The sequence below is a fragment of the Marinobacter sp. M-5 genome (assembly GCF_032911545.1).
Classification (GTDB): Bacteria; Pseudomonadota; Gammaproteobacteria; order Pseudomonadales; family Oleiphilaceae; genus Marinobacter; species Marinobacter goseongensis.
Genome location: NZ_JAWJEK010000001.1, coordinates 230,028 through 287,698, shown reverse-complemented (window position 1 = coordinate 287,698; position 57,671 = coordinate 230,028). Strand labels below are relative to the sequence as shown.

At 61.1% G+C, this 57,671-nt stretch carries 55 protein-coding genes and 1 other RNA gene (2 of these 56 cut by a window edge); 39 read left to right on the top strand and 17 right to left on the bottom strand.

Annotated elements, in window-relative coordinates:
* The 9 genes from ubiE to R0125_RS01260 form a co-directional block, all read left to right on the top strand.
* Positions 1-395, top strand: the end of a protein-coding gene (gene ubiE / locus R0125_RS01300; protein ID WP_317236863.1) for a bifunctional demethylmenaquinone methyltransferase/2-methoxy-6-polyprenyl-1,4-benzoquinol methylase UbiE. Its footprint begins 445 nt before the window's first position; the window shows 395 of its 840 coding nt (coding positions 446-840); the start codon falls outside the window, past its left edge; it ends in the stop codon at positions 393-395.
* Positions 395-1,054, top strand: coding sequence for an SCP2 domain-containing protein (locus R0125_RS01295; RefSeq protein ID WP_317236862.1), 660 nt, complete (start codon positions 395-397; stop codon positions 1,052-1,054). Before ubiE ends, R0125_RS01295 begins: the two co-directional genes overlap by 1 nt.
* Entirely contained in the window at positions 1,051-2,694 is a 1,644-nt protein-coding gene (gene ubiB, locus R0125_RS01290) for a ubiquinone biosynthesis regulatory protein kinase UbiB (RefSeq protein WP_317236861.1), read from the top strand. The genes R0125_RS01295 and ubiB overlap by 4 nt, the downstream gene beginning before the upstream one ends.
* A gap of 20 nt (positions 2,695-2,714) precedes the next feature.
* Positions 2,715-3,152 carry a phosphoribosyl-AMP cyclohydrolase gene (gene hisI / locus R0125_RS01285; protein ID WP_317236860.1) on the top strand — a complete coding sequence of 146 codons (438 nt, stop codon included), beginning with the start codon at positions 2,715-2,717 and terminating at the stop codon, positions 3,150-3,152.
* The gene (locus tag R0125_RS01280) at positions 3,145-3,474 is read left to right on the top strand and encodes a phosphoribosyl-ATP diphosphatase (RefSeq protein WP_317236859.1); all 330 of its coding nucleotides are present in this window, start codon (positions 3,145-3,147) and stop codon (positions 3,472-3,474) included. Before hisI ends, R0125_RS01280 begins: the two co-directional genes overlap by 8 nt.
* A gap of 90 nt (positions 3,475-3,564) precedes the next feature.
* Positions 3,565-3,801, top strand: coding sequence for a twin-arginine translocase TatA/TatE family subunit (gene tatA, locus R0125_RS01275; protein WP_248181454.1), 237 nt, complete (start codon positions 3,565-3,567; stop codon positions 3,799-3,801).
* 11 nt (positions 3,802-3,812) lie between these two features.
* Entirely contained in the window at positions 3,813-4,202 is a 390-nt protein-coding gene (tatB, locus tag R0125_RS01270) for a Sec-independent protein translocase protein TatB (protein WP_317236858.1), read from the top strand.
* Positions 4,199-4,990, top strand: a complete 792-nt coding sequence (gene tatC, locus R0125_RS01265; RefSeq protein ID WP_317236857.1) for a twin-arginine translocase subunit TatC — start codon at positions 4,199-4,201, stop codon at positions 4,988-4,990. Before tatB ends, tatC begins: the two co-directional genes overlap by 4 nt.
* Positions 4,987-5,706 carry a 16S rRNA (uracil(1498)-N(3))-methyltransferase gene (locus tag R0125_RS01260; RefSeq protein WP_317236856.1) on the top strand — a complete coding sequence of 240 codons (720 nt, stop codon included), beginning with the start codon at positions 4,987-4,989 and terminating at the stop codon, positions 5,704-5,706. Before tatC ends, R0125_RS01260 begins: the two co-directional genes overlap by 4 nt.
* Position 5,707: 1 nt before the next feature.
* Here R0125_RS01260 and R0125_RS01255 read toward each other — a convergent pair whose 3' ends face one another.
* From R0125_RS01255 to R0125_RS01235, 5 genes are read right to left on the bottom strand one after another with little or no spacing between them, the layout of a single operon-like run.
* Entirely contained in the window at positions 5,708-6,622 is a 915-nt protein-coding gene (locus R0125_RS01255; RefSeq protein ID WP_317236855.1) for a DUF808 domain-containing protein, read from the bottom strand.
* 51 nt (positions 6,623-6,673) lie between these two features.
* Positions 6,674-7,909 carry an FAD-dependent oxidoreductase gene (locus R0125_RS01250; protein ID WP_317236854.1) on the bottom strand — a complete coding sequence of 412 codons (1,236 nt, stop codon included), beginning with the start codon at positions 7,907-7,909 and terminating at the stop codon, positions 6,674-6,676.
* Positions 7,902-9,182, bottom strand: a complete 1,281-nt coding sequence (ubiH, locus tag R0125_RS01245) for a 2-octaprenyl-6-methoxyphenyl hydroxylase (RefSeq protein ID WP_317236853.1) — start codon at positions 9,180-9,182, stop codon at positions 7,902-7,904. The genes R0125_RS01250 and ubiH overlap by 8 nt, the downstream gene beginning before the upstream one ends.
* A gap of 4 nt (positions 9,183-9,186) precedes the next feature.
* On the bottom strand, positions 9,187-10,506 hold the full coding sequence (pepP, locus tag R0125_RS01240; protein WP_248181463.1) for a Xaa-Pro aminopeptidase: 1,320 nt from the start codon (positions 10,504-10,506) through the stop codon (positions 9,187-9,189).
* Between the two features lie 26 nt (positions 10,507-10,532).
* Positions 10,533-11,132, bottom strand: a complete 600-nt coding sequence (locus R0125_RS01235) for a UPF0149 family protein (RefSeq protein WP_317236852.1) — start codon at positions 11,130-11,132, stop codon at positions 10,533-10,535.
* A 141-nt stretch (positions 11,133-11,273) separates the two neighbouring features.
* Here R0125_RS01235 and R0125_RS01230 point away from each other — a divergent pair, with 141 nt between their 5' ends.
* Entirely contained in the window at positions 11,274-11,870 is a 597-nt protein-coding gene (locus R0125_RS01230) for a ZrgA family zinc uptake protein (protein ID WP_317236851.1), read from the top strand.
* Positions 11,871-11,887: 17 nt separating this feature from the next.
* On the opposite strand, the gene R0125_RS01225 is transcribed toward R0125_RS01230, so the two are convergent.
* Positions 11,888-12,424 carry a DUF3299 domain-containing protein gene (locus tag R0125_RS01225; RefSeq protein ID WP_317236850.1) on the bottom strand — a complete coding sequence of 179 codons (537 nt, stop codon included), beginning with the start codon at positions 12,422-12,424 and terminating at the stop codon, positions 11,888-11,890.
* Between the two features lie 59 nt (positions 12,425-12,483).
* Here R0125_RS01225 and R0125_RS01220 point away from each other — a divergent pair, with 59 nt between their 5' ends.
* From R0125_RS01220 to R0125_RS01195, 6 genes are all read left to right on the top strand, one after another.
* Positions 12,484-13,185: an ABC transporter ATP-binding protein gene (locus R0125_RS01220; protein WP_317236849.1), complete on the top strand. Its 702-nt coding sequence runs from the start codon at positions 12,484-12,486 to the stop codon at positions 13,183-13,185.
* Positions 13,182-14,456 (top strand): ABC transporter permease, encoded by a 1,275-nt coding sequence (locus R0125_RS01215; protein ID WP_248181470.1) that lies wholly within the window; start codon positions 13,182-13,184, stop codon positions 14,454-14,456. Before R0125_RS01220 ends, R0125_RS01215 begins: the two co-directional genes overlap by 4 nt.
* 118 nt (positions 14,457-14,574) lie before the next feature.
* Positions 14,575-14,781 (top strand): TIGR02449 family protein, encoded by a 207-nt coding sequence (locus tag R0125_RS01210; RefSeq protein ID WP_317236848.1) that lies wholly within the window; start codon positions 14,575-14,577, stop codon positions 14,779-14,781.
* Positions 14,781-15,080: a cell division protein ZapA gene (locus R0125_RS01205; RefSeq protein ID WP_248181472.1), complete on the top strand. Its 300-nt coding sequence runs from the start codon at positions 14,781-14,783 to the stop codon at positions 15,078-15,080. Before R0125_RS01210 ends, R0125_RS01205 begins: the two co-directional genes overlap by 1 nt.
* Positions 15,081-15,145: 65 nt before the next feature.
* Positions 15,146-15,325, top strand: a non-coding RNA gene (gene ssrS, locus R0125_RS01200) — 6S RNA.
* Positions 15,326-15,329: 4 nt separating this feature from the next.
* Entirely contained in the window at positions 15,330-15,962 is a 633-nt protein-coding gene (locus R0125_RS01195; protein WP_248181474.1) for a 5-formyltetrahydrofolate cyclo-ligase, read from the top strand.
* Here R0125_RS01195 and R0125_RS01190 read toward each other — a convergent pair.
* Both R0125_RS01190 and ilvA read right to left on the bottom strand, forming a co-directional pair.
* On the bottom strand, positions 15,959-16,135 hold the full coding sequence (locus R0125_RS01190) for a hypothetical protein (RefSeq protein ID WP_248181477.1): 177 nt from the start codon (positions 16,133-16,135) through the stop codon (positions 15,959-15,961). The two genes, R0125_RS01195 and R0125_RS01190, sit on opposite strands and share 4 nt — an antisense overlap.
* Positions 16,136-16,379: 244 nt before the next feature.
* Positions 16,380-17,912, bottom strand: a complete 1,533-nt coding sequence (gene ilvA / locus R0125_RS01185; protein WP_248181479.1) for a threonine ammonia-lyase, biosynthetic — start codon at positions 17,910-17,912, stop codon at positions 16,380-16,382.
* Between the two features lie 164 nt (positions 17,913-18,076).
* On the opposite strand from ilvA, the gene rpiA reads away from it, so the two are divergent.
* The 3 genes from rpiA (at position 18,077) to ppa (ending at position 20,661) form a co-directional block, all read left to right on the top strand.
* Positions 18,077-18,757 carry a ribose-5-phosphate isomerase RpiA gene (gene rpiA, locus R0125_RS01180; RefSeq protein WP_317236847.1) on the top strand — a complete coding sequence of 227 codons (681 nt, stop codon included), beginning with the start codon at positions 18,077-18,079 and terminating at the stop codon, positions 18,755-18,757.
* 134 nt (positions 18,758-18,891) lie between these two features.
* Positions 18,892-20,031, top strand: coding sequence for an acyl-CoA dehydrogenase family protein (locus tag R0125_RS01175; protein ID WP_410797533.1), 1,140 nt, complete (start codon positions 18,892-18,894; stop codon positions 20,029-20,031).
* Positions 20,032-20,133: 102 nt separating this feature from the next.
* Positions 20,134-20,661 carry an inorganic diphosphatase gene (ppa, locus tag R0125_RS01170; RefSeq protein ID WP_248181483.1) on the top strand — a complete coding sequence of 176 codons (528 nt, stop codon included), beginning with the start codon at positions 20,134-20,136 and terminating at the stop codon, positions 20,659-20,661.
* Positions 20,662-20,744: 83 nt separating this feature from the next.
* On the opposite strand, the gene R0125_RS01165 is transcribed toward ppa, so the two are convergent.
* Together R0125_RS01165 and R0125_RS01160 are read right to left on the bottom strand one after the other, a co-directional pair.
* Positions 20,745-21,797 carry a DUF2333 family protein gene (locus R0125_RS01165; protein WP_317236846.1) on the bottom strand — a complete coding sequence of 351 codons (1,053 nt, stop codon included), beginning with the start codon at positions 21,795-21,797 and terminating at the stop codon, positions 20,745-20,747.
* A gap of 3 nt (positions 21,798-21,800) precedes the next feature.
* Positions 21,801-23,810 carry an EAL domain-containing protein gene (locus R0125_RS01160; RefSeq protein ID WP_317236845.1) on the bottom strand — a complete coding sequence of 670 codons (2,010 nt, stop codon included), beginning with the start codon at positions 23,808-23,810 and terminating at the stop codon, positions 21,801-21,803.
* 216 nt (positions 23,811-24,026) lie between these two features.
* Between R0125_RS01160 and R0125_RS01155 the strand changes: the two genes are divergently transcribed.
* From R0125_RS01155 to R0125_RS01095, 13 genes are all read left to right on the top strand, one after another.
* Positions 24,027-25,640 (top strand): diguanylate cyclase, encoded by a 1,614-nt coding sequence (locus tag R0125_RS01155; protein ID WP_317236844.1) that lies wholly within the window; start codon positions 24,027-24,029, stop codon positions 25,638-25,640.
* Positions 25,641-25,903: 263 nt separating this feature from the next.
* Positions 25,904-26,344, top strand: a complete 441-nt coding sequence (aroQ, locus tag R0125_RS01150; protein WP_248181489.1) for a type II 3-dehydroquinate dehydratase — start codon at positions 25,904-25,906, stop codon at positions 26,342-26,344.
* A gap of 28 nt (positions 26,345-26,372) precedes the next feature.
* A complete protein-coding gene (gene accB / locus R0125_RS01145) occupies positions 26,373-26,837 on the top strand; it encodes an acetyl-CoA carboxylase biotin carboxyl carrier protein (RefSeq protein ID WP_248181490.1) in 465 nt (154 codons plus the stop codon).
* Between the two features lie 18 nt (positions 26,838-26,855).
* A complete protein-coding gene (accC, locus tag R0125_RS01140; protein ID WP_248181491.1) occupies positions 26,856-28,202 on the top strand; it encodes an acetyl-CoA carboxylase biotin carboxylase subunit in 1,347 nt (448 codons plus the stop codon).
* A gap of 7 nt (positions 28,203-28,209) precedes the next feature.
* The gene (gene prmA / locus R0125_RS01135; RefSeq protein ID WP_317236843.1) at positions 28,210-29,106 is read left to right on the top strand and encodes a 50S ribosomal protein L11 methyltransferase; all 897 of its coding nucleotides are present in this window, start codon (positions 28,210-28,212) and stop codon (positions 29,104-29,106) included.
* A 62-nt stretch (positions 29,107-29,168) separates the two neighbouring features.
* Positions 29,169-30,440 (top strand): DUF3426 domain-containing protein, encoded by a 1,272-nt coding sequence (locus R0125_RS01130; RefSeq protein WP_317236842.1) that lies wholly within the window; start codon positions 29,169-29,171, stop codon positions 30,438-30,440.
* Positions 30,441-30,659: 219 nt separating this feature from the next.
* Positions 30,660-31,655, top strand: a complete 996-nt coding sequence (gene dusB / locus R0125_RS01125) for a tRNA dihydrouridine synthase DusB (RefSeq protein ID WP_248181716.1) — start codon at positions 30,660-30,662, stop codon at positions 31,653-31,655.
* Positions 31,652-31,969, top strand: a complete 318-nt coding sequence (fis, locus tag R0125_RS01120) for a DNA-binding transcriptional regulator Fis (protein WP_317236841.1) — start codon at positions 31,652-31,654, stop codon at positions 31,967-31,969. The genes dusB and fis overlap by 4 nt, the downstream gene beginning before the upstream one ends.
* 86 nt (positions 31,970-32,055) lie before the next feature.
* Complete coding sequence (gene purH, locus R0125_RS01115; RefSeq protein ID WP_317236840.1) at positions 32,056-33,636, top strand: bifunctional phosphoribosylaminoimidazolecarboxamide formyltransferase/IMP cyclohydrolase; 1,581 nt, start codon at positions 32,056-32,058, stop codon at positions 33,634-33,636.
* A gap of 12 nt (positions 33,637-33,648) precedes the next feature.
* Complete coding sequence (gene purD, locus R0125_RS01110; protein WP_317236839.1) at positions 33,649-34,935, top strand: phosphoribosylamine--glycine ligase; 1,287 nt, start codon at positions 33,649-33,651, stop codon at positions 34,933-34,935.
* Between the two features lie 23 nt (positions 34,936-34,958).
* Positions 34,959-35,897 (top strand): alpha/beta fold hydrolase, encoded by a 939-nt coding sequence (locus R0125_RS01105; RefSeq protein WP_317236838.1) that lies wholly within the window; start codon positions 34,959-34,961, stop codon positions 35,895-35,897.
* A 77-nt stretch (positions 35,898-35,974) separates the two neighbouring features.
* The gene (locus R0125_RS01100) at positions 35,975-37,555 is read left to right on the top strand and encodes a cation:proton antiporter family protein (protein WP_317236837.1); all 1,581 of its coding nucleotides are present in this window, start codon (positions 35,975-35,977) and stop codon (positions 37,553-37,555) included.
* Positions 37,548-38,189 (top strand): methyltransferase domain-containing protein, encoded by a 642-nt coding sequence (locus R0125_RS01095; RefSeq protein WP_317236836.1) that lies wholly within the window; start codon positions 37,548-37,550, stop codon positions 38,187-38,189. Before R0125_RS01100 ends, R0125_RS01095 begins: the two co-directional genes overlap by 8 nt.
* 1 nt (position 38,190) lies before the next feature.
* Here R0125_RS01095 and R0125_RS01090 read toward each other — a convergent pair whose 3' ends face one another.
* Together R0125_RS01090 and senA are read right to left on the bottom strand one after the other, a co-directional pair.
* A complete protein-coding gene (locus R0125_RS01090; RefSeq protein ID WP_317236835.1) occupies positions 38,191-38,934 on the bottom strand; it encodes a putative 4-mercaptohistidine N1-methyltransferase in 744 nt (247 codons plus the stop codon).
* Between the two features lie 24 nt (positions 38,935-38,958).
* Entirely contained in the window at positions 38,959-40,302 is a 1,344-nt protein-coding gene (senA, locus tag R0125_RS01085; RefSeq protein ID WP_317236834.1) for a selenoneine synthase SenA, read from the bottom strand.
* Between the two features lie 183 nt (positions 40,303-40,485).
* Between senA and R0125_RS01080 the strand changes: the two genes are divergently transcribed.
* Entirely contained in the window at positions 40,486-42,447 is a 1,962-nt protein-coding gene (locus R0125_RS01080) for a hypothetical protein (protein ID WP_317236833.1), read from the top strand.
* A 76-nt stretch (positions 42,448-42,523) separates the two neighbouring features.
* On the opposite strand, the gene R0125_RS01075 is transcribed toward R0125_RS01080, so the two are convergent.
* Positions 42,524-44,302, bottom strand: coding sequence for an SLC13 family permease (locus R0125_RS01075; RefSeq protein ID WP_317236832.1), 1,779 nt, complete (start codon positions 44,300-44,302; stop codon positions 42,524-42,526).
* Between the two features lie 200 nt (positions 44,303-44,502).
* Between R0125_RS01075 and R0125_RS01070 the strand changes: the two genes are divergently transcribed.
* The 3 genes from R0125_RS01070 (at position 44,503) to R0125_RS01060 (ending at position 48,383) form a co-directional block, all read left to right on the top strand.
* Positions 44,503-45,801 carry a YjgN family protein gene (locus R0125_RS01070; protein WP_248181511.1) on the top strand — a complete coding sequence of 433 codons (1,299 nt, stop codon included), beginning with the start codon at positions 44,503-44,505 and terminating at the stop codon, positions 45,799-45,801.
* Entirely contained in the window at positions 45,770-46,849 is a 1,080-nt protein-coding gene (locus R0125_RS01065; RefSeq protein WP_248181512.1) for a M48 family metallopeptidase, read from the top strand. The genes R0125_RS01070 and R0125_RS01065 overlap by 32 nt, the downstream gene beginning before the upstream one ends.
* A 151-nt stretch (positions 46,850-47,000) precedes the next feature.
* The gene (locus R0125_RS01060; RefSeq protein WP_248181514.1) at positions 47,001-48,383 is read left to right on the top strand and encodes a sigma-54 dependent transcriptional regulator; all 1,383 of its coding nucleotides are present in this window, start codon (positions 47,001-47,003) and stop codon (positions 48,381-48,383) included.
* Positions 48,384-48,476: 93 nt separating this feature from the next.
* Here R0125_RS01060 and R0125_RS01055 read toward each other — a convergent pair whose 3' ends face one another.
* Positions 48,477-50,069, bottom strand: coding sequence for an isocitrate lyase (locus R0125_RS01055; protein ID WP_248181516.1), 1,593 nt, complete (start codon positions 50,067-50,069; stop codon positions 48,477-48,479).
* 252 nt (positions 50,070-50,321) lie between these two features.
* On the bottom strand, positions 50,322-52,268 hold the full coding sequence (locus R0125_RS01050; protein WP_248181518.1) for a CASTOR/POLLUX-related putative ion channel: 1,947 nt from the start codon (positions 52,266-52,268) through the stop codon (positions 50,322-50,324).
* A 74-nt stretch (positions 52,269-52,342) separates the two neighbouring features.
* Between R0125_RS01050 and R0125_RS01045 the strand changes: the two genes are divergently transcribed.
* Entirely contained in the window at positions 52,343-53,587 is a 1,245-nt protein-coding gene (locus R0125_RS01045; protein WP_317236831.1) for a hypothetical protein, read from the top strand.
* 85 nt (positions 53,588-53,672) lie between these two features.
* The gene (locus tag R0125_RS01040; protein WP_248181522.1) at positions 53,673-54,671 is read left to right on the top strand and encodes a ChaN family lipoprotein; all 999 of its coding nucleotides are present in this window, start codon (positions 53,673-53,675) and stop codon (positions 54,669-54,671) included.
* A gap of 19 nt (positions 54,672-54,690) precedes the next feature.
* On the opposite strand, the gene R0125_RS01035 is transcribed toward R0125_RS01040, so the two are convergent.
* Together R0125_RS01035 and R0125_RS01030 are read right to left on the bottom strand one after the other, a co-directional pair.
* Positions 54,691-55,503, bottom strand: a complete 813-nt coding sequence (locus tag R0125_RS01035; RefSeq protein ID WP_282448272.1) for a DMT family transporter — start codon at positions 55,501-55,503, stop codon at positions 54,691-54,693.
* A gap of 35 nt (positions 55,504-55,538) precedes the next feature.
* On the bottom strand, positions 55,539-56,606 hold the full coding sequence (locus R0125_RS01030; protein ID WP_317236830.1) for a beta-N-acetylglucosaminidase domain-containing protein: 1,068 nt from the start codon (positions 56,604-56,606) through the stop codon (positions 55,539-55,541).
* Between the two features lie 147 nt (positions 56,607-56,753).
* On the opposite strand from R0125_RS01030, the gene R0125_RS01025 reads away from it, so the two are divergent.
* Positions 56,754-57,671, top strand: partial view of an acyltransferase gene (locus R0125_RS01025; RefSeq protein WP_317236829.1) — the 5' portion only. 123 nt of this gene lie beyond the right edge of the window; the window shows 918 of its 1,041 coding nt (coding positions 1-918); its start codon is at positions 56,754-56,756; the stop codon falls past the right edge of the window.

The following is a 57,671-nucleotide window of genomic DNA, read 5'->3' as shown; positions in this document are numbered from 1 at the left end:
AGGCCGACGCTGAACACCTGCCGTTTCCGGACAACACCTTCAACGCCGTCTCCATCGCTTTCGGCCTGCGTAACGTCACCGACAAGGATCAGGCCCTGCGGGACATGGAGCGTGTTCTCAAGCCGGGTGGCAAGCTGATGGTGCTGGAATTCTCCAAGCCGACCAATCCGCTGTTGAACAAGGCCTACGACATGTATTCCTTCAGCGCGCTGCCGTTGATGGGCCAGTTGATCGCGGGCGACAGCGAGAGCTACAAGTACCTCGCCGAGTCCATCCGCATGCACCCGGACCAGGATACCCTCAAGGGTATGATGGAGCAGGCCGGGCTGGTGAACTGCAAGTACTACAACATGACCGGCGGCATCGTTGCCCTGCACGTGGGAATCAAGCCCTGATGTTTCCGGGCCCTACTCTGCTTTCCGCCATGACGGCGGTGATCGAGGCTGCGCTGAACCGCGCCCTCGAGCTCGACCCCGCCGGGCGGAAAGCACTGCTGGGTGCCCTGACCGGGCCGGTCCAGTTCTCTCTGACAGCGCCGCTGCCAATGACGCTCACCCTGTTCCCCTGCGGTGAGCGTGTTCAGGTCAGCAGTCAGCCGGTGGACAACCCGGCCCTGGAACTGGCCGGCAAACCCATGGCTTTTGCAGCGCTGGCCAGCGGCGACGACCAGGTGTTCAAAATGGGACGCCTTGAGGTCAGCGGCGATACCGCCCTGGCCCACCAGTTCCAGCGTGCGCTGAACCAGTTACAGCCGGACTGGGAAGCTGCTCTGGCCAATCACCTAGGCGATGTACCGGCGCACTTTGTCGGCCAGCGTATCCGCGGCGCAGTGAAGTGGAGCCGGCAGGCGTTTGCCGCCCTGAACGCCAACATCGAAGAATACGTACATGAGGAAAGCCGCGCCCTGCCCGGCCGGCGGGAGCTGGAGGCCACCTTCGAGGACATCGACCAGCTGAGCCTGCGCACCGAGCGCCTGGCGGCCCGCCTCGCGCAACTTCAGCACGATACCGCCCCCACCCCTGACACCCGACACGAGCCACCGGAGACACCGTGACCCGCCTGCAACGCCTGTTCCGAATTGCCTGGGTATTCTGTCGCTATCGGCTGGACACATTTTTGCCACTGGCCGAGCTGCCCGTCGCCCTCAAGGTGTTGTTCCTGCTGGCGCCCTGGCACCTTTTTCCACAACCGAAACTGAGCCGCGGTGATCGCCTGCGTCTGGCGATGGAGGAGCTGGGCCCGGTGTTTGTAAAGTTCGGCCAGATACTGTCCACCCGCCGCGACCTGCTGCCCGATGACATGGCCGAGTCACTGAAGCACCTGCAGGACCGGGTGCCGCCGTTCCCCAGCGAGTCCGCGCGGGAGATCATTGAGCGCTCTCTGGGCGCGCCGGTCTCCGAGCTGTTCGCCGAGTTTTCCGCCGACCCCATGGCGTCGGCATCGGTGGCGCAGGTTCACGCCGCCACACTGCCCAATGGGCAGAGCGTGGTGGTGAAGGTACTGCGCCCGGGCATTGAGCGGGTGATCAAACAGGATCTCTCGCTGATGTACCTGATGGCGGGGCTGCTGGAGAAATACTGGGCCGAGGGCAAACGCCTGCACCCCCTGGAAGTGGTCGAGGACTACGACGCCACCATTCACGACGAGCTGGACCTGCAACGGGAAGCCGCCAACGCCAGCCAGCTGCGACGCAACTTCGACAACTCATCGCTGATCTACATCCCGTTCATTGACTGGGATTACACCCGCAAGACGGTACTGGTGATGGAGCGCATTCACGGCATCCCTATCGCCGACGTGCCGGCGCTGCAGGCCGCCGGTGTCGATATGAAGGTGCTGGCGGAAAAAGGCGTCGAGATCTTTTTCACCCAGGTGTTCCGTGACAGCTTTTTTCACGCCGACATGCACCCTGGCAATATCTTCGTGGACGTCAGCAACCCGGCGGATCCGAAGTACATTGCAATCGATTTCGGGATTGTCGGCACGCTGGCGCCGGACGACCAGAGTTACCTGGCCCGCAACCTCCTGGCGTTCTTCCGCCGTGACTACCGCCAGGTGGCGCAACTGCACATCCAGTCCGGTTGGGTGCCACCGGATACCCGGGTCAACGAATTCGAGGCCGCCATTCGAACCGTGTGCGAGCCCATCTTCGAGAAACCCTTGAAAGACATCTCGTTCGGTCATTTCCTGCTGCGCCTGTTCCAGACCGCCCGCCGTTTCAATATGGAAGTGCAGCCGCAGCTGGTGCTGCTGCAGAAGACCCTGCTGAACGTGGAGGGCCTGGGCCGCCAGCTCTACCCTGACCTGGATCTGTGGAGCACCGCCCAGCCATTCCTCGAGGCCTGGATGCGTAAACGCATCGGTCCCGCAGGTCTGATCAAGTCATTGCAGACACACCTGCCAGCCTGGCTGGAGCAGTCGCCGGAAATGCCACAATTGGTGCACGACACGCTGGTCCAGTTACGCAGTGCAGGCCCCACGGAGGCACAGAATCGCGCTACACTGGCGCTGCTGCGGGAAAACCAGAAACGGGCGGAAAAACGCTGGCGCCGAACCCTGATCGCCCTGCTCCTGGTGAGCGGAGCCTGGGCCAGCGCCCATTACGAACTTCCGGCCGTGGCGCAATCCATGCCGCCTCTGGGCTGGGCCATGCTTGCGGTCGCCGCCGGGCTGGTTGCCCGGGGCAGCCGGTAACATTTTCAGGATTCACAGAAATGCAAGATTCATCACCTAAAGTCGATAGCCCTGACTGGTTGAACGCCATCCGCTGGAACGCCGACGGCCTGGTCCCTGCCATTGCCCAGGACGCCGCCACCGGCGACATCCTGATGATGGCCTGGATGAACGCCGAATCCCTGCAACTCACCGCGGCGGAAGGCCAGGCGGTCTATTGGTCGCGCTCACGCGGCCAGCTCTGGCGCAAGGGCGAAACCTCCGGCCACCAGCAGGTGGTGTCCGAGATCCGCCTCGACTGCGACGAAGACGTCATCCTGCTCAAGGTGGAACAGAAAGGCGGCATTGCCTGCCATACCGGCCGGCGTAGCTGCTTTTATCGCAAACTGGAAGACGGGCAGTGGGTGACCACCGCATCGGTGATCAAGGACCCGGACAGCATCTACGGAAAGACCAAAGGGAGCACACACAGTGAGTGACGTACTCGAGCAGCTTGCGCAGGTACTGGAAGCCAGAAAAAACGCAGACCCCGACAAGTCCTACGTTGCCAGCCTGCACGCCAAGGGTCTGAACAAGATTCTCGAGAAGGTGGGCGAGGAGTGCACCGAGACCCTGCTGGCAGCAAAAGACGCGGAGCACAACGGCGACACCCGGGAAGTGGTTTATGAAACCGCCGACCTGTGGTTCCACACCATGGTGATGCTTTCACGCCTCGGCCTGGGTCCCAAAGACGTTGTGGACGAGCTGGCCCGCCGGTTCGACCTGTCCGGTCTGGAAGAGAAGGCATCCCGGGGCGAATAATTAGCGGCTACCCCCGAGGGGAATTTCCGCTAGACTGACCCGGTAACGTACAATGGTATGTGACAGAAACATTTAAACGAGGACCCCGTCATGGGCATCAGTATCTGGCAACTTCTCATCGTGCTCGGCATTGTCATCCTCTTGTTCGGAACCAAGAAGCTCCGCAACATTGGCACGGACCTCGGCGGTGCCATTCGTGGCTTCAAGAAGTCCATGAGCGACGACGACAGCAAGCCCGCCGAGCAGGATTCTCTGGAAGGCAAGGACGAGCCCGCGGCCTACAAGGCCGAGGCAGAAGAGAAACCCCGGGACAAGACCACTGGCTGAGACCAAGCTGAATGTTTGATATCGGCTTCCTCGAGCTCCTGATCTGCGGCGTGATTGCGCTGCTTGTGCTTGGCCCCGAACGTCTGCCCACGGCCGCCCGCGCGGCCGGGCGGTGGGTTGGCACTGCCCGCCGCATGGTCACGCAGTTCACCACGGAGCTTGATCGCCAGTTGAAGGCGGAGGAAATCCGGGAAGAGCTGCGCAAAGCCGGGGATGTGGGGCTTGAGGATGTCGAAAAGAGCGTTCGCGGTGCCCTTGACGAGGCCAAGAAGTACGAGCATATGATACTGCCGGACGATCAGACCACCCGACCAAAACCGGCACCGGCCAGCCGGGCGCCTGCTGACGAAGCTGATAAGGCTGACACTCCGGCCAACGACGCCTCGGATACCCGTTCATGACCCAGACGACTGACGGCCAAACCCCGGATGCCCCCACCTCGCACCCGGAAATGCCACTGATCGAGCATTTGCTGGAACTGCGCAACCGGTTACTGAAAATGGTGCTGGCGGTCATCGTCTGTTTTGCCGCCATCTATCCGTTTGCCAACGAGCTCTATCTGCTGCTGTCCCAGCCACTGCGGGAGCTGCTGCCAGTGGGTCAGACCATGATCGCCACCGACATCACCTCACCCTTCTTTGCCCCCCTGAAGCTGGCCCTGGTGCTGGCCGTATTCGTCGCTATTCCGGTGATTCTTTACCAGCTCTGGAGTTTTGTGGCACCGGGCCTGTACGCCCATGAAAAGCGCCTGGCATTTCCGCTGCTGTTCACGTCGGTGATCCTGTTCTATCTCGGTGCGGCGTTTGCGTATTTCGTGGTGTTTCCCCTGGTGTTCGGGTTTTTCACGGCCATCGGACCAGAAGGCATTGTGGAGTTGCCGGACATTTCCAGTTACCTGAATTTCGTGCTGAAGATGTTTTTTGCCTTCGGCGTGGCGTTCGAGATACCCATCGCCACCATCCTGCTGGTGCTTACCGGCGCCACTACCCCGGATGATCTCGCCGCCAAGCGCCCCTACATCGTGGTGGGCTGCTTTGTGATCGGCATGCTGCTGACGCCCCCGGATATCATTTCCCAGACGTTGCTGGCAGTGCCCATGTGGCTGCTGTTTGAGCTGGGCATCATTTTCAGCCGGTTGGCGGTGCGCAAACCGGCTGACACAGAATCGAGCGAAGCAACCGGCGAATGAATCTGGCCTTACTGTTCACCGAAGACTTTGTTGCCGCTGACCGGGCGGTACTGACCGGTCGCCGTCTGACCCACCTCCACCAGGTACTGAAAGTTGCCGAGGGCGATCTGATCCCCGTAGGCCGGGCCGGCGGCAACATCGGTAGCGGGCGGGTACTGCAACTGACAGACACCCGTGCCGAGATTCAGGTGGAACTGACGGCAGCGCCGCCCCCGCCGCTGCCCCTGACCCTGATTCTCGCCATGCCCCGGCCGAAGATGTTCCGCCGCGTCCTTCAGACCTGCGCCACTCTGGGGGTCAAGGACATCTGGCTGATCAACAGCTACAAGGTGGAAAAAAGCTTCTGGCAGACGCCCTGGCTGTCTGCCGAGCACCTGCGCGAAAACCTGACCCTGGGACTGGAGCAGGCGCGGGACACATTAGTGCCGGAAGTTCACATCCGTAAGCTGTTCAAGCCGTTTGTGGAAGATGAGCTGCCGGCGTTGCTGGCGGGGAAGCGGGCGTTGGTCGCCCATCCCGGCACGGCGGCGCCCTGCCCCAGCCATCTCGATCAGCCCGCCGCACTCTGCGTCGGCCCGGAAGGCGGATTCACCCCGTACGAGGTTGGCAAACTGGAAGACGCCGGCTGCGAAGGCGTCCATCTCGGGCGCCGGATTCTGAGAGTGGAAACAGCGGTGCCGGTGCTGGTCAGCCGCCTGTTCGATCCCTGCCGGTAACTCAGGCAGACCGGTCCTGCCACCATGCCAACAGCGGCGTCACCAACGCCACCAGCAAGGCCCCCACCACCAGCCCGAACGCACCGTCCGCGAGCGTCGGGATCAGCATGGCAGTGATGCCACTGAAGCCCTCTGCAAATTGATGTATCGCGTCATAGACCGGCGGCAAACCGTGGGTCAGAATACCGCCGCCGACCAGGAACATCGCGATGGTGCCGAGCACCGAGAGGGTCTTCATCATCCACGGCGCGAGCCACAGAATGCTCTCTCCCAGTTTCCGGGCAACGGCGCTGCCCGTGCGGCTGAGGTACAGGCCGGCATCGTCCAGCTTGACGATGCCGGCAACCAGGCCATAAACCCCCACCGTAATCATGATTGCCACCACCGTCATTACCATAAACTGCATTCCGAATGTCTGTGTTGTGACGGTACCCAGCGTAATCGCGATGATTTCTGCAGACAGGATGAAGTCGGTGCGTATGGCGCCCTTTATCTTGTCTTTCTCCACCGCCCTCATATCAACATCGGGATTCTTCAGGGCTTGATGAAGTTCGGCCTTGTGGTCGTCATCCTCTTGCCGGTGCAGAAACCGATGTGCCAGCTTCTCAAAGCCTTCGAAACAGAGAAAAGCACCTCCCAGCATCAGCAATGGCGTAACCAGCCAGGGTACGAAGAAACTGATGGCCAGGGCTGCCGGCACCAGGATGGCCTTGTTGATCATGGAACCTTTTGCCACCGCCCAGACCACCGGCAACTCCCGCGCCGGCCTCACCCCGGTAACCTGCTGGGCATTCAGAGCAAGATCGTCGCCCAGAACACCGGCGGTCTTCTTGGTGGCGGCCTTGGTCATCAGCGCCACGTCGTCCAGCACAGTCGCAATATCATCGATCAATATGAGAAGGCTACTTGCGGCCATAAAACATTCCCTTGTAGTGTCAAGTCAGGAGGGCAGAACCCGGGGCCTTGGTCAGACATCAAGCCCCATAGCGTCGGCGGCAATGCGGTTTTTTACCGGCCCGAGCTGATTCAACCAGCGCAGGCCGGTGTTACGCAACCAGCGCAGTGGCAGTTCGTCTCGGGCGAAAAGCTGTTTGAAGCCTTCCATGGCCGCCATCATGGTGAGGTTCTCGCCCTTGCGACGGCGCTGGTAGCGGGCCAGCACAAACTCATCCGCAGCCCCAAGACCGGCCTTTCTGGCCCGCGACAGCTCATCCAACAAGGCCCGTACATCGCCGTAACCCAGGTTGGCGCCCTGCCCTGCCAGCGGGTGAATGGTGTGCGCCGCATCCCCTACCAGCGCAAACCCCGGGGCTACGTAATCCTTGGCGTGGCGCTGGCGTAGTGGGAAAGCCAAGCGTCGGGAGACGGATTCGACCGCACCCAACTCACGCTCGATCGCCCGCTCCAGCTCACCGGCGAAGGCCGAATCATCCAATGCCATCAGGCGGCGGGCCTCTTCGGTATCCTGGGACCAGACGATGGAGCAGTAATGTTCATCGCCGTTCTCAGGCAGCAGCGGCAGAAACGCCAGAGGGCCGGTGGGAGAAAACCGCTGCCAGGCGGTAAAGCGGTGACTCTGGACAGTCCGGACCGTGCAGACGATGGCCTGCTGATCATAATCCCATTCACGGGTTGGCAGACCCACCCATTGCCGCAGCCGGGAGTGGGCGCCATCAGCCGCCACGACCAGGTGTGCCGCCAACACGTGGCCGTCCTCCAGAGTGATGCCACGCGGACCCTGAGCACGCGCGTCATCCTGCCACCAGCCAGTCACCTTGACGCCATCGAACAGCTCGACATCGCTGTCCGCAAGGGCCGCAAACAGGCCCCGTACAATATGGCGGTTCTCGATGATGGTACCGAGGGAGCGCGCCTGCAGCTCCGCCGCCTCAAACTGGATGCGGCCGGTGCCGTCACCGTCCCACACCGTCATGGTCTGGTACGGACAATGGCGGCCCGCGGTAATCTCACCCCATACTCCCAACTGTTCCAGCAGGCGCTGACTGGCAGCGGAAATGGCGCTGACCCGCGGTTCGAAATCCTCAACTCCCTGTGCTGCCGCCGGCGCCTGCAACAGCTTCTGGCCCTCACTGCTTTCCACCAGTGCTACCCGCCAGCCTTGGCGGGAAAGCCCCAGCGCCAGCGCCGAGCCCACCATGCCGCCGCCGACCACGAGAATGTCGAAGGTTTGTGATTCAGTCATGGTTCGTCGGTTCCCGGTGAGTGGCGGAAGGATGATCAATCATCGCGCGACGGCCACCGATGCCCATGGCCTTGCGGGCAAACCAGCGCTTGGCGCCCGGCACCAGATCCAGGCCCACCAGGCCGGCATCGCGGGCCAACGCCAGAGGTGGCAGGGATTGCCCGAAAATCCGGATCAGCGAGTCCGAGAACTGAACGGTTTGCTGCCAGTCCTGCTGGTGCAGCGTCTGGTAACGGCGGAGTACAGCCAGGTCGCCGATCGACGCACCCTGAGCCACGGCCAGACGGAACTGCTCCACCAAAGTCATCAATCCACGCAGGGCAAGATTGAACCCTTGCCCGGCCACCGGGTGCAGGGCATGGGCGGCATTGCCCACCAACGCGACCCCGGTGCGCACCGGCTCGTCGACCGTGGTCAGTTTCAGGGGGTAATGATTGCACGCACCGATGCGGGTAAAGCGCCCGAGCCGCCAGCCAAAGCGCTCCTGCAGCCGCCGGCACTTGTCGTCGTCAGGCAGAGCAAGCAGCTCGTCCAGGACTTCGTTGGTCAGGGTCCATACCAGGGCCGACTGGTGGCCGGGACGGCTGGCAGAACCGTGCGGCAGCAGCGCCATCGGGCCCGCGTCGGTGAAGCGCTCGAACGCATGAAACCGATGACTGTCTGCGGTGGACACATTAGCGATCAGCGCATGCTGGCCGTAGTCGTGGGTCCGGGTCTGGAAGCCGAGGGTGTCGCGCAGGCCGGAGCGGCCGCCATCCGCCACCACCAGGCACTGAGCGGTCAGCTCCCGGGTTGCCTCGCCGGACCGCACTGACACCCTGACGCCTTCCGCCAGCGGCGTCATATCCACCACCTCGGCAGGGGCTTCCCACTGTACTCCGGTGTCCAGCAGCTCTCGCATCAGGCACAGCCCCATCCAGCGGTTGTCGGCCACATAGCCCAGCGCCGCCTGACCGTGTTCCGCCGCGTGCAGACGCGTGGCACCGAAGCGACCGCGGTCAGATACGTGAATATGTTCAATCGGGGTGGCGTGCGCCGACAGCCTCGACCAGAGCCCCAGTTGCTCGAAGATCAGCCGCGAGCCCCAGGCCAGGGCCGTGGACCGGGCGTCGTAGCTGGGCTGGTAGCTCTCCGGCAGGGCGTCGGGCGACAACGGGAACGCCTCGACCACGGTCACCCGCAACGAGGGCACCACTTTCGCCAGGGCCAGCGCCAGGGTTGCGCCGGCCAGACCGCCCCCGGCAATGACAAGATCGGTATCGGTTCGGGTCACCGGGTCAGTCCGCCATCAGGGTTTCAATCTCGGCGACGGTCTTGGGCACGGCCTCGGTCAGAACCCGGCAGCCGTCTTTGGTCACCACCACATCATCTTCTATGCGAATGCCGATGCCGCGCCACTTCTCATCCACGCTGGTGTTGTCCGGCGCAATGTAAAGACCCGGCTCCACCGTGAGCGCCATGCCCGGCTCCAGCTGCCGCCAGGCGTCGCCCACCTTGTAGTCGCCCACATCATGAACATCCAGCCCCAGCCAATGACCGGTGCGATGCATGAAGAAGGGTTTGTACGCCTCACTGGCAATCGCGTCATCCACGGTGCCGGACAGCAACCCCAGATCAATCAGGCCCTGGGTCAGTACCCGCAGGGCCGCCTCGTGGGGGTGGTTCCAGTGGTTGCCGGGGCGCACGGCATCAATGGCCGCGTACTGGGCCGACAGCACCACTTCGTACAGCGCTTTCTGCTCCGCACTGAACCGCCCGCTGACCGGGAAGGTGCGGGTGATGTCGGAGGCATAGCATTCCAGCTCACAGCCCGCATCAATCAGCACCAGGTCGCCCGTTTTCAGCGGCGCGCTGTTTTCGATGTAGTGCAGGATACAGCCGTTGGCGCCGGAACCCACGATGGAGGGGTACGCCGTAGTGCGGGCACCGTGCGCCATGAACGTATGGATCAGTTCGGCTTCCAGGTTGTATTCGTGACCGCCCTTACGGGCGCGCTGCATCGCGCGGCAATGAGCCTCGGCACTGATTTCGCCGGCTTTCGCCATCACTTTGACTTCGCTCGCGCTTTTATAAAGCCGCAGGTCGTGGAGCAGGTGTTCCAGGGCCACAAATTCCCCCGGCGGATGGGCACCCGCCCGTACCTTGCTGCGGATCACTTTGACCCAGTCCATCACCCGGGCGTCAAAGTTGTGGTCCTTGCCCAGCGGGTAATAGACCCGGCTGCGACCCTCAATCATGCCCGGCAGAATGTCGTCAATGTCGGCAATGGGAAAGGCGTCGTCCAGCCCGAACGTCTCGATAGCGCCCTCCGGGCCGGCCAGGAAACCGTCCCAGAGCTCTTTCTCCGGGTTGCGCTCCTTACAGAACAGCACCGATTCGCCGTGTTCACGGCCGGGAATCAGTACCAGCACGGCCTCAGGTTCGCCGAACCCTGACAGGTACTGGAAATCGCTGTCCTGACGGAACGGATGCAGTACATCGCGGTTGCGCACGCATTCCGGCGCTGCCGGGACGATGGCAATGCTGTCCGGTGCCATCCGCTCCATCAGTCGGCGACGGCGATCGGCAAATTCTTTAACGGGTATCATTGACGGCATAATGTCTCCTGCAGGCAGGTACCTGCTCAGTGCAGTGTCGGAGTATCGGCGGCCGGTCTCTCTGGCGGATTGAATTCGGTAAACACCGCCAGCGCGCCCAGGCGCACGTATTCCACTATCTCGATCAGCTGGTGTTCGCTTTCGTCGTCCGGTTCCTCGTCTTCGGACACCTGGCTGATGGCAACCATATCCTCGATCAGCTCACGAATCTCGTCCGGGGCCTGACCCAGGGACTCGCCCGCCGACAGTGCCATACCTTCGAGAAACCCGCGCACCCAGGAGGTTAACGCTTCCAGACGCTGGTCGATGGCGTAATCGTCATCCGGCAGCAGCGGGTGGAAACTCATGTCGGCGGCTTTCAGCAACGCCAGGGTCTGGTCGTAGGCGGCCCGCATGAATTCCTTGAGACCGTCGGACTCCCCGGTCGCGGTCTCCGGCAGGCCCATGTGCTCGCACACCATGGCGAGCCATTCTGATTCATCTATACGTGCACCGGCGGCAAGCCGCCCACACAAAACACCGTGCAACTCGGACGGGTGACTGAAGGCTTTGTGGGCGGTGAACATATTGGCCCAACGCTCAAAAGCGGCGGCGCGGGCGGCACCGGTTGTGTCGGTTTCTGACATGAGAAAGGCGCTTACCTGTTTCACTGAATTTAGGGGACTATCGTAGCATCGGGGCGGATCGAAGGCACTCGCCCTCTTGATTCCCGACCCGATCCGATCAATTATGTTATAACATATCAAAATATCCCGGACGGACTTGCCATGAACACCAAGCATCCCCTGCGCCACACCCTGCCCGCCTGCCTCAGCCTGACGGTGGCTGTACTGGGTGCCAACGCCCTCGCGACCGAGAACCCCGGCGCCCACCGCCACGGCCACGCTCAACTGCAGGTGGCGGTTGAGGCCAATCGAGTGGACCTGATCTTCACCTCACCGGCTCACAACCTCGCCGGTTTCGAGCGCGACGCGCGAACCCCCGAGGAAGAACAGCGCCTCGAGGACATCGCGGAATGGCTGAGCTCACAGCCACTGGTGGACGTGAACGCAGGCTCATGCACGGTGACCGCGGCCGAGGTTCACGCTTCCGGTGCCCCCCATGACCGGCACCACCAAGACCATCACGACCATCACGACCATCACGAGCATGACGATGACGGTCACGGACAGGAAGGTCATCGGGAGTACGAGGTAACGCAACAACTCGACTGCAGCGACATGAGCGCAGATCAGACATTCACGGCCGAGGTGATGGCCAGATTCCCGGAGATCGAGGTGCTGTCGGTGCAGTGGGTAAGCGAAACCGCACAGGGCAGCGCGCGACTGGAGGGCGGTCAGACCGGCTTTAGCCTGGGAGACTGAAGCCGGGGCCAGCTGCCTTATTCCTGGTAGCGTTCGACCTTACTGGCAACCACGGAATAGGAGGACTTGGCAACGTCGTTCTCGGTATTCTGCACCACCAGTTCGCCCTCAATCCAGACCGGATCGTAGAGTGCCTCGAGGGTAAAACCTTCCTTGTACTTCACGTGGATAATCTGGTTGGGCGGTGGTGGCGGAACATGGATACAGGCGCCGTAATAAGGCACCAGGAAGAACTCCAGAATGCGCATGTCATCAGTGGTTTTCAGCGGTACCACAAAACCGGGAATCCGGCCGGTAACGCCGTCCATTTCCGGCACCACGCGACCGGTCATGATTTCATCCGGCAGCGTCACCGGACCGTCTCCATCATGCTCAATTTCTGGCATACTCTCGAGCAGATTAAGGTCCTCTTCCGGCATCAGTTCCAGCCAGTCTATTTCACGATCGGCCGCATTCGCGATACCCAGGGCACCGGCCAGCACTATCGCCAACAGACCTTGCGCGAGTCGAGTACCACGACCGGAAGAAGTAAGCGTCAACATTGCCAGAAACATAAAAACCGCCTGCCTGTGAATGAATGGGCAGATCATACACCGAATGAGCGCATGCGCACATGACGTCCGAGACATCCATGCCGCCCGACGGTTCCGCCGCGGTACGCACCCGTGACCTGATCTATCGGTGGCCCAAAAGCCACACCAGCCTGCACTTTCCCGATCTGGAACTGAACGCCGGCAGCCACCTGTTCATCAAGGGCGCCAGCGGCAGTGGCAAAAGCACCCTGCTGAGCCTTCTCGGCGGCATGCTGCGTCCGGCATCCGGTTCCATTTCACTGCTGGGCCGGGATCTTGGCCCGCTGAGCAACGGTCGGCGGGATCGTTTCCGCGCCGACCACATGGGCGTGATCTTCCAGCAGTTCAACCTGGTGCCTTACCTCTCGACCCTGGCCAATGTCACCCTGCCCTGCCGGCTGTCACCCCAACGCCAGCAGCGGACCCACCCCAGTGCCCGCGCAGAGGCCACCGCCCTGCTGCGGGATCTGGCGATTCCCGAGAGCCACTGGCAACAGCCGGTCGGCCGTCTCAGCGTTGGCCAGCAACAACGGGTTGCCGCTGCGCGAGCATTAATCGGGCAACCGGAGCTTATTCTGGCGGACGAGCCTACGTCCGCCCTGGACGCAGACAACCGTGACCGTTTCATTGACGTGCTGCTGACTCTGGCGCACCGGTCGGCGTCGTCGGTGATTTTTGTCAGTCACGACCGGAGCCTGGCACGCCATTTTGACCAGGAGCTGGTGCTGGAGGTATGCCCATGAGACTTCGCCTCGCCCTGTCACTGGCATGGGCCAGCCTGTGGCATCGCCGCCGGGTGCTGGCGCTGGTCACCCTGACCCTCACCCTCAGCGTTACCCTGCTGCTCGGCGTGCAATACCTGCGCACCGAGGTGCGGCAATCCTTCTCCAACACCATTTCCGGAACCGACCTGATTGTCGGCGCCCGCAGTGGCCAACTGAACCTGCTGCTGTACACCGTGTTCCACATCGGCGACGCCACCAACAACATCCGCTGGTCAACCTATCAGGGCCTGACCGACGATGCGCGAATTGACTGGGTGGTGCCGCTGTCTCTCGGGGACAGCTACCGCGGGCACCGTGTGGTGGGCACCGACCGGGGCTTTGTCGAGCATTTCCGCTTTGGCCGGGAGGAAGCCCTGAGCCTGAGCCAGGGTGAATGGTTCGGGGACGTGTTCGACGTGGTGCTGGGTGCCGATGTTGCTCGCCAGCACCAACACGCACTGGAAGACGAGCTCATCCTGTCCCATGGCGGCGGCCGCACCAGCTTCTCCAATCATAAAGACACCCCGTTCACGGTGACCGGCATATTGGCGCCCACCGGCACACCGGTGGATCAGGCGGTGTACATCAGTCTGGAAGGCATGGAAGCCATGCACATTGGCTGGCAATCCGGCGTTGCCATCCCGGGTCGCACCGTGACCCGGGAGGAGGCGCGGAAACGGGATCTGACGCCCTCCTCCATCACCGCAGCGCTGGTGGGCATCGAGCGCAAAGTGATGACATTCCAGGTTCAGCGCCAGATCAACGAGTTCCGTGACGAGCCGCTGTCCGCCGTGTTGCCGGGCGTCGCCCTCAGTGAGCTCTGGCGCATCATGGGACAGTTCGAGCGGGCCCTGCTGGGGATCACCGGTTTTGTCGTCGTGACCAGCCTGATCGGCCTGATCGCGGTGCTGCTCACCCTGCAGGCCCAGCGCGGGAGGGAAATTGCCATCCTCCGCGCCACCGGGGCATCACCGTCACTGGTGGCGGCACTGCACGTAATCGAGTGCGTCACCCTGGCGGCGATCGCCTGCCTGCTGGCACTGGCGCTCAGTGCTGGCGGCCTGGCCCTGATCAGCCCCTGGCTGCTGGAAAACCATGGCATTCAGATCGGTTTGCGCCCACTCGCGCCCACCGAGTGGCTGATCCTGGCCACCGTACCTGCCACGGCGGCGCTGGTGGGACTGATTCCGGCGCTGCAGGCCTGGCGGCAAAGCCGCCATCACGGACTCAGTCATGGCAGCGACGGATAATCACCGCCTGAGGTGACATCGGTCACGCATCCGGGGCCATGACATCCCTGTAAATTGACCGACTTGCAGTCCACACTTATAGTTGTTAGCACCAATCACAACAGGCGTTGACCTAATCATGGAACAGTCCGAACTACAGGCATTGGCGGACAAACTGGACAAGCTCATCGAGCGCTGTCGCAAACTGGAATGCGATAACGCCGCGCTCAGAGAGCTGCAGGATGACTGGAACCGGGAACGAGCCCAACTGATGCACAAGAACGATCTGGCGAAAAACAAGATCGAAGCCATGATAGGTCGCCTGCGGGCCCTGGAGCACCACTGATGGCCAAACAGCAGCCCACCACCGTTGAGGTGAAAATCCTCGATAAGGAATACCTGGTCGCCTGTCCGGACGAAGCGCGGGACGCCTTGCTGCAGTCCGCCCGGCACTTGGACAGCAAAATGCGGGAGATCCGCGCCAGCGGCAAAGTCTTCGGAACCGAACGCATTGCCGTGATGGCCGCCCTGAACATCACCCATGATCTGCTCGAGCAGGACACCATGTCAGGCGCCGCCAGCGCTATCCTCGAGGCTATGGACGACAAGCTTGATGACGCCCTCGGAGAAAGCTCCGGCCAATAATTCGTTACATTCCGACAGGATTCAGGTGTTGCAATGGGCCCCGCCCGTACCCTTATAATGACAACAACTTCCTGGGCTGTTCGCTGGTCGGGTACGTCCTCGAGCCGATGCGCATTACCCAGGTGGCTACTCTAGGGCATTGTGAGCACGTCCCCCGCGGGGGAAAGCCTAATATGTCACAGCGGCCACCGACCTTGAACTTTGGGTTCAAGGGCCACATCCGATAACGGCAGCCCGGGAAGCTTTATTTTGAGCCAGTTTATCGCCCCCGATCCCTTCGATTCAGACCCCGACAAACCTTCCCGCACCCGCCTTCGCAGGCAACTCAGGCAGCAACGCCGGTCGCTGACTGCGGAACAGCAACAACGTGCCGCCGAAAATCTTGCTCTGAATCTGCTGGGCAACCCGGATCTGCATCGCGCGAGACATATTGCCGTGTACCTGCCCAACGATGGCGAAATCGACCCGCACACCTACCTGACGGTGGCCCGACGCAAGGGCGTTCAGTTCTATCTGCCAGTGCTTCACCCGATTCATCCGGGCCGTCTGGTGTTCAGTCCCTACCACGATGGCATGGCACTGTTCAGTAACCGCTTTGGCATCCCCGAACCTGCATTTCGCCACGGCCTGAGACGACCGCCCTGGGCGTTGGATGCCGTGCTGTTTCCGCTGGTGGGGTTCGACGAATCAGGAGGAAGGCTGGGAATGGGGGGAGGTTTCTACGACCGGACGTTTGCTTTTACCCGGGTTCGGCCGAGGCTGGCGCCCAAGCTGATCGGCCTTGCCCATGATTTTCAGAAGGTGTCTGCGCTGCCCGTTGAGCCCTGGGATGTTCCACTGCACAGCGTGGTCACTGACCGTTGCTGCTACCGAGTCCGCTAGCGATTTTCCGGCCGCACAACGGGGGCTGTGTCCGCGCTGCTGACCAGCACGCCTGCTGCGGACGTCGTGCTGCGCTTGTCTTCAGAAGCCTGCAATGACGTAAATGCGGTGATCGCCAAACCAATCGCGAAAACCAGCAAAATGGCCCGAATGCTGTCAGGCTTGTGTTCCATGGTGCGCTTCTCCAAATCCCAGCAGGGTAAAGACTCGATAAATCAGCGGACTATTGTAGTTTTTTAACAATTTGACGAAAGATTAACACGCATCCTGATATATACAATTCCACACAGATTAAAATTTTGTAAGGCAATCTGCCAGTTGGCCTTCGGCAAACCGGACAGCCCCAAACCTTGCGGCGAATGATATCGCCCGTCCGGGGCGCACGGGGCCTGCCCCGCACACTCTTACTCCGCAATATCAGGCCTGACCGTTGCCGGCACCCAGAAACAGCTGATACGCCTCGTTATCCGTCATGTTCTCGTAACGGAAGCCTACCTTGTCGAGCATCGCCTCGAAATCCGTCAGGTCCTCATCGTCCACCTGGGCGCCCAGCAACACTCGGCTGTAGGCCGCGCCATGGTTGCGGTAGTGGAACATGGAGATGTTCCAGCGGGTGCCCAGAGACATCAGGAACTTGAGCAACGCGCCCGGGCGCTCCGGGAATTCGAACTGGAACACTTTCTCATTGGAAATGGATGGCGCGTGGCCGCCCACCATGTGACGGACGTGTTGCTTGGCAAATTCGCTGTCAGTGAGGTCCACCACTGAATAACCGGATTCACGCAGATCCTGAACCAGCTCGTCGCGGCCCAGACCGCCCGCCTGGATCTGGATGCCCACGAAAATGGTGGCGTTCTTGCTGTCCGCGTAGCGGTAATTGAATTCGGTGATGCTGCGCTTGTGCAGGGCGTTGATGAACGTTTTGAACGCGCCCGGCTTTTCCGGGATGGTCACGGCCAGAATCGCCTCCCGCTTCTCACCGATTTCGGTGCGCTCGGAAATGTAGCGCAAGCGGTCGAAGTTCATGTTGGCGCCGCTCAGGGTGACCGCGAGATTCTCACCCTCAATCTGCTCCCGCTCGATGTACTTTTTCACTCCGGCAACGCCGAGCGCGCCCGCCGGTTCGGCGATGGAACGGGTGTCCTCGAAGATGTCCTTGATGGCGGCGCAGATCTCGTCAGTGGAGACCGTGATCACTTCGTCCACATAATCCTTGCAGATTTCCCACGGATGCTCACCGATCTGCCTGACCGCCACGCCATCGGCAAAAATACCCACCTCGTCCAGCACCACACGCTCACCGGCTTTCATGGCGGCTTGCAGACAGTTGGAATCATCCGGCTCCACACCGATGACCTTGATTTCCGGGCGCAGATACTTGATGTAGGCAGCCATGCCGGCGATCAGACCGCCGCCGCCCACACAGATAAACACCGCATGCAGCGGCTTGGTGAACTGCCACATCAGTTCCATAGCAACGGTGCCCTGACCGGCAATCACGTCCGGGTCGTCGTAGGGCGGAATGTAGGTGTAGCCGTGTTTCTGAATCAGCTCCTGGGCGTGTGCCGCGGCCTCATCGAAGGCATCGCCCTTGAGCACAACCTTGGCACCGTGATCCCGCACCGAGCGCACCTTGATATCCGGCGTGGTTTGCGGCATCACAATCACTGCCTTGATACCCAGATTCTTCGCCGCCAATGCCACGCCCTGGGCGTGGTTGCCCGCGGACGCACAGATCACGCCTTTCGCTTTCTGCTCTTCCGAGAGCTGCACAATCCGGTTGTAGGCGCCGCGGATCTTGAAAGAAAATACCGGCTGAAGGTCCTCACGCTTGAGAAAAATCTGATTATTGAAGCGTTTGGAGAGGCTGCGAGCCTCGGTCAGCGGTGTTTCGATGGCCACGTCGTAAACCCGGGCATCGAGAATTTTCTTGATATAGCGTTGCGGCATGGGTCCGTCCGGAAATTGGATTGAATGTGAGTCGGGTTAAAACCGGGAAGTGCGCTGGAAAAACGCACAGTGTAGAAACTTAAGCGGTGCTTCGTCTATAAGCAGCTGTGCCGGAGAGGCTATAATGGTGACAAACCTGACCATTTCCCCAACCGGAGCTCCCCATGACCCAGGACGAACTGAAAAACGCCGTTGCCAAGGCTGCGCTGGATTACATTGCACCTCACCTTGAACGCAACAGCATCGTTGGTGTGGGCACCGGCAGCACCGCGAACTTTTTCATCGACCTGCTCGGGGGCATCCGTAACGAGTTTGACGGCGCCGTAGCCAGCTCCGACGCCACCGCGGAGCGCCTGAAAAGCCATGGTATTCCGGTGTATGACCTGAACAGCGTGGGCGAAATCGAGTTCTACGTGGACGGCGCTGACGAAACCAACGAACACCTGGAACTGATCAAGGGTGGAGGCGGCGCACTGACCCGCGAGAAAATCGTGGCCGCCGTGGCCAAAACCTTTATTTGCATCGCCGACGAGTCAAAGCTGGTGGGCACCCTGGGTGACTTCCCGCTGCCGGTAGAAGTCATCCCCATGGCCCGCAGCCACGTGGGCCGCGAGATCGTTCGCCTGGGCGGCGATCCGGTTTACCGCGACGGTTTCACCACCGACAATGGCAACATCATTCTGGACATTCACAACATGGACATATCGCGCCCGATTCAGGTTGAGGAAAAGCTCAACCAGATCGTCGGCGTGGTCACCAACGGCTTGTTCGCGCGGCGCCCGGCGGACCTGCTCCTGCTGGGTACTGCCGACGGTGTGAAAAGCATTCCCCGCAAGGGCCGTTAAGCCGGCGCACAGGCGCTGACTGGCAGATCAGGCCAGCAGGGGTGGTTTGGCAAACAGCTCAAACCAAGCGCTTGCTTGGTGCCAGAATTTACGCGACACTGCTGGCCATGCCTTTTGATCCAGGGAGAACCGCCGTGTCCGACTATTTCAACGACATCCACGACCAAGCCCGCCTGAGTGCCCGCAAATTTGTGGCCACACACGTGCTGCCCTTTATCGACGACTGGGAGGAGGCTGGCGAGTTTCCCCGTGACCTCTACCGCAAAGCTGGCGATGCCGGCCTGCTCGGCATCGGCTTTCCGGAGGCGCTGGGGGGCACAGGCGAAGGCGACATCTTCCTCAAGGTAGCCGTCTCCGAAGAACTGATGCGCTCCACCTCCGGTGGCCTGGTCGCCGGCCTGGGCTCCCTCGATATCGGCCTGCCACCCGTTGCCAAGTGGGCGAAACCGGAAGTGCGCAACGCGATCGTTCCACCCGTGCTGCGGGGCGAGAAAATAGCCGCCCTGGCCATCACCGAACCCGGCGGCGGCTCGGACGTGGCGAACCTGAGAACCCGGGCGGTGCGGGACGGGGATCACTACATCGTCAATGGCAGCAAGACCTTCATCACCAGTGGCATCCGCGCCGACCACTACACCGTCGCCGTGCGCACCGGAGGAGAAGGTCACAGCGGCATCAGCCTGTTATTGATCGACCGCGACATGCCTGGATTTGCCACCGGCAAGAAGCTGCGCAAGATGGGCTGGTGGGCCAGCGATACCGCCGAGCTGTTCTTTGAGGACTGCCGCGTGCCCGCCGACCGCCTGATCGGTGCAGAAAATGCCGGCTTCATCGCCATCATGAGCAACTTTCTGGCAGAGCGACTGATGCTGGCCATCATGGCCTACATGACCGCCGAGATCGCGCTCGAAGCCTCCCTCGCCTATGCCAACGAACGCAAAGCCTTCGGCCGCAATATTGCCGGCTTTCAGGTCACCCGCCACAAGCTGGTGGACATGGCGACCCAGGTCGACGTGGCGCGGGAATACACCTACCGCTGCGCCGCCCTGATGCAGGCGGGCAAGAACCCCGTCAAGCAAGTGGCGATGGCCAAGAACTTCGCTGTTGACGTGTGTGAGCAGGTCACCCGGGAAGCGGTTCAGATTCATGGCGGCATGGGCTACATGCGGGAATCGGTGGTTGAGCGGCTCTACCGTGACGCCAAGATCCTGTCCATTGGCGGCGGCACCACCGAGATCATGAAAGAGCTGATTGCCAAGCAGCTCAAACTGTAATTGCGAGGCCGACCAAGGTTTAGTTTCGAACTGCACCAGACTTCCGTATAATTGCGCCCACTTTTTAACCGCAGTTAAACGCACTCTCAGGAAGGATCGCTCATGCACTTCGATAACATCCCCTCAGGCAAGAATCCGCCGGAAGACATTTACGTGGCCATCGAAATCCCGGCCAACAGCTCACCGGTCAAGTACGAACTGGACAAAGACATGGGCGCGCTGCTGGTTGACCGTTTCATGGCAACCCCGATGTTCTACCCGGCCAACTACGGCTTCATCCCCCATACCCTGGCCGATGACGGCGACCCCATCGACGTACTGGTGGTGACTCCATACCCGATCCAGGCCGGCTCCGTGATTCGCTGCCGCCCCGTGGGTGTTCTGAACATGGAAGATGAGGCCGGCGGCGATGCCAAACTGGTTGCTGTTCCCCATGACAAGCTGACCCAGTCCTACCACAACATCCAGGAAGTCGATGATCTGCCCGAACTGCTGCGCGACCAGATCCGTCACTTCTTCGAGAACTACAAGACCCTGGAACCCGGCAAATGGGTCAAGGTTCAGGGCTGGGGTAACGCGGCCGAAGCCAAGCAGGCCATCCAGGACGCGGTAAACGCCTACAAAGGCTGATCCCCGCGCTTCTGGTACAAAAAAACCGGGCCATACCAGCCCGGTTTTTTTGTGTCTCGGGAAAGCCGTTGCCCGGCTCGCGTTCAACCCCGCGAGAGCAGGTCCCGCATGTCACTGATGGCGGCATTCGCCCGCGACAGATAAGCGGCCATGGTCAGGGAGTGGTTGGCCAGCACCCCGAAACCACTGCCGTTAAGAATCACCGGGCTCCACATTTCGCCTTGGGCGCCTTCCAGCTCGATTATGATCTGTTTGACGCTGGCCATGGCATTCTTGTCCGTCAGCACCTTGCGAAAATCCACCTCAATAGCCCTGAAGATGTGCAACAGCGCCCAGGAACTGCCCCGCGCTTCATAGAACGCGTCGTCGATCTTGGTCCAGGACGTTTTTACTTCTTCCCCGGACCGCTCTTCCGCCAGCGGGTCGTCTGGGTTAATCATGGACACCGCATCCGACACCGAGGCCTTACCGACACTCTCACCGAGGGTGCGCGACAGGCTGCCGAGTCGGGTTTCCAGGTCCGCCAGCCAGTTATTCAGGTTGTCAGCACGGGCGAAAAACTGGGCAGAAGGCTGGTCGCGGCGTGACAGCCGGTCCAGGTAACGGTGCAACGCGTTGATGCCGTTACGGTACTCGGCTTCGGTGGACGGGATGGCCCAGCTATCGCTGTCAAAATGAAACTGCGGTTCCGCCACAATCAGATCAGGATCTTCCGCCGACTGACTCTGGGAGCGGCTGATATCCTTTCGCATGGCGCGAGACAGGTCCCGTAACTGCACCAGTACACCGTATTCCCAGTTCGGCATGTTATCCAGCCACAGCCCGGGCGGAAAGATATCGTTGGTGATGTAGCCGCCCGGCTTGTCCAGGAGGGTTTCAGCAATACGGATCATCGTTGCCGTCGTGGCAAAGCCGGCAACCGGCTCACGGTCCATACTGGTGGATACACTGCGGGTATGCTCACGCACCGAGAATGTATCCGGCTCACTGCTCCAGATCATTCCCAATATCACCGCGACCAGCAGATAGATGCCAAGAACGATCAGAATGAATTTACCGACCACACCGCTGCCATCGGCGTAATCCTGCACATCGTCTTTGCGATCCCTAAAATATTGCTTGATTCTGCCCGGCATCGGTTATTGATCCCCCTGTCCGTTTTCGTTGTCAGCCTTGAATGGCCGTCCCAGATGGTAGCCCATTGCACCGTCAACACCCAACTTACGCAACACGTCGTGCTCCGCGGCGGTTTCCACGCCGGTGGCGAACACCTTCACGCCACGACTGTGCGCGATGGCCACCACGGATTCCAGATAAAACCGGTTTTCCTGATGGGTATCAATGCTATGAATGAAGCTATTATCGATACGAAGCCCCTGGAACCTCAGATTTCTCAGGTAACTGAAGGGAACGCCGCCAACCCCGAAACGATCTACCAATACCGCGACCCGAAGCCGATTCAGCGCCCGCACCAGCAGCCCGACAGCGGTGCGATGGTGGTGCACGGTCTGCTCGGAGATCCCGATCCACAAGCGCTCACGCACATCGGCCGCGGCTTCCAGTCGCTGAAGCAGATCGCTCCGGAATGCCTCACTGGCCACCGATGAGGCACTCAGCGTCAGCGCCAGGTGCCCTCCCGGCCTGCGGCGCAGCAACTCGATTGCTTCACGGGAAACCCGTCGGTCAATGTCCTCGATCAACCCGAAGCGCTCAGCCATGGGCACAAATACACTGGCCTTGAGCTCGCCCTCGTCTGTGGTGATGCGGGAAAACACTTGTTGATAGACCAGCTCTCCACCTCCGTTAAGCACCATCGGTTGCAGCCACAGTGAAACCCGGTCGTCGCGGATGGCTTCGGCGATGATGGCTCGCCACGTCTCGCGGTTGTGATGGCCATCCCGGCCCGGGTCTGCGGCATGACATCCGGTATTGGAGCTGGCCTGAGCCTGCCGCAGGGCTTCATCGGCCGCTGCCATAAGCTCCCGGGCGTTGCGATCTCCCAGTGCCTGGGCCACACCGCCATGGACCATGACCTCCACCGGCGCGGCAAGATCGGAATAGATGCCGTCCAGCTCATCCACCAGCTGCTGACACCAGACGATGCCGTCCGCCTGGGTAACGCCAGGCAGGAACAGGGCAAATTCAGCTCCGGTCCGGCGGCCGGCGAAGGCGTCCGTGTGGGCGCGCACGAACACGGTCATGGCACCGGCGATCCGCAGCAGCAGGCGGTCCGCCTCGCTGCGGCCGTATGTCTGGTTGTAAACCGAGAACCCTTCCAGCTGGATCAGAAACAGCACACCCGGTGCGGCGCGCTCTTCCGACTCCACCTCCACTTTCAGGCGCTGATCGAAGGCACTGCGACTGGCCAGCCCGGTCACCGGATCCTCATTGCTGACCCGCCGCAGATGCTGGATCAGCTTCGCCTGCCCTTCGAACAGCGCACCCAGGTCATCCGCCATCTGGTTCATCGCCCGGGTGACCTGATTCAGGTCGCGGGTGGACTGGACGTCTATGCGCTTGCGGAAATCCCGCCGGCCGAGGGCTTCGGCCTGTTTTTCCATGGCTTTCAGAGGCTGCAGAGTGCGGCGCACGATCCAGAACAACATACCCAGCCCCAGGCCGCCAATGAATAACGTCCCCACGATCATACCCACCGCGACCTGCCAGAGGTCTTGGTACGCGCGCCCAGGATGGCTGATCACTTCCACACTGCCAAGCCGTGACCAGCCGCGCACCACCTCGGCCCGGCCCACCGGCAGGGACAGATCCGCCAATGACACAAACCAGGTGGGCACACCGCCCGCAGTGACCACCGTTTCGCGTCCCGCCACCCGCTGCCCCTGATGATTCAGGTAGACCACCGACAGATAGCGACCGCTGTCGAACACCGAATCGATGAGTGATGCCGAAGCCACGGGATCGCGACCATCGATGGCATTGGAGAGTGACAGCCCCACAGCGGTTGCGCCATCACGCGCATGGCCGGCGAGCTGGTCCGATACATAGTCCCGGAAACGGTCAAAACTGAAGGCAAGACTGGCCAGCAACAGCAAGAGCACCAGGCTGCCGGTGTACAACAACAGCAGGGATCGAAGCGAGATCACTCCCTTCTGGCGAAACGGCAATGTGTGAGTCTGCATCCGTGCCATCACTGACGGCCTCCGGGCCCCTCTGGCCCCTGGAAATTTGGCTCGCTTGCGGGTGCCGGTGTGATCTGCTCCGCAGAGTTGACAAACATTTACATAGCGTCACCTACGCCGACAACACTAAACACTATAGACTCTGCAAAAGGACTAAGGTTGAAAAATCTGCCTGTAGCGGAGACGGGCGGACCATAACGAAGAAAAAAAGCAGGCCGGAGCACGATGAACGACGAAAGCCAGAAAGAGAAGCTCAGACAGCACTTTGCCCGTCGCGTCACCACCCAGGCACGGGTTGTGCTCGACACCTGGCAGAAGATTCATGAGACCCCTCAGCAGTCGGCCGCTTTTCGTGATGATTTTGCCACCGCCACTGACAAACTGGTTCGCTACGCCCAGCGCTTCGACATGGCCAGTCACGCCGATGCCGGCAAGAAAACCCTCGATCTGCTGCATCAATGGGCGCCCGGTGAGAACCTGCCCGATGGCCTCGAGCGGCAACTGCGGGACACCATTGAGCTGCTCTCCCGCAGCACCTTGCGGCGCACCGACCAGGACACCCCCGAGGCGCCCCAGCAATTCCGCCGCACCCCGGTCTATATCGCCCTAGCCAACGCCGAGATGGCGGCGCGACTGATCCGGCAACTGGAGTTTTTCGGGTTTCGCGCGTCCGCGTTCAGCACCGCGGAGCAACTGATCGAAGCCTGTGCCCTGCACAAGCCGGAAACCATTCTGATGGACGTCAATTTTGGAGGCGACACCAACACCGGCATCGGTGCCATTGAACGCCTGCAGGAGCGGCACGACACCCCCATACCAATCATCTTCATGAGCGATGAAGACGGCACCATCGAAACCCGTCTGCGGGCGTCCCGCTGCGGGGGTGAGGAATTTTTCTATCCGGCGGTGGATCCGGGGCAGCTGATCGAGAAGATCGAGAGCTACACCCACGGCAATACGATTGAACCTTACAAAGTGCTGGTGCTGGATGATTCCCGCGCCCAGGCGAAGTTCATGGAAACGGTGCTGAAAAAAGCCGGCATGAACGCCCACATCATTACCGATCCGATGCAGATCATTCATGCCCTGGAGGAGTTCTCTCCGGAAATCATCATTCTCGACATGTACATGCCCGGCTGCACCGGCATGGAGATCGCCCGGGTGATTCGCCAGCAGGACCGTTTCCACAGCGTACCGATCATCTACCTGTCTGCGGAAGAGGATGTCAGCAAGCAACTGCACGCCATGAGCCTGGGCGGCGACGACTTCCTCACCAAACCGATCGACCCCAAGCACCTGATCGCCACCATCCACAACCGGGGCCGGCGCGCTCGATCGCTGTTGGCGCTGATGATACGCGACAGCCTGACCGGACTGTTCAATCACACTCACACCCTGTACCTGCTGGATCAGGAAATTGTTCGCGCCCGACAGAAAGAACACCCGCTTTGCTTCGCGATGATCGACATTGATTACTTCAAGAAGGTTAACGACACTTTCGGGCACCCCATCGGAGACCGGGTGCTGCGCAGCCTGTCGATGTTCCTGAAGCAGCGGCTGCGCAAGACCGATCACATCGGTCGTTACGGCGGAGAGGAGTTCGCCATCATCCTGCCCGATACCCGGGAAAGTGATGCCCGCAACGTACTCAACGAAATCCGTGAGCGGTTTTCAGAACTCCTGCAGCCCGCCGGCGACCGGGAGTTCAACGTTACCTTCAGCTGCGGCGTGGCCGCCTGGAACGGCGATAATTCCCAGTCCCTGTGCGAACGCGCCGACCGGGCGCTTTACCGCTCCAAGGAGCACGGCCGCAACTGCGTAACCGCCGCCAGCGACTGACAGAGCTGCCCACCTGCCCGGCCCGCCTGCGGCCGGGCTTATGAAACCAACGTCTTATAGAACTCGCTTCCCGGCTTAACGACAATGTCCCTCAGTGAACGGCGCCCCCGCGACCGGCCCGGATCGTGCTTTTTTTAGACCAATTGACGACCGCCCGCATTGTCAAAAAGTGTTGATCTCAGGCCAATTAGCACGCACCATTGTTGGAAAATGTCGGTAATTTCGGCGATCCTGTAAAAAAACGGTAAGGCAGAGAAGCAATCATGTCGACAATTCTGGTCCTCCACGGCCCCAACCTGAACATGCTCGGCACCCGTGAGCCCGAGGTGTACGGTTACGAGACCCTGACGGACATCGACAAACGGCTGCACAGCAAGGCTGCCGAACAGGGCCACCACCTGCTGCACCTGCAATCAAACGCCGAATACGAATTGATTGAACGCATCCATGAAGCACGAACCGAAGGCGTCGACTACATCATCATGAACCCCGCGGCCTTCACGCACACCAGCGTGGCGCTGCGCGATGCCATGCTGGCTTCAGGCATACCGTTTATTGAAGTGCATCTTTCCAACGTGCATGCGCGGGAGGCCTTCCGCCATCACTCCTATTTTTCCGATATCGCCGACGGCGTTATCTGCGGGTTGGGCAGTCAGGGCTATGACCTGGCCCTGACGGCTGCCCTGCAACGAATTCACCGATAGACCAGATCAACACGGGACCGGACCTACTATGGATATTCGCAAAATCAAGAAACTGATCGAACTGCTCGAGGAATCCGACGTCGAGGAACTGGAGATTCACGAAGGTGATGACTCCGTTCGTATCTCCCGCCGTCGGGAACAGGTCGCCGGCACCCAGTACATGGCCCATTACCCGGCGCCGGCACCCCAACCGGCAGCACCGGCCGCTGACAACCCCGGCACCGACCCGGGCGAGAGCGCAGCACCGCCGGCGCCCACCGGACACACGCTCAACTCACCCATGGTCGGCACCTTCTACCGTTCACCGTCACCCACGGCGAAAGCGTTTGTGGAAGTCGGCCAGAAGGTCAATGTGGGCGACGTTGTCTGCATCGTTGAAGCCATGAAGATGATGAACCAGATCGAGGCGGACAAGAGCGGCACCGTCACCGAAATCCTGGTTGAAAATGGCCAGCCGGTAGAGTTTGACCAGCCCCTGGTCGTCATTTCCTGAACTCGGTGATCGCACATCATGGCTATGTTAGAAAAAGTTCTGATCGCAAACCGGGGCGAAATTGCACTCCGCATACTGCGAGCCTGTAAAGAGCTCGGCATTAAAACGGTGGCCGTCCACTCCCAGGTAGATCGTGATCTGATGCACGTGCGCCTGGCGGATGAATCCGTCTGCATCGGTCCGAACAGCCCGACCGAGAGCTACCTGAACATCCCCACCATCATCAGCGCAGCGGAAGTCACCGACTCGGTGGCCATCCATCCCGGTTACGGTTTCCTGGCGGAAAATGCCGACTTCGCGGAACAGGTCGAGAAGAGCGGTTTCCGCTTTATCGGCCCGCGAGCCGAAACCATTCGCCTGATGGGCAACAAGGTGTCTGCCATCAACGCCATGATCAAGGCCGGCGTTCCCACTGTACCCGGCTCCGATGGCCCGCTGACCGACGACGACGAGCGCACACTGCGCATCGCGCGGGAAATCGGCTATCCGGTCATGATCAAGGCCGCGTCCGGCGGCGGTGGCCGGGGTATGCAGGTGATTCATTCGGAAGCCTCATTGCTCAAGGGCGTACAGATTACCCAGAGTGAGGCGCGCAACGCCTTTGGCGACCCCACGGTGTACCTGGAGAAGTTCCTGGAAAAACCGCGTCACGTGGAAGTTCAGGTGCTGGCCGACATGCACGGCAACTGCATTCATCTGGGTGACCGCGACTGCTCCATGCAGCGCCGCAACCAGAAGGTCATCGAGGAAGCGCCTGCGCCGAACATCAACCCCGAATCCCGCGCCCGCACCCTGAAAGCCTGTACCGATGCCTGCAAGGAAATCGGCTACGTAGGCGCCGGCACCTTCGAGTTCCTGTATCAGGACGGCGAGTTCTATTTCATCGAAATGAACACCCGGGTTCAGGTTGAGCACCCGGTGTCCGAGATGGTCACCGGTGTCGACATCGTGCGGGAGCAGCTGCGGATCGCCAGCGGCCTGCCGCTGCAGTACACCCAGGACGACATCCGCATTTCCGGCCACGCCCTGGAGTGTCGCATCAACGCGGAAGATCCGAAAACGTTCGTACCCAGCCCCGGCAAGGTCAAGCACTTCCATGCCCCCGGCGGTAACGGCATCCGCGTGGATTCGCACCTGTACAGTGGTTACACGGTTCCGCCCTACTACGATTCCCTGGTGGCCAAGCTGATCACCTGGGGCGATGATCGCGAAATCGCCCGGCGCCGCATGAAGAACGCTCTCGACGAGCTGCTCGTTGAAGGCATCAAGACCAATCAATCCCTGCATCGAAAACTGGTGCGCGATGGTGGCTTCAAACAGGTAGACTTCACCATCCATTACCTGGAAAAACTGATACGGGATTGAAACAACCATGCCCTGGATACAACTACAGATCCCGGCTGATCCGGACAACGCGGACCAGCTGGAGGATCTGCTCATGGAGATGGGCGCAGAGGCCGTCTCCATGGAGGACGCCGCAGACCAACCGCTCTACGAGCCGGATCCCGGCACCACGCCCTTGTGGCACCACACCAGCGTGACCGGCCTGTTCGACTCCGAGCGCGACATCGACCAGCTCTGCTCTGCGATCACCGACGCCTGGCATCAGCAGACCCAGCAATCCCTGCAAGGCATTGAGGTTACCCTGGTTGAGGACAAGGATTGGGAACGGGCCTGGATGGACGACTTCAAACCCCTGCAATTTGGGGAGCGGCTGTGGATCGTGCCCAGCTGGCACGACGCACCGGACCCCGAGGCCGCCAATCTGATGCTGGATCCGGGCCTGGCGTTCGGCACCGGCACCCACCCCACGACCGCGCTGTGTCTGCAGTGGCTGGACGGGCAACCGGTGCAGGGCAAACAGGTGATCGATTACGGCTGTGGCTCGGGTATTCTCGGCCTGGCGGCTTTGCTGCTGGGTGCCGATCACGTGATCGGTGTGGACACCGACCCACAGGCACTGGAGGCCAGCCGCGACAACGCCCAGCGCAACGGCGTTGACCCCGCCCGCCTGGACCTGTACCTGCCGGACAACGAACCGGACACCCGCGCAGACATCATGCTCGCCAATATCCTGGCCCAGCCGCTCATCGGTCTGGCGCCGCACCTGGCAGCGAGAGTCAAACCCGGTGGCGACCTGGTGCTTTCAGGCATTCTGTCCAACCAGGCCCGGGACGTGATGGCGGCCTACGAGCTTTGGTTCGTGATGGACGAGCCCGAGCAGAAAGAAGAGTGGATACGCCTCACAGGACGGCGCAACGACAGGTGACGAAACCTCGGTGACCGACTAAACTCCGTGACTCGTAGCGAAGTCGCTTACAGGAACGAAGCATGACCCAGAGCAGCCTGCAGACACGATGTCCCAAATGCGATACCCGTTTCCGGGTAACGGATGAGCAACTCAGCATTGCCAAAGGCAAGGTGCGCTGCGGGAACTGCATGGAGGTGTTTAACGCCATCGATCATCAGATGGCTTCACCCGGTCAGGCAAAGCCGGCAGCACCGGAATCCACCAGATTCGTCGAGGCGGGAGAAGCCGCCAGCGGATTTTCAGCCGATGACGATTTTGTGTTCGCTGACAATCCGGAAGAAGACGCCGCCGAAGGCAAATACGCCGGCACCAACCTGACCTTTTCCGACGAAGAGCTCAGTGACAGCTTTCGCTCATTTGACGAGAAATCACCGGCCGGCGGCCAAGAAGATGACGGCCGCCCAACCAAGGAGCTCGATGAGAGCTGGGCCGAGGCCATGTTGTCGGATGACGACTCCGACAGGGATAACAGCCACCCTGCAACGCCCCAGGGCAGTGAACCGGCTGCGCCTGCCACGGAGCAATCCGAGGCGGCGCCGGAACCCAGGCCCGCTATTGCACCCTCCGTAACACCGGCCGCCAGACCACAACCGACGACGCCTGCGACCCAGTCTGACGAGACAAGCGCCGACACCCGGCAGGAGCCACCCCTGTCCCTGGAGCCAACAGCCGAGCCCACAACAGCCCCGGCTTTCACCGAGGCTCCTGCAGCACCGCCTGAGCCCGAGCCGGATGAACCTCTGAGCGCCCGCTTCCCTTACCACGATCTGCGGCGGGAACCGGTGTCAGTGGGTGGCGGTTCCGGCGGCACCGTGCGCCGTATTCTCTGGACGCTGGTGGTACTGGCGCTCACAGGCTTGCTGTTGGCCCAGGTGACCTGGTTCCAGTTTGACCGACTCTCGGCTATTCCGGAGCTGCGCCCGTTTTATGAGCAGGGCTGTGAGCTGGCCGGCTGCGAACTCAAGCCGCTGATCGATGTGGATGCCATCCAAAGCCGTAAACTGGTCGTGCGCACTGATCCCGAGAACCGCAGCCAGTTGCTGGTGGAGGCGGTTATCATCAACCGCGCCGCCTTCGAGCAGCCTTTCCCGGCCATTGCGCTGACCTTCTCGAACCTCAATGGCGATGTGGTAGCCCAAAGCGTGTTCATGCCGGACGAGTACATCGCCGGAGACGGCCGCGATCTGGCCGCCATGCCCACCGAAACGCCGGTCAGGATCGCCATCGGCATTCGCGACCCCGGCCGTGATGCGGTCAACTACAACATCGCGTTCCGGGCCCACAGCCAGTAAGCGATTTTTTAGTCATGGATCATGGCGGGCCGCCATCGAACAGACTAAAAGTCAACCAGAAAGAACGAAAAATAATCAATTTTTTCACTGCTTTGCCCCTTCAATCGTCGGCCCCCCGACGGTATCATTAGCGCCTTTCGGATCTGGATCGGTTACTTATTGAGCAACCTTTCCGCTCCGGCCCTTGCTGATTCTGCTGTAACACGGACTGAAACCATGCTGCCGACGGCGAAGATCGGGCCCTATACCCTGCCCAACCCGCTGATTGTCGCACCCATGGCGGGCGTGACAGACCGACCCTTCCGGCTGCTGTGCCGGGACATGGGCGCGGGTCTGGCGGTGTCAGAAATGGTTATCGCAGACAGCAAGCTCTGGCACACCCGTAAATCCCGGTTCCGCATGAACCACACCGGCGAGCCGGAACCCAGATCGGTACAGATTGCCGGCGGAGATCCGGACATGCTGGCCGAGGCAGCGCGGTTGAACGCCGAATTCGGCGCCCAGATCATCGATATCAACATGGGTTGCCCGGCCAAGAAGGTATGCAATAAGGCCGCGGGTTCGGCGTTGATGAAAGATGAGGGGCTGGTTCGCGACATCCTCGAGGCCGTGGTCGCCGCGGTCGACATTCCGGTAACCCTGAAAATGCGCACCGGGTGGGATCGCGAGCATCGCAACGCCCCGCTGATTGCCCGTATGGCCGAAGATGCCGGCATCCAGGCGCTGGCCATCCATGGCCGTACTCGGGCCGACGCCTACAAGGGCGACGCGGAATACGACACCATTGCGGAAGTGAAATCCCGGGTCGGTATCCCGGTGTTTGCTAACGGTGATATCACCTCACCGGAAAAAGCGAAGCGGGTGCTCGAGTACACCGGAGCGGATGGCCTGCTGATCGGCCGAGCTGCCCAGGGCCGGCCCTGGATCTTCCGGGAGATCCTGCACTACCTCGAGACCGGCAAGCGGCTGTGTGCCCCGCCGCTGAACGAGGTGGAGCGTATTCTGATCGGGCATCTTGACGCCCTGCACGCCTTTTATGGCGAAATCATGGGCGTGCGTATCGCCAGAAAACACGTGGGGTGGTATCTGCAATCTCACGATGAGAGCAAACAGTTTCGCAAATGCTTCAACGCCCTGAACGAGGCGATGGCGCAGAGAGACAGCATTCAACAGTACTTTGCAGGCTTACGAAATGGAGAGGTATTCGCAGCATGACCGCTGAGACTTTGGCAAATGAGAACATCAACACATCGGCCAACGATGACACCCATCAGTTGCAAACGGTGAACAGCAGCGGCAACAGCGTCACCCTGCGCGACAGCGTGGAAGTGGCCCTGAAGAACTACTTTGCGCAGCTTGATGACGCGCCGGTGACCGAGGTGTATCAGCTGGTACTCTCCGAGGTAGAAGCCCCCCTGCTTGAACAGGTGATGAAGTACACTCGCAACAATCAGACCAAGGCGTCCACCATGCTTGGACTGAATCGCGGTACGCTTCGCAAGAAGCTCAAGCAGTACGGTCTGCTATAATTCAGACACCCCGAATAAACGAGGGCCTCCCGGACACCATTCGCGAGGCCCTTATTCGTTCATCTCCAGCAGAAATTATGTGACCCATGGCAAATCAGGCTAATACTCCCGTCCGTCGCGCGCTGATCAGCGTGTCCGATAAAACCGGCATTGTCGACTTCGGCCGTGCCCTGACCGAGCGCGGTGTCGAGCTGCTCTCAACCGGCGGCACCTTCCGTCTGCTCAAGGAAAACAACGTTCCGGTGACGGAAGTCAGTGATTACACCGGCTTCCCGGAAATGATGGATGGCCGGGTCAAAACCCTGCACCCGAAAATCCACGGCGGCATACTCGGCCGTCGCGGTACCGACGACGCCATCATGGGCCAGCACGGGATCAACCCCATCGACATGGTGGTGGTCAACCTCTACCCCTTCGAAGACACCGTCGCCAACCCGGACTGTGATCTGGCGACCGCCATCGAGAACATCGACATCGGGGGCCCGACCATGGTGCGTGCCGCCGCCAAGAACCACAACGACGTAACCATCGTGGTCAACGCGGCGGATTACCGCCGCATTCTCAAGGAGCTCGACACCAACGATGGCGAACTGAGCTACCACACCCGCTTCGATCTGGCGGTCAAAGCGTTCGAACACACTGCCGGCTACGACGGCGCCATCGCCAATTACCTGGGCGGCCGCACGCCGGACAACGACAACGCCGACTTCCCACGCACCTTCAATGCCCAGTTTGTGAAAGTGCAGGACATGCGATACGGCGAAAATCCCCATCAACGGGCCGCTTTCTACGCTGAACGCAACCCGAAAGAAGCCTGCGTCGCCACCGCCAGGCAGTTGCAGGGCAAAGAGCTGTCCTACAACAACGTGGCTGACACCGATGCCGCTCTGGAGTGCGTCAAGCCCTTCGCCGATCCGGCCTGCGTGATCGTCAAGCACGCCAATCCCTGCGGCGTGGCCATCGGCGCAGACATCCACCAGGCCTACGATCTGGCCTTCGCCACCGACCCCACGTCGGCGTTCGGCGGCATCATTGCCTTCAACCGTGAGCTGGACGCCGAGACCGCAAAAGCCATCATCGACCGTCAGTTCGTGGAAGTGATTATCGCGCCCACGATAGCGCCGGAAGCGGTGGAGCTGGTGGCCGCCAAGAAGAACGTACGCCTGCTGGCCTGCGGCGAGTTCAACGGCGAACGTGCGAAATCGCTGGATTACAAGCGCGTGACCGGCGGCCTGCTGGTCCAGGATCGCGACCTGGGCATGGTGGCGATGGAAGACGTGAAAGTGGTCACCGAACGCCAGCCGTCCGAGGCCGAACTGAATGATCTGCTGTTCGCCTGGGAGGTGGCCAAGTATGTGAAATCGAATGCCATCGTCTACGCCAAGGCCGGACGCACCATCGGGGTTGGCGCCGGCCAGATGAGCCGCGTCTACAGCGCCAGAATCGCCGGCATCAAGGCCGCCGATGAAGGCCTGGAGGTGAAAGGCTCGGTGATGGCATCGGATGCCTTCTTCCCGTTCCGCGACGGCATCGACGCCGCTGCCCAGGCCGGAATCACCGCGGTGATTCAGCCCGGCGGTTCCATGCGCGACCAGGAAGTGATCGATGCCGCCAACGAGCATGGCATTGCCATGGTGTTCACCGGCATGCGCCACTTCCGACATTAACAGGAGACAACCATGAACATTCTCGTCATTGGCTCAGGTGGTCGTGAGCACGCGCTGGCGTGGAAGGCTGCCCAGTCTCCGGATGCGGACCGGGTGTTTGTCGCGCCCGGCAACGCCGGCACCGCAACAGAGCCCGGCCTGGAAAACATCAACATCGACACAATGGATTTGAATGGTCTGGCGGATTTTGCCGCCGCCAACAATGTGGGCCTGACCATCGTGGGCCCCGAAGCCCCCCTGGTGGCCGGCATTTGCGACCTGTTCGAAGAGCGCGGCCTGCGGGTGTTCGGCCCCAGCGCCGGTGCAGCGCAACTGGAAGGCTCCAAAGCCTTTACCAAGGACTTCCTGGCGCGCCAGAACATCCCTACCGCCGGGTATGGCAATTTCACCGAGGTGGACAAAGCCCTCGCCTACGTGCGTGAGCAGGGTGCGCCCATCGTGGTCAAGGCCGACGGCCTGGCGGCCGGCAAAGGCGTGATTGTCGCCATGACCCTGGCAGAAGCCGAAGACGCCATTCGCGACATGCTCGCCGGTAATGCCTTCGGTGAAGCCGGCAGCCGCGTGGTGATCGAGGAGTTCCTCGACGGCGAGGAAGCCAGCTTTATTGTCATGGTCGACGGCGAACACGTGCTGCCGATGGCCACGTCCCAGGACCACAAGCGGGTTGGTGACGGCGATACCGGGCCCAACACCGGCGGTATGGGCGCTTACTCACCCGCGCCGGTGGTTACTGCGGACGTGCACCAGCGCATCATGGACGAAGTGATCTATCCTACCGTGCGTGGCATGGCAGCCGAGGGCCACCCCTACAAAGGCTTCCTGTACGCTGGCCTGATGATCGACGGCAACGGTGCCCCCAAGGTGATTGAGTTCAACTGCCGCTTCGGGGATCCCGAAACCCAGCCCATCATGTTGCGGATGAAATCCGACCTGGTCGAGCTGTGCGGCGCTGCCATCGACGGCAAGCTGGACCAGTGCACCTCGGACTGGGACGAGCGAGCGTCCGTGGGCATCGTGTTGGCGGCCGGGGGTTACCCGGGCAGCTATAACAAGGGTGATGTGATTGCCGGCCTGCCGGAATCAGAAACCGAAGGCGAGAAGGTGTTCCACGCCGGCACCCGCCTCAACGGGGACCAGGTGGTCACCAATGGCGGCCGCGTACTGTGCGCGACGGCCCTGGGGCACACGGTCACCGAGGCCCAGCAACGGGCCTACGACGTCGCCGCCCGCATCTGCTGGGACGGTGTGTTTTATCGCAATGACATCGCCTATCGGGCGATTGCGCGGGAAAATTCCTGACACGTGAACGGAGCTGACGAGTCATGACATCCACGAGCCGCCTGCCGGTTGTGCTGTTTCTGCTGATCACTGCAATCCTCTCGGGCTGCTCGCGTCAGGCCATTTACGATACCGCCATCGACTGGGAGCGTTCCGCGGCCGGCCTGGAGCCAGACCGGATCGCTGTCGGCGAACTGGACATCGCCTACCTTCGCAACAAGGAGACGGTGGACGGTGACACTATCGTGCTGATCCACGGTTTCGGTGCCAACAAGGACAACTGGACCCGTCTTGCCCGTGAGCTGACCGACGAATTCAACGTCTACGCCATCGACCTGCCCGGTCATGGTGACAGCAGCAAGGAACTGGATCTGGGCTACCGCTTCGAGGATCAGGTACAGCACGTTGCCCGCATCCTTGACGCGCTCGATATTGATCAGGCCCACCTGATGGGTAACTCTATGGGCGGCGCCATCACAGCGCTCTACTCCGCGACCTTTCCCGAGCAGGTTCGCTCAGCGGTGCTGTTCAACCCCGCGGGGATATTCGAGTACGAGAGCGAGCTGGTGGAGCTGGTCACCGAGGGAGACAACCCGCTGATTCCAAAGGAATCGGGTGATTTTGACAGGCTGTTGGATTTTGCCCTGGAAAAACGCCCGTTCGTGCCCTGGCCGATCCTCGGCGTGATGGAGGAGAAGGCCATCGCCAACCGTGAAGTCAACCAGGTGATCTTTGCCGCCATCCGCGACACCGGTTTCGAATCCGACTTCCGCACCGCCATCCGGGAGGTCCCGGTGCCGGTGCTGGTGGTGTGGGGCAAGGAGGACCGGGTCATCAACTATCGCAACGCCGACCTGTTCGTTGAAGCCATCCCGCGCTCAACGAAAGTCATTCTGGACGACATCGGCCACGCCCCCATGGTTGAGGCACCGAAAAGATCGGCCCAGCTGTTCCGTGATTTCATTGGCGACAGCAAGCGCTGACCTGCTGGTCGACTACAGTTTGCGCCTGAAAACCAGTAAGCTTCAGGGCAGGATTACCCTGTCTCCCGAGCGGTTCAATGCCTGAAGCTATCTGGATCACTTTCGCGTTTGGCCTCGGCCTGATTGTCAAAGCAATCGGGCTGCCCCCACTGGTCGGCTACCTTGCCGCCGGCTTTGCCCTGAGCGGACTCGCTGCGACCACCGGCATCGAGATCGAGGAGACGGCGGCGCTCAAGCATATCGCCCACCTCGGCGTTCTGTTGCTGCTGTTCACCGTTGGCCTGAAACTGAAACTGCGCTCGATCATCAGCCCCGAGGTCATTGGCGGCAGCCTGCTGCATTTCGGCATCACCTGCGCGGTATTCGCGCCCGGGCTTTACCTGATGATGGACCTGGATTGGTCCACTGCACTGCTGCTCGCCATTGCCCTGTCGTTTTCCAGCACGGTGCTGGCGGCCAAAGTTCTGGAAAGCAAACGGGAACTGCGGGCCTTTCACGGCCGCGTCGCCATCGGCATCCTGATCATGCAGGATCTCATTGCCCTGGTGGTGATGAGTGTAGCTGCGGGTAAAACGCCGTCGCAGTGGGCGCTGCTGGTGTTCGGGCTGCCACTGCTCCGCCCGCTTCTCTTCCGGTTGCTTGACGCCAGCGGGCACGACGAGCTGTTGGTTCTGCTGGGACTACTGCTCGCCCTGGTACTGGGTGGCCTGGGGTTCGAAGCCGCCGGCCTGAGCTCGGAGCTTGGCGCTCTGGTGTTCGGTGCCATGCTCGCCGACCACCCCCGCGCCCAGGAACTGGCGAAATCATTGTGGAGCGTGAAAGAGGTCTTCCTGGTCGGCTTTTTCCTGCAGATCGGGATCGGCGGGCTCCCTGATCAGCAGGCCATCATCTTCGCCGTAATTGCCGCCCTGGTGCTACCCCTGAAGGGCATCCTGTTTTTCTTCCTGCTGATACTCTTCCGGCTACGGGCACGAAGCAGTTTTCTGTCGGCCCTGTCCCTGACCAACTACAGTGAATTCGGGCTGATTGTGGCCAGCGTGGCGTTACCGGAATGGCTGATCCCTCTGGCGATCACCGTCTCACTCTCATTTGTTATTTCCGCGCCACTGAACCGCTTTGCCCACGGCCTTTACGAACGTTACAACCGATCACTGATAGGTTACGAACGACATAAACGACACCCCGACGAACAGCCGATTTCTCTTGGCGATACCCGCATACTCGTCATGGGCATGGGGCGCACCGGCACGGCGGCCTATGACTGGCTGCACGCGAAAGACAACCGCGTCATGGGGCTGGATTCAGACCCGGCAAAAACGTCTACTCATCAGGCCGAGGGCCGCAATGTGGTTTTTGCGGACGCGGAAGACAACACATTCTGGGAAAGCCTGCACATGCCCGACCTGCAATCGGTCATCCTTGCCATGAACGATATCGAGGGCAAACTGATCGCCGCCCGCATGCTCCGTAAACTGGGTTTCACCGGTCGTATTGTCGCCCACACCATGTACCAGGATGAGGCCGAGAAAATCCGCGAAGCCGGTGCCGACGAGGCCTACCTGACCATGAGCGAAACCGGCGTTGCGCTGGCCAGTCATCTTCAGGAGCACCTTGTCCGCAACTACGCCGACCCCGCCAGAGGCACGGGCCATGTATGAATTTGAAGAACCCACCCGTGGCAACATGACCCAGATGACGTCCCTCCATGAGGAGCGTCTGGACTTCGTGGCCCGCACGCTGCAGCGCACCGGCGCGAAGACCGTGCTCGACCTCGGCTGCGGCTCAGGGTCTCTGCTTTACCGCCTGGCGGCGTTTCCGGAATTTGAGCACATCGTCGGGCTGGAGCAGTCCGGCCTGTCCATCCGGCAGGCACGCCTCAACCTCGAACCCTGGCTGGCCCTGGCGCCGGAACGCATCCGCCTGGTGAGAGGCTCCTACGCCGAGAGCAACTCCGAGCTGGCCGGATTCGATGCCGCGGCCATGGTGGAAACCATCGAGCACGTCTACCCGGGAGAGCTGTCCCGGGTGGAGCTGGCGGTGTTCGGGGAATACCGACCGCGGGTGCTGTTCATGACCACCCCCAACCGGGAGTACAACCCGCTGTTCGATCTCGAGCCCGGGGAGTTTCGCGAGGAAGACCACAAGTTCGAGTGGGACCGCACCAAGTTCCGCCGCTGGGCCCTCGGCGTGGCCGACCGCAACGGCTACCGGGTTGAATTTGGTGGTATCGGCGACTTTCATCAGGAACTGGGGCATCCCACCCAGACAGCCCTGTTCAGCCGCCGGGCGTGATTCAGCGAATGCGGCGCCAGGCCGACAGCTCGGCAATGGTGTGCTGGAACTTGCGGCGGGTCTCGCGAATCACAAACGGCACATCTACCGGGGCCTGCACCGGCTCGAAATGACTTGCGAGGACGTCCCGCATTCCGTCAAGCACCGTGCGGGGCTGGCCGTTGTGAGTAAGACCGCCGATCCAATTGGCGCGCGGCGTGAACTCTTCGAGGAGTGTATAAGGCGAACTGATGACCAGCGTACCGCCAACCGCCAGACGCTGGTGAATGTCCCCCAGGAACGCTCCGGGGTCCTGCAGCCGGTCGATCAGGTTGCCGGCGAAAATCAGGTCGTAGTCGGCATGTTCCACCCCCAGATTGCAAGCGTCGCCGGTGGCAAAGCGCACTCGTGGGGCGGCGCGCGCCAGGTCCAGCGCCTGCAGGCTGACGGTGACGCGCTCACCCAGCTCGCCTTCATCACGGCGGAAATAATCAATCGCTCCGGCCTCTTTCAGGGTAGCGGCGGCATCGACAAAGCGTTGTGACAGATCGACCCCGACAACCTCGTCAAACAGCCGTCCGAGCTCGAACGCGGTGCGGCCCACAGCGCAGCCCAGATCGAGCGCCCTGCGCTTGTCACGGCCGGCCATCAGCTCCTGGCAGATGCCGGCGCACCGGGCCGGATAGTTACTGACCCCGAAATGGGGCTCGCCGAAATGAAAACCCAGGTACTGGCTGAGCAGTTCGTCGGTTTCGTATACGTTCATGGCGGTTCCTTTGAAGATGTCCGATCAGGTTGCGGGGAGTGCGCAGGTGCGGAACCCCGTATACACATCGTTTCTCTGCGGGAGGTAGGCCTGGCGATAGGTCCCGCGAATCAGGTTGGACGACGTCGCACAGCTTCCTCCCCGGGTCACCTTGTGATCACCAAACTGCAGAGTAGACATGAACGGATACATGTCGATACGGAAGCCGTCATAGGGGAAAAACTGACTGCTGGTCCACTCCCAGACACCGCCGATCATCTGACGACAACCAAAGGGGCTGTCGCTTTCAGGATAATCCCAGACCGGGTTCTGCGCCATGCCCCAGCCGTCCATATCCGCCTGCGCCGGCGTTGGCGGCTCATTGCCCCAGGGGTAGCGTCGGAAGGCCTCACCCGGCCGGTTGCCGAGAGCGGCCACCTCCCACTCATGCTCTGTGGGTAGCCGGCGCCCGGCCCAGTGGCACCAGGCTTCCGCTTCCCAGTAGGTAACATGGGTGACCGGCGCATCGGGATTCAGTATCTGCCAGCGGTCAAACAGGCGCTCCTGCCACTGCTCATCGTGCCAGCGCCAGTAGAGCGGTTGTCTCGGTTCGCTCATCAGCGGCTCGGCACACCCATGCACCAGCGCCACATCGGTCTCGGACTGCAGCCATTTGCGGCCGCCAAAGGACCACAGCTCCGGGCGGCGGTAGCCCCCATCCTCCACGAAGGCCTGAAACTCGCGGTTGGACACCGGAACACGGGATATGGCGAACGACGGCAACTCCACATCGAAACGTGGCTTTTCATTATCAAACCCGAAATCGGTATCCGCGTATGCCGCGGAATCTCCTGGCATGCCGATAAGCCAGCGCCCGGCCGGGATGACGGCATCGCCGTCGATGCGTTCCCCGGGTGCCGGACGCTCGGAATTCATCTCAGGCGGAGCGGGATAGCCGACGGTCTGGCGGCACCAGATCAACGATTCGATGTGCATGTTCTGGTGATAGATGGCGTAGCGATAGAGGTACCGATCCCGGTCCGTCATCGGCCGGGAGCGGATACGATCAGCCATGCGGTCGTAAATGGTATCGAAGTACGCCAGCGTTTCTTCACGGCCGGGAAACAGATCCCGGCACCAACGGTCCCGGTGGTCCACATGGAAGGAGTCCCACAGGTCGTCCATGGCCGGGTTGAAGCTGGGCGTGCCGTCCAGCAGGTTGAACACAAACACTTCGTAGAAAAAGGCCGCGTGCCCCATTTCCCACAACGGCGGATTAACGCCCGGATGATAAGGCACGTCCAGAGCGGCGTCCGGCAACGAGGTAATCAATGCCCGCGTGCGCTGCCGGGTGCGTTCCAGATCCGCCAGAATGATTGCCTTGTCCACGCGCTTGCTCCCCGAAACCAACAGACCGATGAGTACGATAACAAACTGCCTGACGGATGAGTGCGGATACGGCCGAATTTCCGTTATTTCTCTCGCCCTATCCCCAATTCAGGGGATTCCAGAGCCCTGTCCCTTTGCAATAGTGATTTCGCACCATCAAAAGCCAAAAAAAGGATGTCATCCATGTTATCCCTGAAAAAACTCTCATTGGCTTCGGCCATTGCCGCTAGCGTGGCTCTTTCTGGTTGTAGTAATTCTTCTTCAAGCGGTTCTGACGACCCCGTAGCGGGTGACGTCGCAATCAGCGGCACCGCCAGCGCACCGGGCGGCCAGATTGCCTATTACCAGGAAAAAAGCCTGCTCGAGATCGCCAGCGGCTTTCTGATCCCCCGCGCCATGGCTGCCATCAGCGGCCTGCAACCGGTTGAAGGCGCCGACGTGGAACTCATCCGTGTGGATGATAACGGCGAGCAAATTGGTGAGGTTCTCGCCACGGCGCGCACCTCCATCACCGGCGATTACTCTCTGACCCTGCCCCAGGGCGTCAACCTGGCGGGCAATCTGGTGGTGCGCATCACCGGCACCAACAACGCGCAGATCCGCTCACAAGTGGTTGAGCAGGACGTGGATATCGACCCGGCCTCGGAATTCATTCTGCAAAAGTTCGTGCAGAGTGGCGCCTCCCTGGAAAACCTCGAAGTCACCGACGTGGTGAAGATCAAAAGCCGGGTGGCGGAATTTGACCTGACCGCGTCACCGGACTTCCAGCTGGCTGACATGCTGGCGGAGCTGGACAAGGTAGTGGGCGAGGATCTCGAGGGCCAGATCGAACTGGCCACCACCGAAGACGGCGATGTGACAACCATTGCCGGTGACTACCGCTCCTCAGCCATCGAACTGGGGCTGTACGATTCGGACAACAACAGCGGCGGCACCTGGGCCTCGGAAATCTTTACCGCAAACTTTACCTTCGCCTCGGACACGGACGGCGACCTGCAAATCACCCTGACCACCGAAGAGGGCCTCGACAGCCTGTTGAGCGGTCCGGGTCTTGCCAATACCAGCCTGTTCACCTCTGGCGACATTAATGACGAGGCGGAATCTTTCCCGGGTATCTTCAAGGACAACAACACCATAACCCTGGAAGTGCCGTTTGAAGAGGAAGTTGAGGGTGCTGTCGGCTTCCGCTCCCCACCCGCCACGCTGCGGCTGCAAAAAGCCCTGAACAGTAACGTGTTCGTGCTGGCAAACACCGAGACCGTTATCCGGTATGGCACCACCATGGAGGGTGATCTGGATCCCAACGCGAAAGAGGGCGATGAACTCTCCAAGACCCTGGAGGTCTTTGCGCAAACGCCATCGGGCGATAGCCCGATTGATCTGAACGGTGCTTTCGGTCGGGTTTACTTGGAAAATGATCAGGCCGCTACAAGCAACATCACCATGACCACCGAGCAGAATATCGTTAATTTCAGGAGCACCGCACTGGACGCGACAGCCGGGACACTCCAGGACCTGACCCTGACTCCCGCAGGTGTTGAATACTTTACCGAGCCTGCCGGCGTGGAGGAAACCGATCTCCCCTTTGAACTGACTGACAACGGCGACTTTGTCACCATCGGTGGAGACCCGGAGGATGGCTTTATCAACGCGGATCTCAATTTCATTGCCTTGTTTTCGGCCGATGATTCAGTGCCGGGCGAATCCGAATTCAGCAAAACACTGATGGTGCGCCTGCCAGCCAGCGCCCCGACCATTGAAGGCAACAGCTACCGCGTGTTCGGTATCTCGACCGGATTCACCGGCGGTGAAGCTATCGAACTCGGCGGTCCGCGCTTCAACACATTGCTCAATATGAGCTCCAACACCGCAGGGACCGAAGAGGGTACGGTTGTAGCTCTGGATCGGGCAGGCTTCACCAGTCAGGTCGAGCGCGCAGCAACAGCGTTCGAGAGCGACGCCAGCGTGACGGTCGGGGAAGATGGCCAGACCACAGTGACCATCACGGAGTCCGACGGCACCACGGAACTGAGCGGCTTCTTCAACGAAGATGCCAGCATCGGTATCTTCACCAACAACTTCACACCGACTGACGGCACCACAGACAGTCTGGGCCTGACCATCCTGATGCAGGTCAACCCGTAAATCCGCAAACCAGCGGACCGCCAGCCATGCAGGCCTGGCGATCCGCCTGGGGCTTTACGACCCGCGCCTGTGAGCCCTAGCTCCACACCAGCAGTATCACCGGCACCGCCACCACCGTCACCAGTACTGACAACGGTAAGCCCAACCGCCAGTAGTCTCCGAAACGGTAACCTCCAGGCTCCATCACCAGGGCGTTGGACTGATGACCAATGGGGGTAAGAAACGCACAGGAGGCGCCCACGGCCACCGCCATCAGCACCGCATCGGGAGCCATATCCAGTTCCGTGGCCATACTGAGTGCAATGGGCGCAACCAGGATCGCGGCGGCGGCGTTGTTCACCACGTTGGACAGCAGCATGGTGCCCACCAGCAGCACCCCCAACACCAACGCCGGGGCAAGCCCCTCACTGATCATCAACATCTGGGCGGCAATCAGCTCGGCGCCGCCGGTTGCCTCCAGCGCCCCGCCGACCGGAATCATCGCAGCCAGCAGTACAATCACCGACCAGTCGATGGCCTTGTAGGCATCGCTGGGGTTGAGCAACCCGGTGAGCACCATAGCAACGGCGCAGCCAACCAGCGCCACCGGCGGCGCCAGCCAGCCCGCGACAATGGACACAATCGCTGCGATGAACAACCCACCGGCAAGCAGGGTCCGGCGATCCCGGCCCAGTCGCAAACCGCGCTCGGCCAGTGGCAGGCAGCCTAACTGCTGCAACTCGGTGCCCAGGGACTCTTCATGCCCCTGCACCAACAGGATATCACCAACCTGGAAACGCACATCGCCGATACGCCGTTTCAGCCTGTGCCCCTGGCGGGCCAGAGCCACCACGTTCAGCCCGTGCCGTTCCCGCAGGTTGAGTCGGTTCGCGGTCTGGTTCTGCAGGCTGGACTCGGGGGTGATGACCACCTCGGTGAGCAGGATGTCGCCGGCGTCGATCTCCGGCGGCGTCTCATCCGATTCCTCCGATGCACTGGCCAGTTCCAGGCCGGTGTTGTCCAGAAATGCCTGCAAGCTGTCGGTGTCGGCCTCCACCAGCAATACATCCCCTTCCTGCAGCACCTTGAAGGTGGAGGGTGCCAGCGACCGCTCCTCGTTGCGGATCAGGGCCAGAACCACCACGTCTTCTTCGCTCTCTGCCCGGGTCAGCAGGTTGTGCAGCGTACCCCCGGCAAAGGATGAGTCTTCTGGTACTTTCAGCTCGGTGACGTAGTCACCCACACTGAACAGCTTACCGCCATCGTCGCTGTCTTGCCGCCGCGGCGTCAGCCGCCAGCCCACCAGGGTGATAAAAGCGATGCCCGCGAGGGTAATCGCCGCGCCCACCGGCGCAAAGTCAAACAGCCCGAAACTGTCACCCTCACGGTAACTGGCAATAATGATATTGGGGGGTGTTCCGATCAGGGTCATGGTGCCACCCAGCAGCGAGCCGAAGGCCAGCGGCATCAACAACAGTGAAGGCGAGCGACCGGCCTCACGGGACATCCACACGGCTACGGGCATCAGCAGTGCCAGCGCCCCCACGTTGTTGATAAAGCCCGAACACAGCGCGACCACCGCGGTGAGCATCAGCAACTGCAATGTGGGCCGATGCCCGACCTTGCCCAGCAGCTTGGCGAGATTATCCACCACGCCACCGTTCACCAGCCCCTGACTGATGACCAGTACCGCCGCGACCGTCACCACGGCGGGATGACCAAAGCCGGCGAACAGCTCGTCCGAGGGCACCAGACCCGCTACCGCAATGGCCAGCAGTGCCAGCATGGACACCACATCAAACCGCAAACGGTTCCATACAAACAGGCCGAGGGTGGTGCCCAGTACGGCAAATACGATTCCCTGCTCAAGCGTCAAAACGTGTCTCCCGAAGTGCAACAGCCAACAGAGGCGTCAGATTCCTGTCAGTTGAACATACAATAGTTGTGGCTGGAATCACGCACTGAACATGAATTTCTGTTAACTTACCTCGGGTTAACGCTCTTAGCGGGCAGAGAGACGCGTTCACACCGTTGACGGTAGCGCGTATGACAGGGAACACAGACACAGGGAATGGCATGACCACCGACCTTTATCAGATTACGTTTGCAGGCAAGATTCTGGAAGGATTCAGCGAAGCGCAAGTCAGGGAAAATATGAAAGCCCTGTTCCGCACCTCAGACGACCGCACCGAACGGCTCTTTTCCACCACCCGAAAGACCCTCAGGTCCGGCCTCAGCCATGCCGACGCCCTGGTGTACTACGACCGCCTCACCGAGGCCGGTGCGGAAGTGCAGATATCGGCACAGGCAGCCACGACGCCAAACCCGACGGTGCGCAAATCCGCCGCAGTGCCCCCGGAAGAGCCGCCCCATCAGGACTCCGACGGCCTCCAGCGCCGGCGTTCAGGTCTGGAGTTCACCGGCAACGGCAAAGAGTACTTTGGCATCTGGATTGTCAACATCCTGCTGACCATCGTCACCCTGGGTATCTACTCCGCCTGGGCGACCGTACGGAACAATCAATATTTCTACGGCAATACCCGGCTCGACGGCGCCAGCTTCCAGTACCTGGCGAGCCCGATCACCATTCTCAAGGGCCGCCTGATCGCACTGGCGGTACTGGTCGCTTACGTGGTGCTGTCGGAATTGTTCGTGGAGGCCGCGGTGATGTTTGCTCTCGCCTTCATTCCCCTGGTGCCCTGGATCATGATCCGCTCACTCCGCTTCAAGGCGATCAACAGCGCCTGGCGCAATATCCGTTTCGACTTTGAAGGAAAGTACGGGCAGGCGTTCATGGTGACTTTCGTATGGCCCTTGCTGAACCTGCTGACGTTGCTGCTGCTCACCCCGCTGGTCATCAAGAAAACGCATGAGTTCGTCGCCAACGGCAGTCGCTTTGGCACCACCGGTTTTGAATTCAAGGGCGCAACCGCTGAGTACTACCGATTTTTTGGAATCGGCCTGCTTATCGCTATTGGCTTCGGCCTGGTTGCGCTCCTGATTGCACGCTCCGGCGCCGTTGCGACGGCAGGCCTGGTCGCCGCTGTCGGCTACGCCACCCTGCTGGGGTACTTCATGGCCGGTATCACCAACCTCTTCATGAATTCTGTGACGCTGGACCAGCATGGCTTCCAGTCCGGGCTGCAGCCACTGCAGATGTTCTGGATTTTCCTGAGCAACTCGGTGCTGGTGGTGCTGACCCTCGGTCTGTTCACACCCTGGGCCAAGGTGCGCATGGCACGCTACCGCGCGGCTTGCACGGCCATGATGGTGAAAGGCGACCTGAACCACTTCGTGGCGGCCGAAAGGAATCGCACCAGCGCGCTCGGGCAGGAACTGGGAGATGCCTTCGATGTCGATTTCGCCGCCATCTGAAGTCACTATTGAAGGGCATTTCTACACCGGTAGCCACTCCAATCGCCAGAGTGCCATTCTGCGATCGGTAGCGGGCATCATCATGGTGGAGACCGGCGACAGCCGGCTTCGCCTGTCTCCGGCCGATGTCCGGATCTCTCCCCGCATCGGCAATACGCCCCGCTACCTGCACCTGCCCGACGACGGCGTATTTGAAACCGAAGACAACGATGGGGTCGACCTGCTGGACCGGCAATCCCGCCAGGGGCGTGGCCGGCAGCTTCTACACCGACTGGAAAGTCATCTGGGCCTGATCCTGGTGGCGGTGGTGGTGACGCTGGCCACCACCGCAGTGGCCTTCGTGTACGGCGTACCGTGGGCGGCCCACGTTGTTGCCAATGCCCTGCCGGCATCCGTGGCTGAACAGGCGGGGCGCTCCACATTGGCTACCCTTGACTCAACCTGGCTGGAACCTTCAACCCTGTCCACTGAACGTCAAGCTGAGTTACAGGCTCATTTCCGCTCGCTGTTGATGACGGCAGACACCCGGGAGCCTCTGCGGGTACTGTTTCGCCATTCCCCCGCCATTGGCGCCAACGCCATGGCTCTGCCAGACGGCACGATGATTTTTACCGACGATCTGGTAAACCTGGCGCAACACGACGACGAACTGTCGGCCATTCTTGCCCATGAAATCGGTCATGTCGCCCATCGGCACGGCTTGCAGGGCATGGTTCAGGGCTCGCTGACATTCTGGCTGATCGTGATGATGACCGGCGACCTATCGGCCTTCTCCGATGCCACAGTGGTGGTGCCCGCCGTACTCGTGAGCCTGGCCTATTCCAGGGAGATGGAGCGGGAGGCAGACACGTTTGCCCTGAATAACCTGCAGGAAAACGGTATCGATACCGGCCATTTCGCCAACATCATGACCCGGTTGATGGCCATAGCCGGCACAGAATCGTCTGAAGAACAGACCCGGGACAGCCGGTGGGATGCCGTGCTGGATATGCTCTCCAGCCACCCCGGTGGTGACGAGCGCATCGAGCGTTTTCGCCCTGGCCACTGACGTGACAGGCCTACAACTGTCGACAAACTTTACAGAATTTGACAATTGGCCTGTCGCGCCAGATGCAAGCCACTGAAAACAGGCCTGCCCGTTCAGATGGCACATTCCATGTATGAATGTTTTCCGGAACGCGTTCTCCGGGAGATCCGTCATGAAGGAACAACGACCGCTCGTCTGGTTGTCAGCGGCTAACGCCAGAGACCAGCAGGACTCTCTTCTGTCAGCCCACTGGAACATCCATTCGTTTGATTTGACCGAACCGCCCCCCTTTGCGCTCGCGGGTGCCGGGCGAGCCCGTGTCGGCATTCTGGATCTCAGTGTCTACCCGGACGAAGGCACGCCCTATCTTGATCAGTGGATCGAGGCGTTCCGGCTGTCCTACTGGGTTGGGTTGCTGCCAGCCTCCCCGAGCGAGGACAGCCGTCTCGGCACCCTGATCTCAAGACACTGCACGGATTACCACCACCTGCCACTGGATGCCGATCGGCTCAATACCGTTCTGGGACACCTATGGGGTATGGCCCAATTGCATGCCCGCACCGATTTCGAGCCCCACGACAGTTATCAGGATGCCGCCCTGGAGGGAGGATCCCAGGCCATCCGCCAGGCCAGAGCCATGCTGCGGCGCTTTGCCAAAACCCACGAACCGGTGCTGATCTCGGGCGAAAGTGGCACCGGCAAGGACGCGGCCGCGCGCTTCATCCACCGCCACTCCTCCCGCAGAACCCAGCCGTTCGTCGCCGTCAATTGCGCGGCTTTACCGCTGCCGCTGACCCAGAGCGAGCTGTTTGGCCAGGAGGGAGACCCCCTTGGCGTCTCGGTTACCGCCCGCCGCGGGCGGGTCGACGCCGCCGATGGTGGCACCTTGTTGCTGTCTGGCATTGATGAGCTGCATCCGGACCAGCAATCGGCCATTCTGCGATTTCTTCAGGAGGGACAGATTGAACGGGTGGGCGCGACACGCCCCCACAAAGTGGACGTAAGGGTGATCGCAACCACCGCCCGCCCACTCAAGAACCTTGTCGAGACCGGCGCGTTTCGCAGCGACGTTTACTACCGCCTGGGCAGCCTGGAGGTGCAATTGCCGCCACTGCGTGACCGCCCCGAGGACATTCCGGTGATCGCCAACCACATACTGGCAAACACCCACACCACGTTCGGCGCTCGCAAATTGAGCACCCCCGCCCTGCAGAGTCTGGCGCAGTACCACTGGCCCGGCAACCTGAGGGAGTTGCAGAACCGCTTACGTCAGGCCATGTTGCTGAGCGAATCGTCGATGATCGAGCCGGCGGACCTCGGGCTCGCCGAGCTGGGCATGGCCGTACCCGGGCAGGCGGGGCTGACTCTCGAAGCCTTCCGCGCCCGGGCAGACCAGCAGGCATTATCGTGCAGCCTGGCGTTGTCGCATCAGAATGTGACTGCAGCGGCGCGGATCCTCAAGATTTCACGGGTATCCTTTTATCGCCTGATGGACAAATACGATCCCCACCACACCCGATCTCACGGCGGCAAGCACCACCGCAACCATCAATAACCGTGTCGCTGAAAACACAAAACCCCGCACCAGGCGGGGTTTTGTGTGTCAGGCATGGCCAGCGGCCCTGCCCGGAGACAACGAGCCGTTCGATTAACCGAACTGGTTCATAGTGTTGTCTTTACCACCGGCTTTCAGCGCGGCTTCACCAGCGAAGAATTCCTTGTGGTCGTCACCGATGTTGGAACCAGCCATATCCTGGTGCTTAACGGTGGCGATACCCTGACGGATTTCCTTGCGCTGTACACCTGCCACGTAGGCCAGCATGCCTTCGTCACCGAAGTAGCCCTTGGCCAGGTTGTCGGTCGACAGGGCCGCAGTGTGGTATGTCGGCAGCGTGATCAGGTGGTGGAACACGCCTGCTTCACGAGCGGCGTCGCGCTGGAAGTTGGCAGTCCACTGATCCGCCAGCTGACCCAGCTCGGTGTTGTCGTACTCTTCGCTCATCAGCTTGGGACGGTCGTAGGCAGATACGTCCTTGCCTTCTTCCTGCCATGCGTCGAATACCTGCTGACGGAAGTTCAGAGTCCAGTTGAAGGACGGGCTGTTGTTGTAAACCAGCTTGGCGTCCGGCACCACTTCCTTTATGCGGTTAACCATGGCAGCGATCTGGCCAACGTGCGGCTTCTCGGTTTCGATCCACAGCAGGTCTGCGCCGTTCTGCAGGCTGGTGATACAGTCCAGAACAACACGATCTTCGCCAGTGCCGGCTTTGAACTGGAACAGGCCAGAAGCCAGACGCTTCGGACGAACCAGCTGACCGTTCTGCTTGATCACAACGTCGCCGTTGTTGATGTCTTCGGCTTTCTCGATCACCTCACCATCGATGAAGCTGTTGTACTGGTCACCCAGATCGCCCGGCTCGTTGGTCACGGCGATTTTCTGAGTCAGGCCAGCGCCCAGGGAGTCAGTACGGGCAACGATAACGCCATCATCAACACCCAGCTCAAGGAACGCCAGACGCACGGCGTTGATCTTGGACAGGAAGTCGGCGTGGGGGACCGTAACCTTGCCATCCTGGTGACCACACTGCTTCTCGTCAGACACCTGGTTTTCGATCTGGATGCAGCAAGCACCGGCTTCGATCATCTGCTTGGCCAGCAGGTAAGTCGCTTCGGCGTTACCGAAACCAGCGTCGATGTCGGCGATGATCGGCACGATGTGGGTTTCGTGGCTGTCGATCTGCTTGATCAGGTCTTCCGCCTTGGCGTTGTCGCCGGCGTTCTCAGCTTCTTCCAGAGCACGGAACAGGTGGTTCAGTTCCCAGGCATCCGCCTGACGCAGGAAGGTGTAGAGCTCTTCGATCAGACCAGATACAGCGGTCTTTTCGTGCATGGACTGATCCGGCAGCGGACCGAACTCGGAGCGCAGAGCCGCAACCATCCAGCCAGACAGGTACAGGTAACGACGCTTGGTGGTACCGAAGTGCTTCTTGATGGACAGCAGCTTCTGCTGGCCGATGAAGCCGTGCCAGCAGCCCAGGGACTGGGTGTACTGAGCGGTGTCGTTGTCGTAGTTCGCCATGTCTTCGCGCATGATCTTGGCGGTGTACTTGGCGATGTCCAGACCGGTCTTGAACTTGTTCTGGGCGCGCATGCGGGCCGCGTGCTTCGGGTTGATGGCGTTCCAGGTCGGGTTTTGCTTCAGAATGGAAGCAATGGCGTCAACGTCTTTTGCGTATGGCATGATCTCAGTCCTGTGTTCTACGGTTTGAGGTGCTCTTCATCAGAAGCAGAAGGTCTACTCCGGCGAGCCGGCTATCCGCTCAAAAAATGTTCAGATAACCGACGATGGGTGCTACTTTAGTGCCTTTGAATTTATAATTGAAATTTATATTATCTATTCTCGGCATTTTTTTGATGAATACCTGAAATCCCCGCCGAAAACCCGCTCTCGCTTTGGCGGGCGCTGACCGGCAGCAGCCCTGCCCCGGACCGTTCAGGTATGGGCCATGACCACCAGCCGGTCGCCGGCCTGCAGGTCCAGATGAGTATCGCGGGGCGGATTCATCATCAGGTGCCGGCCCCGCTCGTCGGCCTGGTGGCGGAAAATGCCCAGTGCCAGCTCGCCCTCCGCCGACAACATTTTTTCCAACACCCGGAAATCGGCACTGGCAGGCAGCGGGTAGTCCTTGGGGTCACGGAACTGAATTTCGGCACCACTGGCAGTGAACAGCTCGTCCAGCACCACGCGCAGCTCACGGCGCAGAGCCACTTGTGCCAGCACATGGCTGAGGATCATCGGGCTGATCATCATTTCACTCTGGTGACCGTACATCAGGTAGCGGTTGTCGGGGTCACTCAGCTCCATGATCAGTTGGGGCCGGCGATGGCCCTCCGCCAGCAGGTCCTCAAGCTGCAGGTAACCCACCATGGCGCGGGCATCCGCTTCCTCACCCGACGCCAGGCGGTCGCTGCTCAGCAGGATCACCGCGTCGTAATCCGCTGGGCGCACCTTGCGCAGCTCGTCCTCAACCATGTAATCCGCTTCGATGTGACGGCAGGTCACGTCGTGATTCTCATGAATGTACCGGGTGATGTCACGCTCCCGCTCTGCCACCGGTACGACTGACACAATATCGATGTGAAAGCGCTGGTCCGTGTAACTGCCGAATTCGGCGATCAGACTCGGCACACGGCGATTCCAGCCCAGCACCAGAATGGTTTGCGGACGTTCTGCGTGCTTGCGCTGGTATTTTCGGATGTCGCCACGGATGTTCGGTGGCAAGAGCTCCAGTTTCGGGTTGGCTTCGGTCTCCGAGTAATCCCGGGCCATCATGACCACCCGGTCCCGGTTCTCGATCGTCGTGTCGGTCGGGGCAATCAGGTTAACGTCCCAGCCTTTGTCCCGGGGTTTCAGGATGCCCAGAACGATGGCGCAGGGCCGCTGCGTTGCCAGCTCTCCCAGGGTCATTCCAGCCAAACGCTCGCCACCTCGAATGTAAATTTCATTGCCGTCGCCCGCGGTCAGCAGTTCATTGTAGATTTCCGACAACCCCGGATGCAGCACGTTCTGCACCATCAAACGGCTGATGGTGGCGTCGCCACCTACCACTTCCACTTCCCCGGGATACGCTCGCTCAATCACCGGATGCTTGCGAATATCCTGTATTTCCGCCACTACGTACGGCAACGGCAGGTTCAGATGCCTTGCCTGGGCGGCAATGGACAGCAACGCCTTGACCGTTTCCACGTCCGAGGTCATCAGGGTGCCCGCTTCATGGGCAGCGCTGGGCACGATCACCGCGGCCGCATCCAGACAGGCAACCCGGTGCAGGGCGTCCGGCTGGATCGCCATGCCCGAGCGCAGAATGATCTGCCTGGCCTTGCGGCCGATCCCGGGTTCGGTGCGCAGTTCATGCACCTGGGCGGCAGACGCATGCTCCGACAGCACCACCAGATTCAAGCGTTGGGTGTCGTGTTTTTCCAGAAACCGGCGCATGCGGCCCGAGGACCCGAGCAGCTCCGACAGCAGCGGCAAGGTCTGACTCGACCAGCCCAGCACAACGATATGATGTTTCAGGGTGACCGGCGTCAGACCCCGCTCCAGATCGCCCATCTTGGCGATCAACCAGCGTGTCAGGATCGCCACCAGCGTACCCATGAACACCACGTAGCCGCTGATGGTGAGCACCGTGGACACAAATCGCTGCCAGGTGCCGACGTCATCTCCCAGGTAGCCGGGGTCGGTCAGCCGCAGAAAAGCCCACCAGATGGCGGAGCCGGGGTCATCGAATGCATCCCCCTGGGGCAACACCAACAGACCGCCCACCAGCGAAATCAGCCCGATGAACACACCAACCACCAGTAACTGGAACCCCGCCCCTTTGACCAGCTGGCGTTCCAGCACAAATTTCACTCGATCAATGACCCTGAATGGCAACATTCGACTTCCCTTTGCGCTTCGCTACGAATTAGCCGTAGCATAGCCTAATAACGTTGATGAAGGCCCTGTACACCATGAACAGGCTACCTCCGCATCACCTCGCCCGGGTGGGCGCCATTACGTTGACGCTTGGCCTGTCGCCCGCTTTCCTGTGGGCCGGCAGCCCCCACCTGCCGCAGCCCTGGCGCCAGGAGGCGGTTGTTGACGGTCGCGACGAGACCTACAACACCGAGCGCTTTCTGCACCTGCTGACATTTCGCCACAGCGAAGCCCTCCCCGGCCCCACCGACAACGGCATTCGCGGCACCGGTGGCAGCGTGAGCAGCCGCCGTCTCTACCTCGACTTCCGCTTCCGGCAGGACTTCGGGTTCAATCATGACCATCAGGGTTTTCTGCTCGACATTCAGCGTAGCGAAGATCTGGACGGTACCTACCAGCGCCAACTGGTGGGGTTCCGGCACAATCTGACGGATAATACCGAACTCTGGCTGCAAGGCGATGTTTTCTCTGATAAAGCGCAGTCTGACGTGTACTTCAGTGCCCGTCACTATCTGGATCGCGACCACTGGATACACGCCAGCTGGATACTCCCGGACGCCTATTTCAATAGCAAGACCGATTCCGGTGACGAGTTCATCCGCGAACCCCAGAGTTTTTTCGTCCAGTGGCACCTCGGCACGGAAGCGACCGCCCCGGCTGCTGGCACTCTGGTGTCCATCAATGTCTCGCCACCCTCCGAGTTCAGCAGTCGCACGGAAAACCTGGTGGTCGAAAGCAAAAGCCTGAACGCTGCCGTCCGCCACAGCCGCGCCACTGAGAACTGGCTCTGGCAGGTCGAGATCAGTGGCGAGCTCACACGACGGCACTATCAGCTCGGCGGTGAGACCCTGGCAGGGCGGGCCGACTTCGAGCGCGACCATGTCAAATTCGCTGCCAGCGTCAGTGACAGCCACCGCCGGTTTCAGCCCCGGCTTGGCCTGTACTACCTGAGCCTGGAAGAGGACGGTTTTTTCGGCAGGGCACTCAACGACGTGGGGACGGTGAGCCGGCGGGAGCCCACTCTTTACACCGACCTGACCCTGCCGCTGTCTGCTCGCACCACCCTCAGCCCCGGCGTATACCTGAGCAAGCCGGACATTGACGAGCACTACCTGCGCAACCGGGGCCGCCAGGAGAACGGGTTTATCGGCAAACTGACCCTGCCGTTCAAAACCGTTCTCTCGGCACAGGATGGCGCTGTGCTCACCCTGAATCCGACGTTTTACCTGCACAAATTCGGCTTCGGGGGTGGCAATCTGCAGCTACACTGGCCCATGTGACGGGCATCCGGTTCCACCCGCCGGTTTGACGGACCATCACGGGGAGACCAACAACCCATTTCCAGCCGGGGGCGTATAACAAGCCATGACATCCTGTTCGCACACGCTCGTATTGCTCGCCTGCGTGACCCTCGCCGGTTGCGCCACCCGGGGCCCCGCCCCGCAGACCGCGGTGCTTCCGCCCCAGACCCAGTACGATGCGGTACTGACGGATAGCCGTGGTACCCGGCTGTCGATCAACCAGCTCGCCGGCGAACTGGCAGCGGCCGACGTGGTGGTGATCGGTGAATACCATGGTCATCATGGCGCGCACCTGCTGCAGTCCCTGTTGCAATCCGCCCTCTATCAACAGCGACCGCAACAGGTGTTGACCATGGAGCAGTTCACCCTCGATGATCAGGGCGAACTGGATCGGTACCTCGCCGGCGACACCGGTGAATCGGAACTGATCGCTGACACCGACGCCTGGCCAAACTACAAGGCCTCCTACCGGCCGCTGGTGGAATTTTCCAGAACCCGCGGTCTGCCGGTGATTGCCGCCAATGCCCCCGCCGACACGGTGCGCTGCGTTGGCCGCCAGGGAGCCGATTACATGAATCAACTCAGTACTGCCGAACGCGAGCGGTTTCCGAAGAACACCTTTGTCGACACCCCGGCCTACCGCGAAAAATTCTTTTCGGTGATGACCGCCGGTCACGGCAGCGCAGAGTTCAGCGCACGGATGGAGAATACCTATCGCGCCCAGCTGCTGCGGGACAACACTATGGCGGCGCAGGTCATCAATGCCCTGACGCGATACCCCGGCCATCAGGTCATTCATCTGACCGGCACCTTTCATGCGGAAGAGCGGCTGGGCATGGTGGCGGTACTGGAAACGCGGCGACCGAATCTGAACGTCGTCGTGATCAGCCCGGCGTTCTGGCAGGCCGGTGACTCGCTGAAGGCGCTGGCCCGGGCCAACCGCAGCAAAGGGGATTTTCTGTATTACCTGCAGCCGCTGCCCGAGGAGTACAAGGATCAGGAACGCCACCGGGAGGCCATGATGCAGCAATTCCGCAAGGCGGCCGAGGTCCGCTGCGACTGACTTCGGCTGCAACCCTCTCTCAGGCGGTTTTCTGCTGCCCGGCCCTGATAACGATGGCAATGCCCCCGAGAATGGCCACACCCGCCACCACCAGTCGCAGGGTCAGCGGTTCGCCCAGTAACAGCACACCACCGATGGCCGCAATCACCGGCACACTGAGCTGAACCGTGGCCGCCGAGGTGGCCTGCAACAGGGGTAACGCCATGTACCAGATGGCGTACCCCATGCCTGAGGTGACCGCGCCGGAAGCCACGGCGTAAATCAGGCCGGGGGCATCCACTTGCGCCCGCGTAAGCATGACCAGGCTCAGTACCAACGCCAGGGGCACCGCACGGATGAAATTGCCGGTGGTCACTGCGGTCGGCTCCCCGGCCCCCCTGGCGCGCAGGGAATACACGCCCCAGGCCATGCCGGCGGTGATCATCAGCAGGGCGCTGCCCACCGGGGGCGCTGACAATCCGGGCAGCAGCAGCCCGATCAGCCCGGCGAACGCCACCATGAAACCACCCCACTGCATCGTACCCGGCCGGTTGCCGCGCCAGATCCCGATGCCGATCATGGTCGCCTGCACCGCTCCGAACAGCAGCAGGGCGCCCATGGCAGCGGACAAACCACCGTAGGCAAATGAAAACGCCGCGGCGTAACCGAACAGTGCCAGAGCGGATCCCCAGGAACCGAAGGCCAGAGGTTGGCGACTGCCCCGCAGCACCACAATGAGCCAGAGGGTCAGTGCCCCGGCCACCAGGCGCACCGAGGTGAACGTTGCTGCATCGATGTCGGTATCGCGCAGCGCAGCCCGGCACAGCAGGGAATTGCCGGCAAAGGCAATCATGGCCACCGTGGTCAGCAGCAGGGCGCGAAAACGGATCACTGGGTCTGAACCATCTCGTCGGTTACCTGATAGTCACCACACAGCCAACGGCAGATTTCCCCGGCACCGGCGTGGGGGTAGCCCCGATAGATGGTCAACAGCGCCTGCTTCTTGTCTTCGCTGATGCGATGAAGGCCGGCGTCCTGAAGCGTGAGCAGATCCGCCTGCACCTGGTCGGCAAGATCCGCCCCGAGAATTTCCCGGGCAGCATGGCGGAAGGCCTGGCCGTACTGGTAGTCCGGACCCTGGCGATAGCTTTCGGCCAGCGTGATGGCCGGTATGGCGGTCAGAGTTGGCTGCAAGGCCGGATTGATGGCGTGGCCTGCCAACCAGGCCGCGTTGTTGGCGGGCCGGCCGGTGAACCCCCGCAGGTGAAGGTGGCGGGACATGCGGTCACCGTCGTTGACCGGGTAGTTGTCCCACAGCAGCGGCTTACGACCGAGGGCCTTGCCGACGCGCCTCAGGTGGCCCGGAGTCACTTCCCTCGCGCAGACCTCTTCCCCGGTCCAGAACACCCTGACCGCGGGATCCAGCAAGCCGCCCAGGGTGGCGAGGTAATCGCTGGGGCGCTCACCGAAGACCCGGTCCAGCACCGGGTCGTCGGAGTAGTAGCTCGGGCAGATCGACAACTGTGCGGCACCGGATCGTTCCTGCACCCAGTGCACGATGTCCGCCTGGCGGGCGGCGAGGTCCGGGGTGTCGCTGCGCATGTCGTCAAACAGGATGGCCAGCTCCTGCACACCGATTTCGTCGAGGAAGGCCAGCTTCTTTGCCAGCGCTTTTTTTGCCCCATCGTTAAAATCGTTGAACACCTCGAACGGGCTCAGGCCGACACCGAACCGCACGCCGTGCTTGCGGCAGAAGCGGCCAAAATCGGCCAGCTGCGTCGCGGTTTCCTGGGGGTGAGGCTCATCCCAGCGCCGACGCAGGTAGGCGTCGGCCTTGGGCGCATACAAGTAGAACCGGTAACCATGGGGCTCCAGAGCCTGCACCAGCTGTTTTCGCTCCGGCCAGCGCCACAACGGTCCGTAGAACCCCTCGATGATTCCAAGCTCGACAGTCATGGCTCCCTCCTGTTAGCGGGCGGATATGGGCCCGTCGCATGCACGTTACCGCATCTTAAGCTGGCCGCAAGACAACCGTATAGCTGGCCGGTTCTGCAATACCCTAAAGCAAGCTACTATAGCCTGAACCTGCACGGAATCGCGATCATGGCTGAATCCTCACAACGCCTTTCTGCACTGGACGCCCTGCGTGGCATCGCTGCCCTGGCCGTTGTGCTGTTCCATTATCTGCCTTATTACGACCAGCTCTACGGCCACACCTTTACCCCATGGGCGGTGCTGGATTATGGCCGCTACGGCGTGCATATGTTTTTCATCCTCAGCGGCTTCGTCATCTTCATGACCCTGGAGCGTACACGCACCGCCGGCTGGTTCGGTCTGGCGCGGGCCTTCCGGCTGCTGCCAGCATTGTGGGCCGGTATTGTGCTGACCTTTCTGGCGGTTCACCTGATGGGACCGGCCGATCGTGCAGTCGGCCTGGGCAGTGCGCTGTTGAACGCCACCCTGCTGCACGAATACCTGGAGTTCCCCCATGTGGACGGCGCCTACTGGAGCCTGGTGATCGAAGCCACTTTTTACTGCTGGATTGCACTGCTGTTTTACGGGCTGAAACAGTGGCAACCATTGCGGCTGGCGTTGTGGGCCTGGGTGGTGGTCAGCTATGCCGGCGTGCTGTGGTGGCGCGACATTCCCGGTGCCCTCGAATTTCTGGTCAAGGACCTGCTGTTCGTGAAATATGCTCCGCTGTTCGTCAGCGGCATGCTGATATTTCGCTGGCACCGGTACGGCCGCCCGGCGGCAGCGGATCTGGCGCTGCTGGCACTGGCGGTGGGGCACGCCCTGATTGCCTATAAAGCCCCGTTCAGTCTCTTCGTCGTCGGCTGCTATGGCGTGTTCGCGCTGGCCGTGGCCGGCCACCTCAACAGCCTCGCCAACCCGCCGCTGCTCTGGCTTGGCCGCCTGTCCTATGCCCTGTATCTGGTGCACCAGAACATCGGCTACGGCGTTATCGGCTGGAGCTACCAGGCCGGCCTGCCGGGCTGGGCGGGCGTCACTCTGGCCCTG

Bases quoted from the DNA above. Each gene is read 5' to 3' on its own strand.
- R0125_RS01295 (WP_317236862.1), top strand. From the start codon at position 395: ATGTTTCCGGGCCCTACTCTGCTTTCCGCCATGACGGCGGTGATCGAG.
- hisI (WP_317236860.1), top strand. From the start codon at position 2,715: ATGCAAGATTCATCACCTAAAGTCGATAGCCCTGACTGGTTGAACGCC.
- tatA (WP_248181454.1), top strand. From the start codon at position 3,565: ATGGGCATCAGTATCTGGCAACTTCTCATCGTGCTCGGCATTGTCATC.
- tatB (WP_317236858.1), top strand. From the start codon at position 3,813: ATGTTTGATATCGGCTTCCTCGAGCTCCTGATCTGCGGCGTGATTGCG.
- tatC (WP_317236857.1), top strand. From the start codon at position 4,199: ATGACCCAGACGACTGACGGCCAAACCCCGGATGCCCCCACCTCGCAC.
- R0125_RS01260 (WP_317236856.1), top strand. From the start codon at position 4,987: ATGAATCTGGCCTTACTGTTCACCGAAGACTTTGTTGCCGCTGACCGG.
- R0125_RS01255 (WP_317236855.1), bottom strand. From the start codon at position 6,622: ATGGCCGCAAGTAGCCTTCTCATATTGATCGATGATATTGCGACTGTG.
- R0125_RS01250 (WP_317236854.1), bottom strand. From the start codon at position 7,909: ATGACTGAATCACAAACCTTCGACATTCTCGTGGTCGGCGGCGGCATG.
- pepP (WP_248181463.1), bottom strand. From the start codon at position 10,506: ATGCCGTCAATGATACCCGTTAAAGAATTTGCCGATCGCCGTCGCCGA.
- R0125_RS01235 (WP_317236852.1), bottom strand. From the start codon at position 11,132: ATGTCAGAAACCGACACAACCGGTGCCGCCCGCGCCGCCGCTTTTGAG.
- R0125_RS01230 (WP_317236851.1), top strand. From the start codon at position 11,274: ATGAACACCAAGCATCCCCTGCGCCACACCCTGCCCGCCTGCCTCAGC.
- R0125_RS01225 (WP_317236850.1), bottom strand. From the start codon at position 12,424: ATGTTTCTGGCAATGTTGACGCTTACTTCTTCCGGTCGTGGTACTCGA.
- R0125_RS01220 (WP_317236849.1), top strand. From the start codon at position 12,484: ATGACGTCCGAGACATCCATGCCGCCCGACGGTTCCGCCGCGGTACGC.
- R0125_RS01215 (WP_248181470.1), top strand. From the start codon at position 13,182: ATGAGACTTCGCCTCGCCCTGTCACTGGCATGGGCCAGCCTGTGGCAT.
- R0125_RS01210 (WP_317236848.1), top strand. From the start codon at position 14,575: ATGGAACAGTCCGAACTACAGGCATTGGCGGACAAACTGGACAAGCTC.
- R0125_RS01205 (WP_248181472.1), top strand. From the start codon at position 14,781: ATGGCCAAACAGCAGCCCACCACCGTTGAGGTGAAAATCCTCGATAAG.
- R0125_RS01190 (WP_248181477.1), bottom strand. From the start codon at position 16,135: ATGGAACACAAGCCTGACAGCATTCGGGCCATTTTGCTGGTTTTCGCG.
- ilvA (WP_248181479.1), bottom strand. From the start codon at position 17,912: ATGCCGCAACGCTATATCAAGAAAATTCTCGATGCCCGGGTTTACGAC.
- rpiA (WP_317236847.1), top strand. From the start codon at position 18,077: ATGACCCAGGACGAACTGAAAAACGCCGTTGCCAAGGCTGCGCTGGAT.
- ppa (WP_248181483.1), top strand. From the start codon at position 20,134: ATGCACTTCGATAACATCCCCTCAGGCAAGAATCCGCCGGAAGACATT.
- R0125_RS01165 (WP_317236846.1), bottom strand. From the start codon at position 21,797: ATGCCGGGCAGAATCAAGCAATATTTTAGGGATCGCAAAGACGATGTG.
- R0125_RS01160 (WP_317236845.1), bottom strand. From the start codon at position 23,810: ATGGCACGGATGCAGACTCACACATTGCCGTTTCGCCAGAAGGGAGTG.
- R0125_RS01155 (WP_317236844.1), top strand. From the start codon at position 24,027: ATGAACGACGAAAGCCAGAAAGAGAAGCTCAGACAGCACTTTGCCCGT.
- aroQ (WP_248181489.1), top strand. From the start codon at position 25,904: ATGTCGACAATTCTGGTCCTCCACGGCCCCAACCTGAACATGCTCGGC.
- accB (WP_248181490.1), top strand. From the start codon at position 26,373: ATGGATATTCGCAAAATCAAGAAACTGATCGAACTGCTCGAGGAATCC.
- accC (WP_248181491.1), top strand. From the start codon at position 26,856: ATGGCTATGTTAGAAAAAGTTCTGATCGCAAACCGGGGCGAAATTGCA.
- prmA (WP_317236843.1), top strand. From the start codon at position 28,210: ATGCCCTGGATACAACTACAGATCCCGGCTGATCCGGACAACGCGGAC.
- R0125_RS01130 (WP_317236842.1), top strand. From the start codon at position 29,169: ATGACCCAGAGCAGCCTGCAGACACGATGTCCCAAATGCGATACCCGT.
- fis (WP_317236841.1), top strand. From the start codon at position 31,652: ATGACCGCTGAGACTTTGGCAAATGAGAACATCAACACATCGGCCAAC.
- purH (WP_317236840.1), top strand. From the start codon at position 32,056: ATGGCAAATCAGGCTAATACTCCCGTCCGTCGCGCGCTGATCAGCGTG.
- purD (WP_317236839.1), top strand. From the start codon at position 33,649: ATGAACATTCTCGTCATTGGCTCAGGTGGTCGTGAGCACGCGCTGGCG.
- R0125_RS01105 (WP_317236838.1), top strand. From the start codon at position 34,959: ATGACATCCACGAGCCGCCTGCCGGTTGTGCTGTTTCTGCTGATCACT.
- R0125_RS01100 (WP_317236837.1), top strand. From the start codon at position 35,975: ATGCCTGAAGCTATCTGGATCACTTTCGCGTTTGGCCTCGGCCTGATT.
- R0125_RS01095 (WP_317236836.1), top strand. From the start codon at position 37,548: ATGTATGAATTTGAAGAACCCACCCGTGGCAACATGACCCAGATGACG.
- R0125_RS01090 (WP_317236835.1), bottom strand. From the start codon at position 38,934: ATGAACGTATACGAAACCGACGAACTGCTCAGCCAGTACCTGGGTTTT.
- R0125_RS01080 (WP_317236833.1), top strand. From the start codon at position 40,486: ATGTTATCCCTGAAAAAACTCTCATTGGCTTCGGCCATTGCCGCTAGC.
- R0125_RS01070 (WP_248181511.1), top strand. From the start codon at position 44,503: ATGACCACCGACCTTTATCAGATTACGTTTGCAGGCAAGATTCTGGAA.
- R0125_RS01065 (WP_248181512.1), top strand. From the start codon at position 45,770: ATGCCTTCGATGTCGATTTCGCCGCCATCTGAAGTCACTATTGAAGGG.
- R0125_RS01060 (WP_248181514.1), top strand. From the start codon at position 47,001: ATGAAGGAACAACGACCGCTCGTCTGGTTGTCAGCGGCTAACGCCAGA.
- R0125_RS01055 (WP_248181516.1), bottom strand. From the start codon at position 50,069: ATGCCATACGCAAAAGACGTTGACGCCATTGCTTCCATTCTGAAGCAA.
- R0125_RS01050 (WP_248181518.1), bottom strand. From the start codon at position 52,268: ATGTTGCCATTCAGGGTCATTGATCGAGTGAAATTTGTGCTGGAACGC.
- R0125_RS01045 (WP_317236831.1), top strand. From the start codon at position 52,343: ATGAACAGGCTACCTCCGCATCACCTCGCCCGGGTGGGCGCCATTACG.
- R0125_RS01040 (WP_248181522.1), top strand. From the start codon at position 53,673: ATGACATCCTGTTCGCACACGCTCGTATTGCTCGCCTGCGTGACCCTC.
- R0125_RS01035 (WP_282448272.1), bottom strand. From the start codon at position 55,503: ATGATTGCCTTTGCCGGCAATTCCCTGCTGTGCCGGGCTGCGCTGCGC.
- R0125_RS01030 (WP_317236830.1), bottom strand. From the start codon at position 56,606: ATGACTGTCGAGCTTGGAATCATCGAGGGGTTCTACGGACCGTTGTGG.